Below are 54,646 nucleotides of genomic sequence, written 5' to 3'. Positions count from 1 at the left end.
CACTGGGCACTCGCTTGCTGGCCAATGTCGATGTGCCGGACATGGATATTTTCGCCAGCCGCTATGGCGCGCACACTCTGAGCTTCAAGGCCGGCGCGGGGTTGAAGCTAGGCGGTATCGCCAACGGCCTGCTGGCGCAGGCGCTGAAGATCGGGCTGGTTCGCGACCACGTTCGCTGGGCTGCGCGCTTGCATCGTCTGGGCGTGCGATTCGAAGGTTTCGGCGACGGTAAAAGCGCCATGTACATCGACATTCACGGGCTCGATGTTGATGGCTTGCCGCTGGCGATGACTGCGCAACTGACAGCCCTGAATGACAAAGGTCCGCAAATCCCCAGCTGCGCGGCCGTGGCGCTGGCGATGAAAATGGCCCAAGGCTATGTGCCGCAATCCGGTGCCCGGCCTTGCGTCGGCGAAATCAGCGTCGATGAATACATGGCGGCCATCAACGATCCGGACAATCTGCGCCTGGTCGTGAACTTCTCCAAAGGGCCGCACTGAGCATGCTCTATCTGGGCCTGAAGTACCTGCACGTCATCGCGGCGATTTTCCTGTTCGGGTTCGGCATGGGTTCCTACCTGTATTTGATCGCCGCCAGCCGTACGGCCAACCCGTTGGTGATCGCACACGTCGCCCGCATGGTGGTGCGCTTCGACACCTGGATCACCACGCCGGCCGGTTTGGTGCAAATCATCACAGGCTTTTTTCTGATGAAACTCTCGGGCCTGCCCATGACCACGGAGTGGGTGGCGACTTCGTTGATCATCTTCTTTTGCGTCGGGGCGCTTTGGTTGCCGGTTTTGCTCTTGCAGAAAAAGCTTTGCACGATGGCGTCGAGCGCGGGGGAGGCCGGGAAGGGGCTCGATGAAAACTACCGAGCCGTTTACAGAAGGTGGTTCTGGATGGGCGTTGCCGGTTTTGCCGGGATGTTCGTGATTGTGCTGATGATGGTGACGAAGCTGACACCGGTTCAACTGCTCAACGTTCTGGTTTAGCTGCTGGCGGCGCGGGAAGACGCGCAGCACCTTCAACGGTTGGCAACGGCTGGGCGCTACCGGGCGATTCGCATGCTGCGCCTCACCCAACGCCTCAAGAAATATCGATCTGGTACCTGAAGCCTTCCGCCGCCGCCCGGGAAATTCGGTATTCGAGTGGGCTGCGGTCATACCCCAATGCGGTGCGTTCGATGGTGACGACCGGGGAGCCTTCCTTGATCGAGAGGATTGTGGCCATGGCCGGGTCGGCTTCCCCCACCGTCAGCGTCTCGCTTGCCGAGGCGATGCATTGGCCGCACTGGGTTTCATACAAAGGGTAGAGCAGCTCGCCGAAACTTTCGGAATCCATGCTCAGCAATGCGCCAAAACGTGTGGCGGGTAGCCAGATGTCCTCGTGAAACAGTGTGCGGCCTTCGACCATCCGAAGGCGTTCCATGCTCACGACTTGCTCGCCGTCTTGCAGCTTTAGCGCATTGGCCACGGCTAGCGATGGTTTTTGCAGCGTTTTGGCAAGGATGCGACTGGTGGGTATTTCGCGTCCGCCGCTGGCATTCACCTGCCGAAAGAAGCGCGCCAGCGAGGCGTCGAAATTAGGTCGGCGCACGAAGGTGCCGCGGCCCTGGCTGCGCAGGAGCAGGCCTTCATTGACCAGCGTTTCCACAGCCTTGCGCACCGTGCCGATCGCGACACCGTAGTGTTTGGTCAGCTCCGCTTCGGTGGGAATGGGCGCCCCTGGCGTCCATTCGCCAGCGGCAATCTTGGCGAGCATTTCTTCTCGCAGGCGTTGATAAAGCGGCAAGCGCTCGTCGTATCCGAGTGTCGAGGCGTTCATTTTTGGGGCAGTCCATTCCGGCAGGCGTCGCTACTTTATCACCAACAAGTCGTTTGACAGATATCCAGCGCTGAATATATGGTGGTGTAGTCATATATATGAATAGATGTATTTATATGAATCTGCCGCCAACCGTCGCTTGGGCCTCATGGCCCGATCTCACGAACGCTGCAGATTGTTAGCCATAACAACAAACGCTCAGGGTTATCTGTTTATGACCAGTCTTCATGCGCCTGCCCTCCGTGGTGTGGACACCCACGCCCACATCTTCCGCCAAGACCTGGCGATGGTTGCCAGCCGTCGCTACAGCCCGCATTACGATGCTTTGGTTGAGCAGTATCTGGGCCATCTTGATCGCAATGGCTTGTCACACGGCGTGTTGATTCAGCCGAGCTTTCTGGGCACCGACAATCACTTCATGCTTGACGCGTTACGCCGCTATCCACAGCGCCTGCGTGCGGTGGCGGTCGTTGACGCTGATGTCAGCGAAAACCACTTGGATGAATTGGCCGAGGCCGGTGTGGTGGGCATCCGTCTGAACCTGATTGGCAAGACACTGGCCGACTACAGCAGTCCTGCTTGGGTTGCGCTGTTCGTGCGTTTGGCACGGCGCGGCTGGCAGGTGGAGGTTCAGCGGGGCATCGATGATCTGGCGCTGATCGTGCCCGTCATCAGGGCGTGCGGCGTGACGGTTGTGATTGACCACTTTGGCCTGCCGACAGGTGGCATCGATCTTGAGAATCCCGCTCATACGGCTTTTCTCGCACTGCTGGCAGACACGCACGTATGGCTCAAGTTGTCCGCTCCCTACCGTAGCCAATCCGATCTGGCCCAGGCAACGCAAGTGCTGGCACTGCTGCGCGAGGCGAGCGGTGGCATCCAGCGACTCCTCTGGGGCAGCGACTGGCCCAACACCCAGTTCGAAGATCAAACGAGCTATGACCAGCAGGTGGCCTTCATCGAAAGGTTGCTGCCGGATGCGGGCGAGCGCGCCCAAGTGTTGAAGGAAAATCCGGCAACGCTGTTCGGATTCAACGTTTCCCGCTAAACAATCAATAACAACAATAGGACTTCCATCATGATGAGCCTGCTCGTCGTCGCGGCAATCGTTGTCGCCGTCGCCCTTGGTTACAAAACCAAGATCAATATCGGTCTGTTCGCCATCGCGTTTGCCTACCTGATCGGCTGTTACGGCATGGGCCTCAGCCCGTCGGAAGTCATCGGCATGTGGCCGCTGAAGATTTTCTTCATTATTTTCTCGGTTTGCCTGTTCTACAGCTTCGCCACGGTCAACGGCACCCTTGAAAAACTCGCTGAGCATCTGATTTATCGCAGCCGGTCGATGCCGCAACTGTTGCCGTTTGCGGTCTTCTTCACCGCGACCGTCATTTCAGGGATGGGCGCGGGTTATTACACGGTGCTGGCATTCATGGCGCCGATCACGTTGCTGCTCTGCGAACGCACAGGCATGAGCCTGATCATTGGCGGCATGGCGGTAAACTACGGCGCCTTGAGCGGGGCCAATTTCGTCTCGAGCCAGAGCGGCATCATCTTCCGTGGACTGATGGTCAACGCGGGGATCGCGGAAAATGACGCGTTCATCAACTCAGCAGCGATCTTCGCCAGCACGTTGGTGATACCTCTTCTGGTGATTTCAGCTTTGGTGTTCCTCACGGGCCATGGCAAGGCGATGAAAGCCAGCGCTTATGTGGTGACCGAGCCGACGCCGTTGAATCGAGAGCAGAAAACCACGCTTTGGCTGACGCTGGCGATGATGGCGATCGTACTGGCCGCGCCCATCGCGCATATCGTTTTCCCGGCCAACGCGACCGTGAGCTTTATCAATTCGAAGATGGACATCGGGCTGATCGCCAGTCTGTTCTCAGTGATTGCGCTGCTGCTCAAACTGGGTGACGAGCGCAAGGTCATGGCGACGGTGCCTTGGGGAACGTTGATCATGATTTGCGGCGTGGGCATGCTGATTTCGGTTGCGATCAAAGCCGGGACCATCGACGTGCTGGCCTCGTGGATGGGCAGTAGCATCCCGCCGATCATGGTGCCGATCGTCTTCGGCGTCGTGGCGGCTTTCATGTCGCTGTTCTCCAGCACGCTGGGGGTCGTGACGCCAGCGCTGTTCCCGATGGTGCCGCCGATTGCTTCGACGCTGGGGCTCGATCCGATGATCCTGTTCGTTGCCATCGTCGTGGGCGCCCAAGCGACCTCTATCTCGCCGTTTTCCTCGGGTGGTAGCCTGATCCTCGGCTCGTGCCCCACGGAGCAGAGCCGCGCTTCGCTGTTTCAGCATCTCCTGTTTCGCGCGGCACCTCTGGGCTTTGTCGCGGCGCTGGTGTTCAACGCACTGATGACGTTCGTCTTTTAAAAGCGCCCTTGGCCCGACGCGAAGGCGTCGGACGTCATTTGAGTCGATTGCGAGCAACGATGACAACGTGAGACTGGTTCTCAGGCACGCTTGGGCAGTTTCCAGTTCGGACGAATGAAGTGGCAGGTGTAGCCATTCGGGATGCGTTCCAGATAATCCTGGTGCTCCGGTTCTGCTTCCCAGAACGGCCCCGCCGGTGCGATTTCGGTCACCACGCGGCCAGGCCATAGCTGTGAGGCATCGACATCGGCAACGGTGTCCTCGGCGATGTCGCGTTGCTGTTCGCTGAGGTAATAGATCGCCGAGCGATAGCTGGGGCCACGATCATTGCCTTGACGGTTGGGTGTGCTGGGGTCGTGTATCTGAAAGAAAAACTCAAGGATCTGCCGGTAGCTGATCACCGCAGGATCGAAAACGATTTCGATGGCTTCAGCATGATTGCCGTGATTGCGATAAGTGGCGTTCGGCACATCGCCGCCGGTGTAGCCAACCCGCGTTTGCAACACGCCCGGATAGCGCCGCAGCAAGTCTTGCATGCCCCAGAAGCAGCCGCCGGCGAGGATGGCGGTTTCGGTTTGACTGGTCATGGTTTGTCCTTCCCTTTGAGGATGTTAGGTATAGCGATGGTTATGAGGGCGCGTTGACCGATTCCAAGGTTGAACGGCGCGAATAACGCAGGCGGTATCCAGCACTCAAGAAGGGGGGGTAAGCACAGTGCACGCATTAACTCGCCCCGTGATCCACTCACGGCTGTACGCCAGCACGCTGTTGGCAATCGCGGTCGGAAAGTGAATAAAACCATGGGGGGAAGAGGGCAGTTGGTACACCTCGACAGGGGCTGACGCCCTCCAGCGCTCGGCGATTTCGAGGGTGTCGTCGCGCAGCGGGTCCAGTTCGCCGGCAAACATCAGCGCCACCGATCTGGCTGGCGCGCAGCAGTGTTTGAATCATCCGTGGCAGGACGCGATTGCGAATCTTAAAGCGCGGTAACCAGGCGAGCTTCTTGTTGAAATCACGCACTTGCGTCAACTCCCGCTCGCCCTGCGGCCAAGGCGTCTTGCTGCGTGGGTGAGTCATCCGCGATTCTTGATCAAGATGGAAAAATTCAACGCAGCGGCGACACACAACCAAGCCAGATAGGGAAACAGGATCAGGCCGGTGACCAGATCAAGCTGCAACGCCATCACCACCATGGCCGCGACGACCAGCCAGAGCAGCGTCAGGATCACCATGGCGGCGAAAACGTGGTGGGCGCCAAAGAAGACCGGCGTCCACAGGGTATTGAGCGCGATCTGCGCCGCCCATAACGCCATCACCGTTTGGCTGCCGGGGATCAGGCTCAGTCGGTATCCGGCCCAGGCCAGCAACAGATAGATCACCGTCCAGGCCACCGGAAACGCCCAGTTGGGCGGCGTGAAGCCAGGCTTGGTCAGCGATGCATACCAGGGGCCCGGTTTGAAAATGACGCCTGTGCTCGCGGCAGCCGCGCAGGCCAGAAGAAAAATGAAGAAGGTCATCGCCAGTCCTTAGCTGTACTCAGCTTTTGGGGGAGTGTAAGGAAAGGACGCCCTGCGCGGCGAAAAGTTTGGATTGAGCGCCGAGATTTATCTGTTTACCGCCAGTAAGTCGCAGTCGCCATGCCGTTGAACTAATAACTGACCGGTGCGTCAGGATGATCAGTGGCTTCTTCCTTCATACGCGGGTGACACCATGCACAACTACCTTTTGCAATACCGTTTCAACGACGAGCCTCGTACTCATCTGTTCGAACTCAAACAGCCACAACTGGCCGAACACGAGGCTGCGATGCACCTGCTGGAACTGCATCTGGGCGATGCGGAAAATGGCCTGGTCATGCCCACGGCGGACTCGACACCCCAAGAGATAATTGCGCAGGCTGAACGGGTGGCGATTACGCGGATTGAGATCATCACGCCAATCGACAATTAACCACGGCTCACCTGTTGGAGCGGGCTTGCTCGCGAAAGTGGTGTGTCAACTGAGGTGATAGTGGTTGATACGACCCCTTCGCGAACATGCTGCTCAGGCTTTAGAAAGCCTGGGCTCAACGACGGTGGGACAACCGCCAAGCGTGCTGTGCAGCCAGTCCTTGGCCAGCCGGTGTCCGGGCACTCGATCTCGGCGTGCGCACGTTTCACCGTGATATCGGGCTGATACATCATTCTCGCCGAAGCTTTACCGAACCTGTGCGGATGCTGGCTGAACTGGTCAGTGAGCAATTCAACAGTGGCTTGAGCTAACGGCGAGCGTCGATTTTTTTCACAGCCTGGGTCAAAAGGAGATATCCGACTGCGAGTACTTGTATATTCCCGAAAAGGAAAACCGCGACGACTGCGCAGAAACTGGAAAATACTGGCATGGACCGGAAAAAAGGCCAACCGAGCACCTCTGACTGGGTTATTCGCAGCACTCAACCCGGTAGCATCGAGCGTATCGAAGCCTGGTTCGGCAGCCACGGCTACGACCCACACCGTCACGACACCTACTCGATAGGTCGCACGCTGGCGGGCGTGCAGAGTTTTCACTACAAGGGTTCGCTACGCCACGGGGTGCAGGGCAACACGCTCGTGCTTCACCCCGATGAACTTCATGACGGCATGGCCGGCACGCAAGCAGGTTTTCATTACCGTATGGCTTACGTTGATCCAGCATTGATCCAGACAATCTTGGGGGGCGAACCTTTGCCCTTTATCGCCGGTGGGCTTTCGAACGATCCGCGCCTTTACCATGCCAGCGAAGCATTTGTGCAAGCGATGGATAACCCTATGGAGACGCTGGAGGAACAGGACGCCCTGTATGACCTGGCAATGGCGTTGCGTGCCGTCGCGGGTAAGTCGCGTGGCCGTAAGCGTCTGGATTATCTCTCTGCCGAACGCGCCAGAGCATTCATCCTGGAAAATATGCACTTGGGCATTACGTTGGAAATGCTCGAGCAGGCTAGCGGGAGAGAGCGCTGGAGCCTGTCACGCGACTTCAGAACGCTCTATGGCACCAGCCCCTACCGCTTTGTCACACTACGACGTCTTGACCGCTTTCGCCGTCTTGTCCTCGACGGTTTCACATTGGTGGACGCCGCCCTCGCCGCAGGCTTTCACGATCAGAGTCACATGACCCGACATTTCACACGCTGCTATGGCGTCCCACCCATGCGTTGGCTGGAACGCTTGCGGCCCGCACGCTGACTTGCAGGATCGTACAAGCGCGATGCATTCATTGTTCGATAGGCTGACGACCTCAACTACAGAGGATCTGTCATGCCTGAGTCCCATCACCCACAAACATCGCTCCCCATAAACCTGGCGCAAAAGGCTTCGCTGATCGATCAGCAATGGAGCCCTCGGGTCGTCGCTGAAATGAACGACTACCAGTTCAAGGTTGTGCGAATCGAAGGCGAATTCATCTGGCACTCACACCCTGAGACCGACGAAGCATTTCTTGTGCTCGAAGGCACCTTGCGCATCGACCTCCCAGAGGGATGCGTCCATGTGAATCCTGGGGAGTTATATGTGGTGCCGCGCGGGGTAGTGCACAGGACGGCGGCGCAAAGTGAAGCGAAACTGATGATGATCGAACCACGAGGTATTTTGAACACGGGCCATGAACAGGGTGAGCGAACTGCATTGAGTGACGTCTGGATATAGGTTCAGCGCCCAAACGGCCAGGCATGCATAATTGCAGTTCACTTGACCACCGGCTTGCCTTGCCACTGACCAGTCAATTGCATCCGAGCTGACTCTTTCTGCCCGTGGAGGTTAAAACAGCATTGAGGCTCGCGCGTATAGAGGTGGGGAAACAAGGGAAAGACCATATTGCCAAACGTATGCTTTTGGCCGTTTTCTGCCCGTCGCGAGAGGCAGAAAGCGATCCAAAGCAGCCGTTCGAGTTGGAGCTTGATGATGGGTTTCTCCACAACATTGTGGGAATGGTACGGCCAAGATGAATACAAGCGGGTTCTTGCGGTGTGCGAGGCGATCCCGGCTCTTGAGTTCCTGGCACTGACCTCGGATTTGCAGCAGAGAACCATCCCGGATTGCCCAGCATGTGAAACCTGGTCAGAGATGATCCTTCCGTTGAACGAGGATCTTTCAATCAACGCGTTACCAGCGGAGATCAAGACACGGCTGCAGGACATTTGGGCGCTATGCAATAGCTTGACTGAGGCTGCATTCCACTGCCATGACCCGTTGATATTTGATCATGACGAGTGGCGGCCGATTAGAACGGTCGCCGCTGAGTTGCTAGAACTAATGGGATCGCTGGAAATCAATCCATTCCTGGACGACTTGTTACTGGATTGCAGGAACGTCGCTCGCGGAGTAACGCGTTAAGCAATTCTGCAATCCAATGATGGTATTGAGCGCACTTGGTCGCGCGCCCTAGTGGCTGACCGCTTCTGGCCGAAAGCTGGCGGTAGCGACAGGATGCTATCCACCTGTGAAGCGGACACAAAACTCCTCTGAGACCTTGTCATGGCGTCCCGTTTCTTCCGTACAGGCGGTAGCCTGGTCGACGACTCAAGCGTTCGTAATAGTCGCTCACGGCAGGAAAGTCCGTATGAGCAAGCGGTGTTTCAAACCACCGATTAACTGACAGGCCGATCGGTATATCTGCGAGAGAAAACTCATCGCCGCTGACGTAGGCCCCGGTTGAATCGAGCTGTCGATTGAGGATCTCCATGTACCTCGACCAGTTGTTGCACGCGGCCGCCAACGCACGGCTGTCCTGATGCTCAGGCGAATGCCTGACCAGCGACATGAAGGCATAACTCCACGACTTGTTGAGATCTGACGCTTGCCAATCGATCCATTGATCCACCCGCGCTTTGGCTCTCGCTTCAGTCGGGTAAAGGTGAACGCCGTTGTAGCGCGACGCCAAGTAGCGAATGATCGAGTTTGACTCCCAAAGAATGAAATCGTCGTCCTCGATGACCGGCACCATGGCATTGGGATTCAGCGCTAGGAATTCAGGTGTGTGCGTCGATCTGAAGCCAGAACCCCAATCCACCCGCTCAAAGGGAATTTCAATCTCGGCGCAGGCCCAGAGCACCTTTCGTACATTGATCGACGATGCCTTACCCAATATGCGCAACATTCCATGTCCTTATCGTTCGGGGTACTTGGTCTTAACTACTGACTCTATTGCCTTGTGGAGCGGGTTGTCCAGAGTCTGCTTTTGGCCGACCTCTGCCGGTCAAGGCCACGAATCGTGCAGGTCAAATACGACGCAAGCAACAGATCAAGTCGAGTGCAAAAGTGTGGTCAAATCCATGCAATGACACGGAGCACTCTGTCGGCATTGAGCCGCTTTTGACCCAACGAGGCCAATGGACAAAGGCTTCACAGAGAGATAGCGTCGTCCCATTCGACTCAGGGGCTGCGCCATGGATGTTATTGCCAACTACTCAAATGAGCACCATCGCGTCGCCGTCATGGCGCTATGGGAAGCTGTTTTCGGCTACGAAACCGCGCATAACACCCCCAGCCTTGTCATAGACAAAAAACTGGCCGTTACGGATGGGCTTTTTTTTGTGGCGCTGGCAGGGGATGAGGTTGTCGGTACCGTTCTTGCGGGGTACGACGGCCATCGTGGGTGGTTGTATGCGGTTGCAGTGCATCCGGTCCATCGTAGAAAAGGCTTGGGCGCAAAACTTGTACATCATGCTGAGAACGCCTTGATCCTGCGTGGCTGTATGAAAATCAATCTACAGATCGTCAGCACAAATGAACGCGTCAAAAGCTTCTACGAGTCTCTGGGCTACTCGACCGAACCGCGCATCAGTATGGGGAAGAAGATCGAGTCGAATATCACGATACCCAGGGAGTAAATTACGCTCTGCCAAAGCCGAAGAGCGAGGAACAGTGCGTAAAGACGGGACGCTTTAGTGTCTTTGGCGGCTCTCGGAAAGCAATGATCGCTGTGATCTGCATAATATATTGCTAGATGTTGCTGAGGCGGCTGATTGTTGTTAGATTGCGCGCCTTAAAAATTAACAGGGACACGTTATGTTTCTTATCTGGCAAGGCTGGGGCATCCTTTCTATTCTTTTTCCTTTGGTGGGCTTGATATCTTTCGCCGGGCTTCCCAATGGTCTTGGTGTCGGTATCGGTTTACTGGTTGCGGCGGCTGCCAATGCTTATATTGGCCACAAGCTGAATAATGCACCCGGCAAAACCTATATTGATCCAGCCACCGGTGGCGAAGTGGTTTTTCGCAAAAAGCACACGTTGTTTTTTGTGCCCATGCAGTACCTCTCGGTACTCATGGTAATCGTCGGACTGTTTGCATTGCTTAATCTGCACTAAACAAGGAGGCGCGTGGTTTCTATTGACTCGCACGCGCTCTTTTTTATCAAGGCCCACTTAAGGGTTTTCCTGATTGCTTAATTGCTCTGGTTTTGCTTGAGAACTTGTTTTTACAACGGCTGGTCGGGCAGTTTTTATTTCGAGCAAAGTGCGTATTACATTCAATGCATGCCAAGCCTGAATATTCTAAGGCTTACGGGATCTGAAATACGCTGCCAATTACCTTTAACGCCTGTTTGCCGTCAGTATTGTAGAGCCGGTGCAAAAGCATCTGATCGGTAATTCGATGCAAGCGGAAGTGGTTATAGAAAGCCTGGCCAAAACGCTGGCCCTCGAACTCGCCGAGATCCCAAAGACGGAGGAAGTTGTCATAGGCGGCGCGCTCGATTTCCAGTTTTGATTGGCGCTCCATCTGCACCTCACTCATCAGTCCGCTGATTGGCTTCAGAGCAAACTCCACGAAACCCCGACATAAACCCCCATCCCTTCACCCGGCGTCGACCGCGCAGCATCCAGCCCTTTGTCGTCATACCCCGGCGTGACCGTCGCCGCATAGCGCTTGTTGGTCAGATTGCGCATATCCACCCAAGTCTGCCAGTCACCCTTCGGCGCGTTGTAACCCACAGTCGCGCCAAACAGCGCATACGGATCGGCGTAGTAGCTGTTGGCATAATCCACCGCTACTTTTGACACCAGTTGCGTATTCACAGCAGCGAAGAACCCCTGCGGCCAGTCGTAACGCAACGCCCCTTGGTAGTAGTGCATCGGCAGCCCCGGCAAACGGTTGTCGCCAAAACGATCATCATCGCGATAGTGGAAGTCGCTGAAGGTGTATGCCTGACGCAGGCTCAACTGTCGGCCATCGGCGGCTGACCAGAGTTTGCTGTTCAGGCTGGCTTCGACGCCTTGGTGGATGGTCGGGCTGGCATTGAGTTCGTAAGGCGTTACCGCGTTGGCGTCCGGCAGCACCGACAGCAATTCGTGACGCACTTGCGCGTAGTACCAGGCCAGGCTCCATTCGCCGAGGACGCTGTCGCCGCGTCCGCCGAGTTCCAGGGTGGTGGCGGTCTGGTTTTGCAGTTTGATCGGGTCTTTCTGGGTGCCGGTGGCGGCGCCGTTACCCGCCGGGAAGCGCACGTTGGAACTGTAGATCAGCGACCACGGGTGCGGCGCCTCGACCGCGCGACTGAGGTTGCCGAACACTTGCACCTCAGGCGTGATCTGGTAACGCAGCCCGAGGCGCGGGGCGTAGTCCCAGTCGTTCATGCTGGTTTTGCCACCCCCGTCGGGGTAGGTGACGGCACTTTCGCGACGGGTGTAGATGGCGGCGAGGCCGGTGGTCAGCCACAGGTCGTCGGCGATCTCCAGGTCGTTGCCAACATGCAGAACGGTGTCCGAACCCTGATAAGTGAAGTTGCGCATGCGCGTGCCGGGCGCGTAGTGGGCCGTATTACCGGTGGGGATTCGTACAAATTCACTGGCGCCGTCGTTGGGCAGGTGTTTGGTAACGCGCAGGCCAACGCTGCTGCGGCTTTCCATGCCAAACAGGGTGTCGCGGCGCTTGTAGTCGAAGGTGCCGCTGACGTCGGTGTAGGCGACCTTCAGGCGGTTGGGGCCTTCGCGCAGGTCCATCGGGTAATCGTGGTAGACGAGACCGGTCTGGATGCTCGAATCGTCGTCGATGTAGAACGTGGTTTTGTTGCCGATGAAGGTGCTGCCTGGCTGTTTGCGGCTGTCGTCGCGGGACACGTAAGCCGGGTTGGCCGCGCGAGGATCGTGTTCGATGACGTGCTTGGTCACGCGCCCGGCGAGGTCGTTGTCGGTCTCGCGGTAGCGGATGTAGAACCGCGTTTCCAGGTTCGGGTTGAAGCGATAACCGACGTTGGCGATCACGCCTTTGCTCTCGCTGGCGGTGTGATCCTGATAGCCGTCGGCGTTCGAGTCGGTCAGCGATAGGTAGTAATCGAAGTCGCCCAGCACTTGTCCGGAACTGACCTGACGCTGCTGATAGCCATGGCTACCGGTGGCGTAACGCACTTGCAGTGTCGGCGCGTCGTAGCCGGTGTGGCTGACGTAATCGATGGCACCGCCCAGCGCCAGCGAACCACGATCAAAACCGTTGGCCCCGCGCAGCACTTGCACATGGTCGACCCACAACGGTTCGAGCAATTCGTACGGTGTGCCGCCGGGGCCGCTGAGAGGCAGGCCGTCGAGCATCGTGTACAGCCCCGACGCATGGGCGCCCGGTGCGCGGTTGATGCCCGAGCCACGGATTGAAATCTTCACGCCTTCATTGCCCGCCGACTGCGCGTAAACCCCCGGCTGATAAGCCAGCACATCCTGATTGCTCGCCACACGCCCTTGCAACGGTTGACGCATGTCGACCACGTTGGTGCCGCCGGGCACTTGCTCCAAGCGGGCCTTGGCGTCTTCAACAGACGCGTGCGTAGCGCTGCGATCCTCTGCCGAAATCAGTACCTGTCCCAACTCAATGCCTTGAGTCTCGGCCATGGCCGGGCAGGCGAGGGCCAGGCTCAGCAGGGCAGTGGGCAGGGATTTAGGCGAGGGCATCGAGAGAACTCCAGCAAAGAGAAACGGGCAATGAACAGTGCGACGCAAGAAAGAACGAAGGAAACACATGGCGATTCGGTTTTTGCCCAGGACGCCGCCCGTCGACTGCGCTGAACCGGAGGGGTGTCCCTTGTTTCTATCTAGCAAGTCCCAAACGAGATCACCCAATGTTCGAGCAGCGAAAGAAAGAATTACTGTCAGCGTGGCGCGAACTGGCGACTCAGGCGAACTCGCAGATGGACCCGGAGCAGCAGTATGACGAGTTGCTCAAGGCCGCCGACAATATGGAGGCACAAGGACTGATCAGCAGCACCGAGTGGCGGCAGTTGGTACGGGATGCGGGCAGCGTATTCACCAAGGGCGTAGGCCGGGCACAAGGCCAATAGATTGGGTGGCGCCACCTGGCGGCCAACCCCGAAAGCACAAGACTTCCCGCTCAAAAACCGGATAATGGCCGCCATTCGTTTAGCCGTATTCTGGTAATCCCGCATGGAAATCAAGGTCAACTTTCTCGACAACCTTCGACTTGAAGCCAAGTTCGACGACTTCACGGTGATCGCCGATCAGCCCATTCGCTACAAGGGCGATGGCTCGGCACCGGGGCCGTTCGACTACTTCCTCGCGTCGTCGGCCCTGTGCGCGGCTTACTTTGTGAAGTTGTACTGCGACACTCGCAACATTCCTACCGATAACATTCGCCTGTCGCAGAACAACATCGTCGACCCGGAAAACCGCTACAACCAGATCTTCAAGATCCAGGTTGAATTGCCGGCGGACATCTCCGACAAGGATCGCCAGGGCATCCTGCGCTCGATCGACCGTTGCACGGTGAAGAAAGTCGTACAGACCGGTCCTGAGTTCATCATCGAAGAGGTCGAAAGCCTCGATGCCGATGCTCAGGCATTGCTGATGCCGATGTCGGATTCGCAGGCGGGCACTTACATTGCCGGCAAGGACCTGCCGCTGGAGCAGACCATCGCCAACATGTCGGGGATCCTTGCCGACCTGGGCATGAAGATTGAAATCGCTTCGTGGCGCAACATCGTTCCCAACGTCTGGTCGCTGCACATTCGCGATGCTCAGTCACCGATGTGTTTCACCAATGGCAAGGGCGCGACCAAAGAAGGCGCACTGGCCTCGGCACTGGGCGAGTTCATCGAGCGCCTGAACTGCAACTTCTTCTACAACGATCAGTTCTGGGGCGAAGAGATCGCCAATGCGCCGTTCGTGCATTACCCGGACGAACGCTGGTTCAAGCCCGGACCGAAAGACGAATTGCCGAGTGAAATCCTCGACCCCTACTGCCTCGATATCTACAACCGCGATGACGAGTTGCGTGGTTCGAACCTGATCGACACCAACTCCGGCAACACTCAGCGCGGCATCTGCTCGCTGCCGTTTGTGCGCCAGTCGGACAATGAAGTGGTGTACTTCCCGTCCAACCTGATTGAAAACCTGTTCCTCAGCAACGGCATGAGCGCCGGCAACACCTTGGCTGAAGCGCAAGTGCAGTGCCTGTCGGAAATCTTTGAGCGCGCCGTCAAGCGCGAAATCCTCGAAGGCGAAATGGCGCTGCCGGATGTACCGCAGGACGTGCTGGAGAAATACCCAAGCATTCTGGCCGGTATCAAGGCACTGGAAGAGCAGGGTTTCCCGGTGCTGGTCAAGGATGCGTCGCTGGGCGGTGAATTCCCGGTGATGTGCGTCACCTTGATGAACCCGCGCACCGGCGGCGTGTTCGCGTCGTTTGGCGCGCACCCGAGCCTTGAAATCGCGCTGGAGCGCAGCCTGACCGAATTGCTGCAAGGGCGCAGTTTCGAAGGCCTGAACGACCTGCCGCAGCCGACCTTCTCGGGGCAGGCCGTGACGGAGCCGAACAACTTCGTCGAGCATTTCATTGACTCAAGCGGTGTGGTGTCGTGGCGGTTTTTCAGCGCCAAACCGGACTTCGAATTCGTCGAGTGGGACTTCTCCGGCCAAGGTGAAGACTCCAATGGCGAAGAAGCCGCCACACTGTTCGGCATCCTCCAAGACATGGGCAAAGAAGCCTACATGGCGGTCTACGAGCACATTGGCGCCAAGGCCTGCCGCATCCTGGTGCCGGGCTACTCGGAAATCTATCCGGTCGAAGACCTGATCTGGGATAACACCAACAAAGCCCTGCAATTTCGCGCCGATATCCTCAACCTGCACAACCTGAGCAAAGTCGGCCTGCGAAACCTGGCGACGGGCCTGGAAAAAAGCGAGCTGGACGACTACACCGATATCACCACGCTGATCGGCATCGAGTTCGACGACAACACGCCGTGGGGCAAGCTGACGATTCTTGAGCTGCGCCTGCTGATCTACCTCGCCTTGCAGAAGTTTGATCAGGCCAAAGATCTGGTCGAAGCCTTCCTGCAATACAACGACAACACCGTTGAGCGCGGCCTGTTTTATCAAGCCGTGAACGTGGTGTTGGAAATGGAGCTCGACGAAGACCTGGAACTGGCCGATTACGAAGCCAACTTCCGCCGTATGTTCGGTCACGAGCGGATGGATGCGGCGATCGGTTCGGTAAACGGCAGCGTGCGCTTCTATGGTCTGACGCCAACCAGTATGAAACTGGAAGGTCTGGATCGGCATTTGCGTCTGATCGAGAGCTACAAGAAGCTGCATTCGGCGCGGGCAAATGTGAAGGGCTGATCCTGTAAACCGTGGCCGTGATGACCGGTGGCGAGGGAGCAAGCTTCCTTGCCACCGGTTGACGGTCTGATCAGGTCGAATCGGGTCACTTCAATTCAAGGTCGCCACCGCCGATTGCGCGCAGGAAAAGGGTCACTTGCTCTTTCATACGCATTGGCACTTCTTCCAGCCGCCAATACTTAGCGACCATGCGCAGCATCGGCCAATTGCCCCGTATCAACCCGCACAAACACCGAGTCACCCACCGCTGTCAGCACCTCCCCCGCAAACACCTCGCAGATCACCCGGGTCTTGCGCCCGACTTCGCCTTCGACTTTTGCCCGTAAGGTCAGCGCAATGCCCATCGGCGTCGGTTTGATGAACTTGATGCCGAGATTGCCGGTCACGCAGTCAATGCGGGGCAGGGTGCCAGGCTCGCGATTTTGCGCACGGTAGTGATAGGCCATTGCCGTCCAGTTGGAATGGCAGTCGACCAGCATCGCGATCAAACCGCCGTAGACCAGGTCCGGCCAACCACAGTATTTGGCGTCCGGCATATGCTCGGCGAGGACATGCACGCCGTCTTCATGCCAGTGGCTTTTGATGTGCAACCCGTGCGGATTGCGGCCGCCGCAGCCGTAGCAAACGCCTTCAGGCGCGGCGCTGTCTTGCAGGGAGGTGTCGAGGCTGGACATGGGGTTGGTCATCCTGGCGTGGTGAGTCCGGTCAGACGCAGGCATTTCTTGCAAGGCCGGTCGGAGGGGCGATTGTAAGCGTTAGGGCCGTTTTCGCCGAACGCGTATTGATGTGCAGCGCATCGGCACCGCAGGTCATTGCTCGGGAGCGAGCCACGTATCGACAACCCGTCGATCAAGTTCCTCCCAATACGCCATCCCCAATACCCGCGTGGTGTTCAGACCGCGCAGATAACCGCGCAACTGATGGGCGGTATCGCGGATGTACTGCGGATCGGAGATGGTTTTATCCAGCAATACGCTTTCGTACTGGACCAGGTATTCAGACACTCGCTCGCGAAAATCGGGTAGAACGGCGTCGCGGATCAGGTCGAACGTTCTCAAGAAGGATTCCTCATTCATGTTTTTCTATTTGTATTGAGTGTGTATCAGTCTGCAAGGCGCGTAACTATTGCTAGAAGTAATAGTCACCATCAAGAAACGCAAGTTCTGCTTTGTCGGCAAGAGGCGGAAAATCGCCTCCATCGAATACGCAACTCAAGGAATTTGCGCGATGAACACGTTGACCCGACTGGTACTGGCCGCCCTGCTGATGAGCGCTGCCGCTGCACCGACCTACGCAGACGATGCCCGCTCGTGTCACTTTCAATCGATTACCGGCAGCAGTGCCACGTTGCAGCGCTCGCAAACCGTCGGTGTGCTGTACAGCGAAAACACTCGGGACAACCTGCAATACCTTGAGCGTTACCACGCCATGGCGGTCAACGGCGCGAAAGATGCGCTCGACTCGCGGATTCGCGAAGCTTTCGTCGAAAGCTCTGATCCGGAACTGGCCATCGACTGGTTGATGAGTTCGTTGCAACAACAGTTTCTGTCGGTAACCGTTTACGACAGCCTCGATGCCTTGGTGCAGGCGCACCCGGATGTTGTGGTCAAACTCGACACGTTCAATCGCTTGTTGACCCAACGCAACAGTCTGGTCGAAGCGCGTTTCACTGCACGTTTCTACGATGCCGACCTGCAATACATCGGCAAAGCTGAAGGCGCGGTGGAAAAACAACTGCCCTCGGCCTGGGTACACAACCAGGCACCGCTGCAAATTGCCGCGCAGATCGAGAAACAACGTGACTTGCAACTCAGCGCGTTGAAGCAGTTCGACAACTCGCTCAAGGCCTTGGTGTCCGCGAGCTGAGCACCTAACACATCAATGGCATCGGCGACGCGGTGAAGCGAGACCGTTGCCGGTTGAACCGAACTTTTATTTTCAGGATGACACTGATGCGTCTTTTATTCGTGCCAGCCATGGCCCTCACGACCTTGTTGCTCGGCGGCTGCGCCAGCGCGCCAAACGACCCGACCCTGACCTTGCAGACCAGCAAGACGCCCGCACAGTACGCCGATTGCGTCGTACCGAAATTGCAGGGCAGTGCGCTGAACCCGACCGTCTCGCAGACACAGCGCAGCTTCCGGATCGTGGTGCCGAGCAAGGTGGCGGCCGATAACGTACTGGAAGCCTACAAGGCCGGCAGTGGCGGCAAGGTGTTTCTTTATGAGCGCCACTTGCTGGCTTCGAACTTCCTGCCATCGACTTTTGAACGGGCCGCTCAGGATTGCATCTGATTTCGCCCGGTAGCCGTATGTAAAAGAGCTCCTTTGGTTGGCCGCAACCAACCAATTTTTTGCCCCGCGCCTTCATTCGGTCGCGGGGCTTTTTTTTGCTCGCTGTCTGGCGATCAGGTGCCCGCTGAGAATGAATACAAGCCGCAAGGTTCGAAGCGCTCGCGGGTGTCCATCCGCACGGCTCGCAGGCTCAAGGTTTGCAGATGCGACGCATACAACGACTCCGAACGGAAGCTGATCAGGACGCTACGCCGGCGTGCCCCGCTCAGGTTCAGGCTGCCCGCGTGCACCAGATCCGCATCAAACACCAGAATGTCACCAGCGCCGCCTGAAAGCTGCACAGACCGCGACTCATCATTGAAGTCCAAGGGCGATGGCTCCGGCTCAGGTCGGTGGCTGCCGGGGACGATACGCGTCGCGCCATTTTCAGGGCCGTAGTCGTCGAAAAAAGCCAGAGCGTTGACCATGTCGCCCGGCCGTTGCGCCGACAAGTCGCGGTGCAACGGTTGATATCCGTTACCCGCGAGCGGTTCGCGACCCTCCACTTGCGCGAGGAAAAACCGTTGCGCGATCAGCTCGCCTGCCACGGCCAGCAACAGCGGCAAGCGACACACAGCCTGAATCGTTGGATCAAGGTCCAATAGTGAATGGCGCCACTGAGCGCCTCGCGGGGTTGGCCACTGATCTGAGGGCATCACGTTCGCATCGAACACGCTGCGAAGCTCATTCAGCCATTCGGTGGGGATGGCGTGTCGGAGCAGGGCATAGCCATCGCGATGCAGTTGTTCACGCTCAGTCATGGTTTCCTCGGCAGGATGTCGCAGCACAGAAGGTATAGCCATTGACTGATTCAAGCGCCAGATCGCTCGGCGGCGCTGTTGCCGCAGTTTATCGATCAGGGGGCGGAGATCCTGACGAATCTCCTTCAGACGGCGTAAGTACGTGGCGCCTGGTCAAGCCCATTTGAACTGAGCCGGGAATCTCGCCGCAAAGCATGTTCCCGTTTCGAGGTCCGAGGTGACGCTCAAGGTACCGTTGTGCGCCGCCGCAATCTGCGATGCGATATAGAGCCCTAGACCCAAACCCTCGTAGCGCTGCCCGGCTTCGGACCGGGAAAAGGGCTCGAACAACAGCGGCATCAACTGCGCCGGAATCGGCGTGCCCTGGTTGGTCAGCGTAATGACAATGTCGTTGCTCTCGGAATAGGCGTTGAGGATGATCGGTGCAGTGGTTGAGCCATGAGTGACTGCATTGCCCAGCAGATTGGAGAGCAATTGACTGATACGCAATGCGTCGCAATAGACCCCTGCCGGCACGTCCAGCGCGTGAATGAACGTTGCGTGCGGGTGGGATGCCTGAACCTCTTCAAGCGTCATCAGCAGTGTTTGCTGCAAGTCATCCACCAGTTTTCGTTGGACTGGAATCCCGCCACCCAGCCGTCCCCGGGCAAAATCGAGGATGTTTTCGATCAGCACACCCATGCGCACAGAGCTTTTGCGGATCGCCGAAAGCAACTTCAGTGAGCGCTTGTCTTCGGTTTTGGTTTCCAGCAGATCGGTGCTCATGCGAATGGCGCTCAGCGGCGTTCGCAGGTCATGCCCCAGTACCGCGATGAACTGCTCGCGCAGCCTGCCCAGTTCATTGGCAGTGTCCAGCGCGGTTCTGGTGGCGTGAAGGTGGCGTTGGCTGTCGAGGTTCATGGCAATCAACTGCGCGAACAGTGTGAGCGTCTGGGTAATGGCCGGTTCCTCGACATTGGCCGCGAGTGAGTCGATGGCACACAGCGTCCCGAAAAAATCGCCATTGGCCTTAACGATCGGAATGGAAATGTAGCTCTCCAGCCCATAGGTTTTCGGTGTGTGATGAAGTGAAAAGACCGGGTGTTCGCTGGCCTTGCCGAAGATGACCGGCTGCTTGTGTTGCCGGATCTCATGGCAGATGGTCGATTCGAGTATCAGTTCGCCGCCGGGTTGCAGGCCGAAATCAATCGAATCGTCGACAGCGCACGCCACCCAATGACTTTCAGTCACGCGAGCAACTGCCGCGAAGCGCATGCCGGTCAGGTGTTTGACCATGCGCAGGATCACGGGCACCGCGTCAATGCTGCGGATGGCTTCAATGTCGGGTAAAAACTCGGGATTGGTCATGGGGTGACGCTTCAAGGATGTGGGCCAAAGACTATCTTTTATTGGCGCTCATGGCGAATAGGCGCGTTGGCCGACTGAGTGTGAGTTTTTTTGCAATTCAGCTCAGTGCCTTCGCTTCAGATGGCGATGGATGGGCCTGTTTGCCACGGCCCAAGGCTGGCGTGAACTTCATCGGTCGGTGCATGGAATCACGCGTTTGACCAGTTTGCCTATGGACATGCCCTGGACCAGGATCGAAAACACCACGACCGAATAGGTCAGCGATACCACGACATCACGAGCCTCTCCCGGCGGCAGTGTCAACGCCAACGCCACCGAAATGCCGCCGCGCAGGCCGCCCCACGTCATCACGCTCCATGAGCCCTTTGGTAGCCGAAAACGTTCGCCCAGAACTGCAATCGGAACCCCAACCGTCATTAGCCGCGAGAATAAAGTCAGCATGATCACCATCAGTCCCGTGACAATCAGAGGATTGGAGAACTGAATCAGAACAACTTCCAGGCCAATGAGTACAAACAGCAACGCGTTCAGAATTTCATCAATCAGCTCCCAAAACATATCCACGTTTTTTTCGGTTTTTTCAGACATCGCGTAGGTGCGTCCCTGGTTCCCCACGATCAATCCCATCACCACCATCGCCAATGGCCCCGAAACATGCAAAGACGTGGCGAGGGCATAGCCGCCGAGCACAGCGGCCAGCGTGATGAGAACCTCTTCCTGATAGCTGTCGATACTCTTGAGCATTCGGTACGTGATGTACCCGACTGCAGCTCCTAAAAGCGCGCCGCCACCCGCTTCCCTCAGCAAAACCAGCGATGCACCGCTGAAAGAGGGCGTTTCACCGCTCGCAATCATTGCCAGTATCAGCGAAAACAGCACAACGCTGACGCCATCGTTAAAGAGCGACTCACCCGAAATCACCACCTCAACACTGCGGGGGGCACCTGCTGATTCCAGGATGCCCATGACCGCAATCGGGTCGGTTGGCGAAATCAGCGCGCCGAACACCAGGCAGTATGCAAGGGGTAACTCAAGGTTGGTCAGGGACAGCAGTTCCCAGAGCCCAAAACCGATGATCAGCGTCGATAGGGTTGTACCAGCGACGGCCAGGCATGCAATTTGCCATTTGTAGGAGCGCAGTTCCGACAAATTGACATGCAATGCACCTGCAAATAACAGCAAGGACAACATGCCTTGCATCAGTAACTCGGAAAAGTCGATGGACTCGATCAATGATTGTTCGATGGTGTGCAACGTGTGAAAGCCCAGCGCATCAGAGGCCATGTTCAATAGCGAGAGGCCCAAAGCAATGCCCATCACGCCGATAGCCGGGGGCAGCCCCACATAACGACGATTGAGGTAGGCGAGGGTCGCGGTGATGCAGAGAAATATTGCGATGATGTCCAGCATGGGTTTGATGTCTCCCAGGCGCACCGGTTGGGGGTTGGACACTCGCACCTTCTGCGTTCAGCGTGATGCCATATAGGCACCCGCAAATGCCACTCATGAAAGATGCGAATAAATGTTTGCTTGGGCGGCCGATCAAATGAGTTTTTGATCGGCCGCCATTAACGAGAGCAGTGTTACGCCGGTGGCTTAATTCAAATCGCCAGCCTGATGCCGCTCGGGCACCTGGCTCGCTTCATCGCCCCACGTCCGATTGACTCGCTGCCCACGAATGACCGCTGGCCGCTTGGCGATATCCTCTGCCCAGCGCTGCAAATGAGTGTATTCGTGAGCGGCCAGAAATTCCGCCGCTGAGTAGACATTGTTGCGCACCAGTTGCCCGTACCACGGCCAGACCGCGATGTCGGCGATGGTGTAGCTGTCGCCGGCCAGGTAAGGGCTTTGCGCAAGACGCCGATCCAGTACATCCAGTTGCCGCTTGGCTTCCATGGTAAAGCGGTTGATCGGGTACTCCATTTTCTCCGGCGCATAGGCGTAGAAATGCCCGAATCCGCCACCCAGATAAGGCGATGCGCCCATCTGCCAGAACAGCCAGTTGAGCGTCTCGGTGCGTCCTGCCGGGTCTTTGGGCAGCAAGGCGCCGAATTTTTCTGCGAGGTAGAGCAGGATCGCGCCCGACTCGAACACCCGAATCGGCGGCTCGACACTGCGATCCAGTAGGGCAGGAATTTTCGAGTTCGGATTGATCTCGACAAAACCGCTGGAGAACTGATCGCCTTCGCCAATGCGGATCAGCCACGCATCGTATTCGGCAGCGGTATGCCCCAGCGCCAGTAACTCCTCTAGCAGAATCGTTACCTTCACGCCGTTGGGCGTGGCGAGCGAGTAGAGCTGCAACGGATGCTTGCCCACCGGCAACGTCTTTTCATGCGTCGGGCCGGCAGTCGGGCGGTTGATGCTGGCGAACTGACCGCCGGATGGCGCTTCGTTTTTCCAGACCAGGGGCGGAACGTAGGGCGTTTTGCTCATGACATTGGTCTCGTCGATTGTTGGCTGAGAACAGAGGGACAACGTAGCGTGTTTGTCGCTTACGTCACAAAAAAATTCCGCATTTCTTGAGCTGATGCCTGCGTGAAAGACCGCTTCTGCCGGGCATCCGAACTCAATACCGCTATGACACTGATGCTTTGCGGCTGTATCGGGGGTATCAGTTTCGACGCTCGAGTCGGGCTCGCGGGCCCAACAATAAGCGGACAGTGTCGAGACCTCGCGCGAATGTGGCGGTGTAACGCTTTGGGCCATAGTGGTGCCGAGCTGCTTTTCTCGAAATGTTCAACGGGTGTCCGTTCCCGAATGGCGGGCCAGTATGTTTCTGATGAGAGTTTCTTCACTAAATGAAATATTGGCGATTTCACACGCGTCAGGGACTTGTTGCCATTCGCTTGAGGCGTAACCAATCTGGCGCACAAGCCATTGCTGCGGGCCAGTCCAGGACAGCTCGAGGTAAGGGCCGGCCAGTTCTTTATTGGCGATCAGCAAGCCGACTTCATCCGCCGGCCCCGGGCACATGCCGCCGACCGCAAAAGGTACCCGCTCGAGGATGAGGGCGTTGAGCATGGCCAGCAACTCTGCATGCGAAGCGAAGGAAACGTGGCGCTGGCCGGCAACAGCGCCGGCAAAAACCAGGTCGCCGGTTTGTGAGTCTGCAGCGTTGATCGATGCCAGGTGCGCAGGCGCTTGGCCGGAGCCTTTGGCATAGCGTGGTTTAATCACTGTAATTCAACTCAATAGGTTGAAGACCCGCGATGCAGAAGGGCGAGCATGAGCGCACAGATCCCTGCGCTCATGCTCGGAGAGGGGCCAGGATGGTGAGGTAGATCCACCTGATACGGCGAAAAAATCAATTCCCGTCCGCTACCTTGCGTTCAATCTCATCGGTTTTGCGCTTTAACGTCTCCGCGTCCTGCTCTTTGACCCGGGTCGAAGTCGGTGTGATCACCTCATCCACGGCTCTGGTGTCACCGTCCTTGTCTTCAAGATCACGTTCGACCACATTCACCGGTTTCCCGGAAGCGTCGGTGGGCTGGGCATTCATGGTTTTGTCGTCATTGCTGTTCATATCGCAGACCTCCATGGGTGTAATCGTTAGAGGGGCGGTTTGAGGCTAGCGTTCGATATTTCTTTAAATCGCTGAATCGACGTTGCAGAAACTTTGCACCTTTCCAACGGCTAAATCTGTTTTAACCAGACCCTGTCGGGATGAATATCATCATGCGCCCAAACACCTTGTTTGCAACGTTGCTCGGCTTGTCTGCACTCGAGGTTTTGCAGCAGAAGCCAGCCATTAAGCAAGCGGTATCTTTTTCATGCCTCGCATCGGGTCATCCAGTAGACGAAATTGCTCAAGTATGAAATCGAGCAGTAGCCGTGTTGACGGCAGCATGCCTTGTCTTGAAGCAAATACGGCATGAATCATTTCTGTTCTGGGTGCCCAATCCTGCAAAACCACGACCAGATCCCCGCGCTCGATGTAATCGTGTACCAGTGACATTGGCATCTGCGCGACACCAACACTGTCGATAGCCGCGCAACGCAACATCAGCAGGCCTTTGGTAATGAGCAGCGGTCGGTGCGCGTGGGTGAACTCCGAGCCGTCAGCATGGAACAGCGTCCAGCTGTAATCGCGTTGTGGACTGCCGTGATGAACACTGGGCAAACGCGCCAGATCTTCTGGCCGGTCGGGTGTACCCAAACGGCTCAAAAGCTTCGGGCTGGCTACCAGACATTGGGGGCGTTGGGACATGACGCGGCTGACCAGATTGGAATCTTGAAAGGGCAGGGGACGGACCCTCAACGCCAGATCGACGCCTTCGGCAACCACATCGACCTGACGATCACTGGCTTCCAGATGCACCTCCACACGCGGGTGCTTGACCATGAAGCGCGAGATGATTGCGCCGACACATTCCTCTAGTAGCACCGTGGGGCAGGTGACCCGCAGGACCCCGCCAGGCTCTGCGTGGGTCATCGCTATCGCAGCTTCCGCCGATTCAGCTTCCTTGAGCATTGCTCGGCAATGAGCATAGTAGATTTGCCCCAGCTCGGTGACCGAAAAATGGCGGGTGTTACGAATGATCAAGCGCACGCCGAGCCGTTCTTCAAGTAGAGCGATCCGTCGGCTTAGGTTGGATTTCGGAATACCCAGCGCACGTGCGGTGGGCGCGAAGCCTCGGTGATCCACCACCATAACGAAGTACTGAAGGTCATTGAGATCCAGCACGGTCGACATCCATTGAGACAGAAGGCACCAACTATACAAGTCTGATCGTCCCTTGTATGGGAAACACCAGTCAGTTTTTTGTATCTGGTGCCGCGAGCTGCGCGGACATTAGATTGCAGCCGCTCGATGACCGCATGTGTAAGGTCGGCAAGTGGTATCGACGACGTCAACAGCTCGCCCGCGCTGCGGTTTTCTCTGGATCTGAACTTGAACAAACTCTGTGAGATGCATTCTTTTGTCACGGTGGTCGACACCGGCAGTATTTCCGAAGCCGCGCGACGCTTGGGCATTGCCAAGTCGATGGTCAGCCAACGCCTTCAGCAACTGGAAAGGCGTTTGGGCAGTATTCTGCTTGAGCGCGGACGACGCGCGCGACTGACCGAAACTGGCGATGTGTTTTATCGCTATTGCGTGCGCAGTCTGGCCGATGTCGACGACGCGGAGGGCGCGGTATTGTCCTCGCAGTCGAGCCTGCGTGGCAGTTTGCGACTGGCCGCTCCGATGGCATTCAGCATTCGTTATCTGACGCCGATTCTGTCTGCTTTCGCGGTGCGCTACCCCGATTTGCAGCTGGACGTCGAGTTCGATGATCGTCACGTCAATTTGCACGAAGAACGCTACGATGCCGCTATCCGCATTGGCGAGTTGCCGGACTCTTCGCTGGTGGCGAAAACCATCACGCCAAACCGCCATATCATCTGCGCAAGCTCAGACTACCTAGCCACGCATGGCATTCCACAAACCCCACAGGAGCTGTCCCGTCATTTCGCCATGCTCTATGTGAACCGTGAGCCCCACGGCATGTGGATGTTGCCGGTGAATAACACGCTGGAGTCATTTCGCGTGCGCTGTCGCATGCGCACCAACAATGCACATCAGTTAATGGAAGCCGCCAAGGCAGGCATGGGGCTAGCGATCCTGCCGACGTTTCTGGCTGCTCAAGCGATTGTGGCCGGCGAGTTGCAAGAGGTGCTGGCGACCTATGCACCACGCGCAGGAAATATCTCCATGGTGTACCGACGTTCATTGCGCGCATCGCCCAAGCTGCTGGCGCTGGCTGGCTTTCTCTGCGAGCAGATCGGCAACCCGCCAGCGTGGGAGCAAATGCTGGCAGCCCATGCAAGTCAGTCTGATTGAATCGTTCGCAATTGACGAAACGTGGATTCACTTTTTGCCTGCTTATGAGCTTTTGAAGGCTTACATATGCTTTCCCCAACAGACGCAATCTCTAGCGCCTGACAGGGAAGAAACGCATGAAGAACGTAATTATCGTCGGTGGGGGCTCGGCCGGTGCAGTGCTGGCTCGCCGATTGAGCGAGAGCAATCAGCGTCAGGTGTTGTTGCTTGAGGCCGGGAAAAGCTTTGTGCCGAACGACTATCCCGACGTTGTTACCAGCAGCGACATTGTTGGGGCCAGTAGCAGTTCGGAGCTCGAATGGGGCTACAAAACCCAGCCCGGTTACATCGATCATCCCATCGGCGCTTTGCGTGGCAAGGTCTTGGGGGGCTGCTCTGCCATCAATGGCGCGGTAGCGATTCGTGCTCGCCCCAGTGATTTCGCGCGCTGGGATCTACCTGGGTGGAGTTATGACGACATGTTGCCCGCATTCAAAAAACTCGAGAGCCACAGTCGTGGAGGCAGCGCTTTGCATGGTCATGAGGGGCCGCTGCCGGTTAAACAACTGAGCAATCTGGACGTCACGCCAATGCAGCGAGCGTTCATTCAGGCGACGTTCGCCTATGGCTACAAGATCATCGATGACTTTGACGGCGCGGATGCGAACGGCGTCGGCCCGTACCCGATGAATATCGTCGACGGCGTGCGTATCAATACCGGCATGGCCTACCTCACTGAACAGGTGCGAGCCCGCAGTAACCTGCAGATCCAGGCGGACAGTCTGGTCGATAAAGTACTGTTTGAGGGTCGACGTGCCATAGGTGTACAAATGAGCGATGGCGCGCAACTGTTGGCCAGTGAAGTGATCCTTTGCGCGGGTAGTTATGGCAGTGCGGCGATTCTGCTGCGCTCCGGTGTTGGTCCTGCCGCCGATCTGGCCGCGTTGCAGATTCCGCTGGTAGCGGATCTTCCGGTGGGTCAGCGTTTGATAGATCACCCTTTCTATTACAACGCCTATGCAGCCCGTGCGGATTTGATCGGTCGACAATCACCGGTCATCGGCGCCAAGCTCTGGACCAGCAGCCGCCGAGCCGAAAAGGATGAACTCGATCTGCACATCACCGCCACGCACCTATTTCCTCACGATCAGAGTCCGACCCATGTGGGCTTTGTGCTCGCCGTCGCACTGACCCGCCCGCAATCGCGAGGCAGCGTAACGCTGGCGAGCCGTGATCCGCTCGTGGCGCCTAGCATCGACCTGAATTTTCTCGCCGACCCTGAGGATCGCCAACGCCTGCTTGAGGGTATTCGCTTGGCCCGCAAGATTGGCGCCACTGCACCGTTGAACGCGTTTATTCACTCGGAGCTTAATCCGGGGCCGAGCACTGAGTCGGACGAAGCGCTGTTGGCGAGTGTCCGGGCGAGCCTGGACACCTATCACCACCCGACCTCAACCGCGCCGATGGGCAGGCCCGGTGATTCACATGCGGTGGTCGATTTGCAGGCGCAGGTCATTGGCTTGCAAGGGCTTCGCGTGGTCGACGCATCGATCTTTCCCGATGTTCCATCAGTTGCGACCAACATCACCGTGATCGCCGTTGCGGAAAAAATCGCCGCGCTTTACGCCTAATTTTCAGGACTCGACTTCCATGAACAACACACCTGTTTTGAACTGGATTGATGGCCTGTGGCTCGATTCAGGCGTTTACAAAGATTCCATTAACCCCGCGACGTATGAGCGGATCGGGCGATATGCTGAGGGCGGTGCCTATGAGGCACAGCAGGGCATTGAGGCAGCGTTGCGTTCGTTTGCACAAACATCTTGGAAAGATGATCGCACTCTGCGCGCCACGGTACTGTTGGAGCTGGCGGATGGTTTTGAACGCAATGCCGAAGAGCTGATAGACACGTTGGCGCTGGAAAACGGCAAGATTCGTCCAGAAGCCGAATTCGAAGTGCGCATGGTGCCGCCTAAATTGCGCTATTACGCTGCAATGGTGCGTGCTGAGTACGGACGTTCAGCGGAGCCGAAGCCCGGCAGGATTTCCCTGGTGCTGCGTCAGGCCGTGGGTGTCGCGGGCATCATCGTGCCGTGGAATTCGCCGGTGGTATTGATGATTCGATCGTTGGCCCCGGCGCTGGCCGCAGGTTGCACCACGGTAATCAAGATGCCGGGGCAGACCGCTCAAACCAACGCGATGCTCGCGCGGATCATGAGTGAGGCGCGGTCATTGCCTCGCGGTGTCATCAATTTGTTCAGCGAACTGGGAGCGGCGGGTTCGATCCATCTGGTTGAATCACCCAAGGTGCCGGTGATCAGTTTTACCGGCAGTACCAGCACGGGCCGCGCGATCTCGGCAGCGGGTGCGCAACACCTCAAACGCTTCGGTCTGGAGTTGGGTGGCAAGACGCCGATGTTGGTGTTTAACGATGCCGATCTCGATGTGGCCGTACCGGTGTTGCTCAAAGCCCTGACGGTGTTCGCCGGGCAGTTCTGTATGACGGGTTCGCGGTTATTGGTCCAGCGTGATATCGCCGCCGAGCTGATTGAACGTCTGGCTGCACGCCTTAAGGCGGTGCGTGTGGGGCCTGCGGCGGATCCGACCAGCGAAATGGGGCCGTTGATCGACAAGCCTAACGTGCAACGCGTCAACCAAGTGGTCGAGGAGGCGATTGACGCCGGTGCGCAAGTGATCGTGCGCGGCGGCCCGATCACCGATGGGCCGCTCGCCAAGGGTGCATTTTATCGACCGACGCTGTTGCGTGTCAGCGATCCCGAAATGGCCATCGTCCAGCGTGAAACGTTTGGACCGGTGCTGACCTTGCAGGTTTTTGACAGTGAGGTCGAGGCGGTCGAAATGGCCAACAACAGCGAGTTCGGCCTGGCCGCCAGCGTTTGGACCCGCGATGTCGATCGCTCGCTGCGAGTAGCACGCGAATTGGAGGTCGGCACTGTCTGGGTCAACGATTGGGCCATGGTGTTCGATGAGTTCGAGGAGGGCGGTTTCAAACAGTCGGGGCAGGGTCGTCTCAATGGTGTGGCGGCCATGGATGATTTCATTGAGTACAAACACATCGCACTCAATCCCGGTCTGCGTCAGGGATGAGCGCCATACGATTGCAACACTTACTGGTTGGGGCAGTGTTGGCCGGGACGCTGACAACGTCCTCGGCCCTGTTCGCCAATGAAACAAGGGATAACGCTATGCCCCAAGAGCGGTTGTACGACGCTTTGCTCGATGCGCTCAATGCTACGTTCGGCCGTCACCCCGGATTCAGGGCCACCCATGCCAAAGGCCTATTGCTCAATGGCACATTCAAGGCTTCGCGCGTCGCCGGCTCAATCAGTCGAGCTGCCCACCTGCAAGGGCAAACGGTGCCAGTGGTGCTTAGGTTCTCCAACTTCAGTGGTGTACCGGCTACCGCTGACGGGGATCCGATGGCCAGCCCGAGAGGGTTGGCAGTGCGTTTTACCCTACCGAGCGGCGAGGCCACCGATATCGTGACGCACTCGTTCGACGGCTTCCCGGTCGCCACGCCAGAAGACTTCCTGAGATTTCTGCAAGGCATTGCCGCCAATGTCGCAACACCGCCGGATCCCCAGCCACTTCAAACCTTTTTGGCGAACCATCCACGGGCGCAGCATTTTCTGGAAACGCCCAAACTGCCACCGCGCAGCTATGTGGGGCTCGAATACTTCGGTGTCAACGCACTGGTGTTCAGCAATCGTCAGGGCGATGAGCTAATTGGCCGTTACCGCATCGAACCCCTACTCAAGCAGCCATTGCTGAATGACACCCAGGCGGCCACGATGTCCGCTGATTACTTGCAGGAGGAAATCAGCGCGCGACTGAGCGAGGGCTCGTTGAAGATGCGATTGGTGCTGCAACTGGCAGCGTCGAGAGACGCAGTCGAAGATGGCTCAATCCCGTGGTCGCGTCAGAATAAGGAAGTTGAACTGGGGATTTTCAGTCTTGCTGCACTGGAACCAGCCGAGACACAGCAACTCGCTCAGCAACGTCTGGCGTTCAGTCCGGCGCGTTTGCCAGACGGTATCAACCTCAGTAGTGATCCGATGACGCTGGCGCGCGATCGGGTTTATCAGCGGGCGGTACTCAGGCGCCAGCGACCATGAGCAGCCATTCGGGCGCTCGCTGGAAACAATGGGTGTTGTCATGGCTGGTGGTATTGCCGCTAACGGTGAGCATGCCCTGGGGCTTGGCGACGTTGCTGGAACTGGCGGATTTACATTGGCCAGGGTGGCTGTTCAAAGTCGCGGTGGCCGGGTTGATCTCTTTCAACATGGTTTACTGGATGTTGCCGTTAAGTGCTCGGCTGTTGTCACGCTGGTTGCTGCGCTGAGGCCTGTGCCCCACCCTCCGTTCAGGAGGGCGGAGCGCCAGGCTCAGTCTTTAAGTCTGTCGCGATCCTTGGGTTGCGGCAGAAAGAATGTGCCAAGTATTGCGGTCCTGACCGCAATCACGCTCGGATACCACAACCCGCAATAGATATCGCCCGTGGCCGCGACCATGGCGAACGCCACCGTTGGCAGGCAGCCGCTGAACCAAGCGTTGCCGATGTGATAGGGCAGCGACATCGAGGTGTAGCGGATGCGGGTCGGGAACAGTTCGACCAGCCACGCCGCAATCGTGCTGTACCGCCGAGCAACGCCTTGATCACCACTTTGGGTTGCTCCAGCGCGTGAACGATTCGGGCAGCGGCGGTTTCGGCGCCTTGCCTTCGGCCTTCATCTTCTTGAACGCCGGCGCCGTAGAGGTAAAAGTCGTAGCACTCGAACACCGTGCCGAGGGAGGACGCGAAGACGGCCTTGCGCTCCTCCTTGGTGATGTCGCCGCTGTGGGGTGGACTGCTTGTCGCACTCTGGTCTGTGGATTCGATTAAAGATCGCTTGTTGGCGGCCGATAGCTGCCGATCGCCATCGATTCAAGAATCCATTTTTCAGGGACGACGCCCATGAATGCTTCATTGCAGAGCGCTGCCGCGCAAATCCGTCAGGCCGTTCGGGTCGCCACCGAAGGCCTTGTAGGGCGTGAACAGTTGGCGGAGCTGATTGTTCTGGCCGCTGTGGCGCAGGAGCATATTCTGGTCATCGGCCCACCGGGCACCGCGAAAAGCGCGGTGGTGCGGCGGGTGGCGCAATCGATGGGTGGGCGTTATTTCGAATACCTGCTGGGGCGCTTCACCGAGCCGTCGGAGCTGTTTGGCGCGGTCGACCTGAAAAAGCTCCGTGAAGGCACGGTAGAAACGGATGTCAGCGGTATGCTCCCGGAAGCCGATATCGTCTTTCTCGACGAGGTTTTCCTCGGCTCGACGGCGATCCTCAATACCTTGCTTGGCGTGCTCAACGAACGCCGTTTTCGTCGAGGTCACACGCAGATTCAGTGCCCGTTGCGAGTGTGTGTCGGCGCCTCCAATGGTCTGCCGGATGATGAAGCGCTGGCAGCCTTTGGTGACCGATTCCTGCTGCACCTGTTTGTCGAGTCGGTGCCGGACAATCAGCTTGAAGCGATGCTCGCCGGCGGTTGGCAATCCGAGCAGCGGCCGGTTCAGCAACTGCTGGGCCTGAGCCAACTGGACACGCTCGGCCAGGCTTTGAAAAACGTCGTCATGACGGCTGTTCGTCCGGCACTGGCCCAGGCCATTCGCCGACTGCGCGAGGCCGGTATTCAGTTGTCGGATCGACGCATCGTCAAATCCCAGCGCCTGATCGCCGCCGCGGCATTGCTCGGTGGGCGACTTGAGGCCAGCGAAGCGGATCTGTGGCCGTTGCTGTATGTGCTGCCGACCAAGGAAACCCAGCAGCATGGTCGCGAAGTACTGCGCGAGATCTTCGCCCAGTCCAATAACAGTCATTTGTTTAGCGCTGTGGAAGAAGCCACCTTGCAGCCGATGTCGCGGCTCAGTCGCTTGCTGGAAACCGGCGAGGATTATCTGGCGCGCAACGAGCCACCGGCGAGTGCCTTGCTCGAAGGCCTGCTGCGCGAAATCGACGCCAATTTCAACGAACAGACCATTCCGTCGTCGTTGCAGGATGTGCGCGGTCAGGTGGCGCGTCTGCTGACGTCTGCGGCATGACGATCAAACCGATGAGTTGGGCCTGGCAGTCACGGCGCACGCCGGTCAGACCCCAGGCCGCCGTGGCGTGGGGCGACGTCGCGCGGCGCTTGCACGCACGGTTGCTGTCGATCCCCGAGGAACAGGCCGGGCGCCTGCAAGCCACGGCCAATCGTGACGTGTTGGTGGTGACCGGTGTCGCAACGGATCTGCCGTGGGTCGACGGCGTGGCATATGCGGCGATGGACGACCGTGCACCGGGGCTGTGGCTGCCAACCAGTTGGGAGCCCGACCGGCCGACAGACCTGCTGGGGCTTGCGCTGTCCAATAGATTCGCGCGGGCGCCGCTGCTGCTCTGGCGCGAGCCAGCCGCCGTGGTGCCGCTGGATCGTTTGTTGCCAGTGACTGCGCAGCATTTGCAGCGCATTGATGCTTATTGGGCGGGCCGCTGATGCAATTACCGGAATCGCTGCACCCCTGGCGCGACTGGCTGCAATGGTTTGCCCCAGAACAACTACCCCTGTTTGCTGACCTGTTCGGGCGTCTGGATCCGGTGCTGGGTCCGCTGCGCGGCCAACAGCAGGGCGGGGTGCCCGAGCCCGACGGCTTGGCCGATCTGCAACGTCGTGGCCCTTATGAGCGGTTGTTGTCGAGTGAATGGTTGCTGGCCGATGAAGTGCCCGACGAGTTTCTGCGCCGGGCCGTGGTGGGTGAGCATCTGTTTCTCGCGCCGCAATATCGCTCGCATCAGGCCAGCCGCTTGATGGTTGTGCTGTTCGATGCCGGGCCGCTGCAACTGGGCGCCGCGCGTCTGGTTCACATGGCCTTGCTGATCCTGCTTGCACGTCGTGCCAAAGACGCTGGCGCCGAGCTGCGCTGGGGCATTTTGCAGCAGGCACCGGAACTGCATGCGCTCGACAGTGCAGCACAGCTCAAATGCTTGCTCAGCGCCCGTACCTTCAAAACCGTTGACACCGGGCACTGGCAGGCCTGGCGTGACGGATTGAATGCGCAACCGGAGCCCGTCGGCGAGTGCTGGCTGGTGGGCCAGCGCTTGTCCGCGACCGAGGGCTTGTCCTGCACCCATCGCGTCCAGGTATCGCGCAGCCTCGACGGACGCAGTCTGTCGGTGGCGCTGCAAGCGGCGGGCTCCCGGCGCGTGACTTTGCCGGTTCCCGATGAGCGCCTGGCCTTGCAGTTGCTCAAAGGCCAGTTCGAAGGCGAAGTGGTCGCGACTGCGCCTGCCGCCAAGGGGTGCGTTCCGCGTGTGTCGCTGACCTTGCCGCCAGTGATTTCCAGCGCGGGTACCCATGTCGCCATGAAGATGCTCGATGAACCGGGCATGGTGGTGATCAAGTTGCCGGCACAGAACCAGAAGAAGCCGATCGAGATACGCCGCAATCTGTGGGCTGTCGGAAAAACACCGTTGGCTCCGACGTTCTTTGGCAGAGCTTTGGGTGCCGTTCTGAGTGACGCATGGAAATTGTCGTTCTGGAACATGCCGGGCCTTAAATCGGTCGACAAGCCATGCCCCGAAGAACTGAAACTGCTGCCCGGCACTGCCACATTCCTGCCGGTGGCCGGATTGCGCAATCACTCGAGCGGCCGATTGTTCTTGCTCGATACCCAGGGGCATCTGGCGTTCTGGGTGCTGGAGACCGGGCGCTCACCGGCCAAGCCCTTGCCCCGGCATACTCATCACCTGACGAATAATGTCTTGGGTCTGGCCAAGACGTTCGGCAGCACGGCGACTTTTGTGCGCCGCGAAGGTAATCGCTTGCACGCACACACGGTTGACCCTGACGGCGAGGTCTCGGCTGCAGTTGACGTGGGTTTGGCCGAGCACATCAGTCAGGTGCTGTTTGTCGGCGGGCGGCGCAGGTATCTCGATAGCTGTGCGTTGCTGACATTGAAAAACGACGAGTGCGAGAGCTGGCGCGTGGTATCGGCCGACGGCTCTGCTTTCGAAACGCAAAGAATTGACCTGGCACCCGGCTGGAAAGGTATCGGCCTGCTGAAAGAGGACAATGAGCCCTATTCCCTGCTGTTGCTCGGTCGGCAGGCCGTAGCCATTCATTACGAAGGCGAGCAACGCGTGTTATTCACCACTACCGATACCATCGCCAAATCAAGTTTTTGCCCCATGAGTGGCGTGCTCGCCGTGCTGACCAGCACCCGCGAGTTGCTGGTGTATTCGGTGCCGCAGCGCCTGATGCGCCTGCAAACGTTCTGCAACGATCAGCCGTACAAGAAGGAAGGCACCGATGACTGGACATGACGCGGCATTGATCCGCCGTCCGCTCTTGACCGGGCACCAACACATCGAGGGCCTGTGGTTTTCCGCCGATCGTTTCGACGAAAGCGAACGCGCCCGACTGCTCCTCGAACACTGGCAAACCGAGGCCCGGGCCTACCGTTTCGCCGACGGTGATCTGTTGCGCTTTCGCCAGCCCATCGCCGTGCAATGCGAGGCGTTGACCGGTTGGCCGCTGACTCGTCAAGGCACCGCACTGTGTTCGGCGCTGCTCGATCCGCAGGAAATGCGCAACCTGCCGGCTGCCGACCTTTGGCTGGTGCGCGGCAGTCACGTCAGTGCCCTGCATTTGCGCGATGCCGTGGTCCTGGCACCGGGTGACTGGCTTGACATCAGTGGCCTCACCTTGCTCGACACCTATGACTGTCGCAACGTGCTGCCGGAGCCAGTGCTTGAGCCCGTGACCGTGGTCACCGACCTTCGGGAAATTCTTGGCGACGCGTTGCGTCCGGTCAGCCCCGAGCAGGCACAGGTCATGAAAGCGTTGCTGGAACGTCAGCAAATCGCGGCGAAGGAGCCGGCCTATCAAGCCGTCACGGCGAAAGAAACGGGGTGGACGCAATCGGCTGACACGCCTTTGCCGTGGCTGAAGCTCGTTGTGACCCTGGCGATTCTGATAGCGGTTTTATGGATGGGGTCGCAGGGACAAAATCCCGGACTGCAAGGCTTGCCGGCGAAAACAGCGTCGCCGGTCTCGGTGCAAATCAGCGCCATCGTGGTCGGGACGTTGATCGGCGGGATTGCCCTGACTCTGATATTGGCCGGGCTGCGCCACCTGTTGCGCCGACCGGCGCCAGTGCTGCCTTCGGCTCCCCGTGTCGCCGAGCCCGGCATCGACGCCCGCGCCACACCGGTCAAAGCCAAGCCGTCGCGCTGGCGGCGCTGGGTGACGCGCCTGACTGAAAATTCGCGTCTGTCGGCTCTGTATGGCAAACGTCAGGCCGCCTACATGCGGCGCATGCTCGATATGTTCGAGGACGGCGATTTCGAAGAGGCGCTGCGTCACGCTATTCCATTGGGCAGCGAGCAGAGCAGCGGCGAGCAATCGTTCGGTACGCCGCAGCGCCGTGAGGATCTGATGATCGACCACGGCCGTGGACCCACGCGCTCGATCAGGTTCGAACACGACATGGAAGCGCATCTGCGGCAGATCTACCGGCAGACCTTTGAGCGTCTGGATCGCGAGGGCCGCATTGAGGAAGCGGTGTTCGTGCTCGCCGAGCTGCTCAAGGTGCGTCAGGAGTCGCTCGACTATCTGGAGAAGCACGGACGGCTGCAACAAGCCGCCGACCTCGCGCTGGCCTGGGATATGCCGTCTGCGATGATCGTGCGCCTGCTATGTCTGGCCGATAACTGGCAGCGCGCCTTGCTGGTCGCCCGGCGTGACGACGCGTTTGCAGCCGCCGTGACATTGCTGCAAGGCAAGTGGCCGGACAGCGCCGACCGTTTGCGTCTGGAATGGGCCGAATCGCTGACCCGCAAGGGCCTCTGGCTGCAAGCCGTCGAGGTGATCTGGCCGCTGACCGCAGAGCGCCAACGTGCTGCCCAGTGGCTGCTGGATGCTGAAGCGGCGGGGGGGAAGCTAGCGTTGGGCGCATTGGTGAAACGGGCGGTGCTGTTGCCCGATACCTTGCAGGCTTACGCCGAGTGGGTCGAGCAACTGCGCGATGATCCGGCGCGTCACGCCGAGCGCGCGGCATTGGCCGAGATTTTGTTGCAGCACAAGACGCACGTGAGTGCGCTGGCCTGGCTGGCCGGTGCCATCGTGCACGCGGTGCTGGCCGACCAGATCGACGGCCATTGTCGCTTGACGCATCTGCAATTGCAGGCACTGGTCAGCATGAGCAAGGACAAACTGTTGCAGGCCGACCTGCCGGGGGCGTTACCGACCCTCGCCGCGAGGGTCTCGTTGTCGCAAGTGGGTGAGCCACTTGAATGGACAGCCCCGTTCATGGGCAACCGCAAGATTCTCGATGCGGTGCCGCTGGAGCAGGGGCGTTATTTGCTCGCGTTGGGCGAGGCGGGGGCGATGGTAATCGATGCGCAAGGTCAGAGCCTGTGCCATTTCCCGGTGCCGGCACACGACATAGTGCTGGCCCATGACCGGCAGGTCGTACTGGTGCTGGCCCGACGCGATGATGTCTGGCGTATCAGCAAGCTCGATCTGGTCACGCGCAGTGCGACAGATCTGGGCGTGCAGCGGTTTGACGTGTTCGCCCGGTCATTCGACGGTTTGACCTGGACCGTCGGACGGGATCGGCAGGTACGGGTAGTCGATGTCGATCATGGATTCGAAACCCTGTGGCATGTCAGCGATTTGCCGGGTCAGGTCTGCGGCATGAAAGATGATGCGCAAAACGAACTGCTGTGGCTGACTCACCCGGACCAGGGCTTGTATCTGTGGCACTACCGCTTGCCCGAGCGTCGGCTGATCAGTCGGGATTTGATGCCGGCCTTGCCAGTGGGCAGTTTCCGGTTGCTCGACACCGATGGTCGGGTACTCGGCGCAACACTCAAACTGGCTGACAATGAAGATCCTGTTCTGGTGGTTGAGTGGATCGGCGGGCGCAAAGGCTACCGGTTACCGGGGCTGGATGCGCAAGAAAGCGATGGGCTGGATGTGTATCTGCATCTGCATGGCCAATGGATGCTGACTCGTTACCTGATCAACGATCACCAGATGCGGTGGCATTTCATTCATCGCGGCAGCGACCAACTCTGCGCCACGTTGCAATGGCCTTTGCACGGTGCGCAATTACGCTGTTTCGGGCCCGATTTCTTGCTGTTCGATCACCATGGGCGTTTCAGTCATATCAACGTCGACGCGGCCACCCAACACAACCTTTCGCTGAATTGAACCGGCCGGGCCGCCTACGCTTTAACCCAGCGCTGGCGGCTCCACGCACTCAACCAGTCCACCGCAAACACCAGCACCAGCATCGCCAGAATCACCGTGCTGGCCTGCGCTTCCTGAAACAGGCTCAGGCTTACATACAGCATCTGCCCGAGCCCGCCAGCGCCGACAAAACCCAGCACGCTGGCCATGCGGATGTTGTTCTCCCAGCGATACAGGCAGTAGGCGAGCAGTTGCGGCGCAAGGTTGGGCAAGGTGCCGTAGCAGAAGGCGAGGATCGGGTTGCCGCCCTGCAAACGGATCGCTTCGGCGGGTTGCGGCGGGGTGTTTTCCAGGGCTTCGGCGAACAATCGGCCGAGCACGCCAGTGGTGTGTAGGGCAAGGGCGAGGGTGCCAGCGTTTGGGCCCAGGCCGGCGGCGAGCACCATCAGCGCGGCCCAGACCAGCTCGGGGATCGCCCGCAGGCCGTTGAGCAACAGGCGCGAAACACTTTGCAGCGGCCAGCCGAAACGCCCGGCAGCGGGCAGGGCGAGGAGGATGCCGAACAACGCCGCGAGCAGGGTTCCAATAGCTGACATGGCCAACGTTTCCATCGAGCCTTTGAAAATGGCTTTCAGGTAATCCGCACTCAGATCCGGGCTGAAAAAGCGCTGCACATACGCCGCCATCTGTTTCAGGCTGGTGGCGCTGCCCAGTTCGCTGATGTCGAGGCTCAGGTAAGTGAAAGCAGCGATGACGGCCACACCGATACCCGCGATCAGCAACAGATTGATCAGGCGATTCATGCCAGTCTCCAGCGCAGCAAGCGGCTAAGTTGATCGGCCGCGAGCACCAGCAGCAGGAAGGTCAGCAGAATACTGGCGACCTCACCGCCAGCGAACATGCGGATCGACAGGTCGATTTGCTGGCCGAGCCCTCCGGCACCGACAAAGCCCATCACCACCGAAGCGCGGATCGCGCACTCCCATCGATACACCGTGTACGACAATAATTCCGCCGCCACATTGGGCAGAATACCGTAGGCAAAAGCAGCCAGTCGGCCACTGCCAGCCTGCAACAACGCGTGTGCCGGCCGCTGACTGGTGGACTCGAAAATCTCCGCGTAAACCTTGCCGAGCATGCCGCTGTAGGTGATGGCGATTGCCAGCACACCCGCCGCCGGTCCTAACCCGACGGCGCGCACGAACAGCAGCGCCCAGACGATTTCTGGCACGCTGCGCAAAAAGATCAGCAAGCCGCGAATCGGCCAGCGCAGCAAACGCCCCAGCCGACTTGGAACACCGCCCCTCGAGGCCGCGGACAGCGATAGGGCGCGACTGGCGATCAGGCTGGCCGGTATCGCCAATACCAGCGCCAGCGCCATGCCGGCTGTGGCGATGGCCAGAGTTTGCAAGGTGGCTTTGAGCAGTAACTGCACAAACGCTTCGTCGTGCGCCGGTGGCCAGAATTGCGCGACAAACCGGCCCATTTCATTCTGGCTGTCGGGTAGCAGCACGCCCAGATTCAGTTCACTGAGCTGGATCCCCGGCCACAACAAGGCAATCGCCAACACGGTCAACAGCAGCCGTGGCCATGCCGCGGGATCCCGTGAATCAGCGCTCAGCATCGTGGAATCTGCACAGTCAAAGGCGCCACCGCAGCCGTTGGCGATTGCATTTTTTCGTTGGCGTACAGTGCTTCGAGCATCTCGGGGCTGACTTGATCGCAAGGACTGTCGAACAGAATCTGCCCTTCTCGCAAACCGATGACGCGTGGAAAGTGCGAGAGCGCCAGATCCACCGCGTGCAGGCTCGCCACCAGCGTAACGTTGTGCTCGCGGGCATGCCGAGACAGGATCGACAGCGTGTGCCCGGCCATGACTGGGTCCATCGCCGAAACCGGCTCGTCGGCCAACAAAATCTCCGGCGCCTGATACAGCACCCGAGCGATGCCGACGCGCTGCAATTGGCCCCCCGACAATTGCTGGCAATGGGCGAACAGCTTATCGCCCAGATCCAGACGCGCCAACGCCGCGCGGGCGCCGGGCACGTCCAGCGGATGGAGTAGATTCAACAAACTTTTGCCCAGACTCCACTGCCCGAGTTTGCCGGCCAGCACCGCCGTGACCACCCGTTGACGCGGCGGCAGGGGCGGTGCCTGGTGCACCAGACCGATACGCGCGCGCAGGCGCTGCCGTTGGTGCGCAGACAACTGCCAGGCGCGCTCGCCTAGCACTTGGATCTCACCGCTGCTGGGCCGCAGAGCGGTGGCCAGCAGGTTGAGCAAACTCGATTTACCAGCGCCGGACGGGCCGATGATGGCGACCTGTTCGCCGACGCCAATCTGCAAGTCGATGCTGCGAAGCGCGTCGACTCCATTGGCGTGACGCAGGCTACCTTGGGTGAGGCGTAAGGTCATTTCAGCAGATCGGCAGCGCGGGCGGCTTCCTCGATGCCCTTGTAGTTCTCAGGCTTGGTATCGATGAAGCGGCTGGCCGCCTGCAGATCAAGAATCTTCTTCTGCTCAGGGTTGGCCGGGTCCAGATCAAGGAAAGCTTTTTTGATCTTCGCCGCCAGTGCCGGGTCGAGCGTGCCGCGCACGGTCCAGTTGTAATCGAAGTAGGGCGGGGTGGTGGCGAAGACTTTCACTTTTGTGGTGTCGACCTTGCCGGCATCCACCAGTTTCTGCCAGACACTGGCGTTCAACACACCCGCGTCGACCTTGCCGGCCTGCACCCAGGCGACGGTGGCGTCGTGGGCGCCGGAGTAGGCGACGCGGCTGAAATACGCTTCCGGCTTGATGCCGTCATTTTTCAGCATGAAGTAACGCGGCATCAGGCTGCCGGACGTGGACGACACCGAGCCGAAAGCGAAGGTCTTGCCTTTCAGGTCGGCCAGGCTCTTGACGTTCGGGTCGGCCGTGATGAATTTGCTGGTGAATTGGGCGTCCTGTTCGCGCTGTACCAGTGGAATCACTGGGGTGGTAGCGTCGGTCTTCAAGCGCGCCTGAACAAAGGTGAAACCGCCCAGCCAGGCCATGTCGAGACGATCGGTCGCCAGTGCTTCCACCACGGCCGGGTAATCGGCTACCGGCACGAACTGCACCTTCATGCCCAGTTGTTTTTCCAGATAAGCGCCCAGTGGCTCGAATTTGCGCAGCAACTCGGTCGGGGCTTCATCAGGAATGGCGCTGACCTTCAGCACCTCGGCGGCGTGCGCCACCAGGGCGGAAAAGGACAGGGCCAGACCGGCCGTCAGTGCCAGGGTTCGCTTGAGCATGGGAATCTCCGTTTCGTAAGCGTCAATGTCGGTGCGCCTGTAACTGGGCGCAAAGTCAGGTTAGACGAAACGGCGAGGTTATACGCATTCGACGATCCAAAGGCCAGTGTTGACAGGCGCCGCTTATAAATGAGCGCGGCGCGAGCAGCTTGTTCCCGGGCTTTAAGGTCAGTTGGACTCAGGCAATCTGGCAATCACTTTGATCTCGAAATCGAAACCATACAGCCAGGTCACGCCCACTGCGGTCACGGTCGGATGTGGCGCGTCGCCCCAGAATTCTGAAAGAACCACATTCCTGATCGCCTCGTGCTTCGATTGCGGGTCGACGATGAAGACGGTGACATCCACCACGTCGCCGAAGGTACAACCGGACTCATTGAGGATGGCGTTCAAATGGCTGAAGGCCAGGCGCACCCGGGTTTGCAGATCCGGCTCGGGTGAGCCGTCCTCGGTGCTGCCGACTTGTCCCGAGACAAAGAGAAAGCTGTTGGAGCGAATGGCCGCTGAGTAGCGATTGCGCTCGTAAAGCGTTCTGCGTTCAGGAGGAAAAACTACGTCGCGCTGCGTCACGGGGTGTCTGCCTGGCGCGGCAGCGATACCCACGGTACGGCTGCGCGTCGATGTGCCTAGCCCATCTACGCGTCCGATTCTGATGCCCGTATTGCCCGAATTTCACGCGCGCTGCCCGGATATGCAGTTCGACATGGGCGTTAGTGTTGGCATCGTCGATATCATTGATGAAAACGTCGATTGCGTGGTGCAAGGCAGTGAACTGCTGGATCAGTCGCTGATGGCCCGCAAGGTCGCGGATTTGCCACTGGGCGTGTTTGCCGCGCCTGCTTATCAGGCCCGCGCCGGCACATCGCGTCGGGACGGCGCGGAATGGGAGTCCTCTGGCTGCCCACGTACATGTCCGACGCCCATGTAGCACGAGGGTGAGTGAGTGCCGCTGTTCGAAGATTGGCAACTTGAGCCGATGCCTCTGTATGTAGCGTATCCGCCCAGCCGGCATGTAACCCTGAAGTTGCGAGTGTTTATCGATTGAGTGGTGGCGTTGATGACGTAGTGAGTGACTGGTTTGCTTTTTGCTTGTACGACTGCGATGCCGTCAAATAACTTACACAAATGGCGACTTGAAAGCCTGCAGTCGTGATGTGCATGGTTTTCGCCTCCAGGAGCTGCACCCATAATGAACATGTACATCGATATCGTCGGCGCCTGTAATTTAAGCTGCCCTTCCTGTCCGATGGGTAACTCGGAAAACCTCAATTTCAAGAAATCCATGCAACTCGACATGTTCAGGCAGATCGTCGAGAAAGCCAAACGTGAAGGTGTTCGCTCAATCTTTCTCTACAACTGGACCGAGCCGCTGGTTCATCCAAAGATTGGCGAGTTTATCGAAATCGTTAACGCGGCGGGCTTGAACAGCGGTGTCAGCACTAACTTGAATCTGGCCAAGAACATGGAAAAAGCCTTGATGGCCGAGCCAGGGTTCTTCCGTATATCGCTCTCGGGTTTCTACCTGGAAACTTATGAGAAGGGTCATGTGGGTGGTGATATTGAAGTTGTAAAACAAAACATGATTGCCTTGCATGACATTAAACAGCGATATGGTTTAGCCACCCAGGTCGACGTTTACTATCATCGCTACCTGGACAACATGGAAGAAGAAGCGCTGATGCGCGAGTTCAGTGAGCGCTTGGGTTTCAAATTCACTACTGGCTATTCCGTGATGATGCCGCTGGAGAAGACCCTGGCGATTGTCGAGGGCGATTCCTCTGTCACCGAGACCGATCTCGAGACCCTGAAAAGGCTCGCGTTGCCGCCTTATGCTGATCTTGTGAATGTCATCCAAAACTATCCCCCGCAGATCTGTGTCCTGAAGGACGATTGGCTGGTAATTGACTGCAATGGCAATACGGTACTGTGTTGTTCGATTTTCAATCAGACCGAATATCAAGTGGGTAAGTACCTTGACATGCCCCTTGATGAACTGACTCGACGCAAATCCACGCAGAAAAACTGCGCCGACATGTGTGATCGATGCGCCAGCAAGGGCATGCATATCTACTCGATGAATAACAATCGGGGTGTGTTGGAGAGCCATGCGGTTAATCGCATCATCGATTTTCAACGACGCAGTATTCTCGAACTGCCGATTGATAGCGAACAACTTGGCCGGGCCGGCGAAGTCAGTGCCGAAAACTTCGATGAAGCCCAATACTTTCAATTGAATGAAGACGTCAGGCAAGCCGTTCAAAGCGGCGCTTTCTCCAGCGGCTACCAGCACTATTTGCTGTTTGGCCGTTTGGAGGGAAGACTCGGTGCCGGTGTCTTTACAGTGGTTTAAACAACGATCAGGCGGACAGCAGATGATCCGATAGCCAAACGATAAAGCGTTGGGCCATCGGACCGTTCTCACTGTCGCGATGGGTCGGTAACGCCCAGTTCGGGCCGCGAATCGAGTCTTCGACCAGCCATCAACCGTAGGCGTGATTGACTCTTTGTTCCATCAGGCTAACTATCGGCGGATAACAACATGACCGAAGGACCCTGCCTTGATCGAACGACGCCAATTCAGCGGAGGTATGAAGGGGAAAAACCTCCGCTATTTGAATGAACAATCAGCTGACACCCGCGTGACCCGCACTGGTTTTCTGCTGCTCGAACACTTTTCACTGCCGGCCTTCACCCAGGCGCTGGATACCATCATCACCGCCAATCTGTTGCGCGCAGAGTTGTTTGCTTCCCGCACGTTCGGGTTAGGCGAAGGTGAGGTGAACAGTGATCTGGGTTTGGTCATTCGCCCGGATGTGCGGATTGATCTGGCGGCCCTTCAAGAGCTTGATCTACTGGTGGTGTGCGGTGGTTATCGAACCGAGCTTAAGGCGACGGATGAATTGATCAGCCTGTTGCGCGCGGCGGCGGAGCGGGGCGTCAGTCTCGCAGGGTTGTGGAATGGCGCTTGGTTTCTCGGGCGCGCCGGATTACTCGATGGCTATCGCTGCGCGATTCACCCGGAGCATCGTCCGGCGCTCACCGAGATTGCCAAGGCCACGCAAGTCAGCAGCGAACCCTATGTAATTGATCGTGACCGGCTCACCGCGTCGAGTCCGTCCGGAGCTTTCCACATGGCGCTGGATTGGATCAAGGGCTTGCACGGCAAAGCGTTGGTCGAAGGCATCGAGGATATTCTGGCGTTCGAAGAGTCGCGGTACCGGCGGATCAAACCGGATGAAAACATCTGCGTGAGTGCGCCGTTGCGTGAAGTGGTGAAGTTGATGGACGCCAACCTTGAGGAGCCGCTGGAGTTGGAACAACTGGCGGTGTATGCCGGGCGATCTCGGCGCCAGTTGGAGCGCTTGTTCAAGGAGCAACTCGGTACCACGCCGCAACGTTACTACCTGGAACTGCGCATCACCGAAGCGCGGCGTTTGCTACAACACACCGAGCTTTCCCAGGTGGAAGTGCTGGTGGCCTGCGGCTTCGTTTCCCCAAGCCATTTCAGTAAATGCTACAGCTCATACTTCGGCTATCGCCCCTCAAGAGAAAAACGCCTCGTTAAATAACCCGAGGGAACTGATACTTGCCGGTCAAGCGCTTGGTGTAGTTCTCAGGCGCCGGGTGCGGTGCGGCGTTAGCATCGCCCTTCAACGTTACCGTCGGCACACTGATCGACGGTGCGGTGGCCAGTTTCTGCTCCAGCGCTGCGTATTTTACTTCGCCCTGCCAGCGCCGCTGGTTGCCTATTGCGCAGGGTGTCTTTGGAGAGGAACTGCGTATCGCCATAAGCTCGCGCCTAGGGCATCAACACTCGATAACCCTTGGTCGCCAGCAACGGCGTGCCATCTTCATGGTGGCGTCTCCTGTACAAGCTCCTGGCCAAGGGTTCCTTATAAATCCTTCAAACCTTGAGTGCATTTGAGCGCAGGGACGTATCAGGCCTGTGTCGAAGCAGGTCATTGTTGAAAGGCGCTGTATCGCGGCGAGGGGTCATACAGAGTGTGATACACAGCGAAAAACCCACTGATCACTGGCCCGAAGCCGGGCAAAATAATAAGTCGCTGTTTTAAAACAAAAAATAATTCATTTCGTACTTCACAAACGAAAAGAATGTTGGTAAATTGCGCCCCGTTCTCGCAGTGATCCTCACGGAGCCGCTGACAAGAGCTGTAGGGGCGTCGCCAAGCGGTAAGGCAGCAGGTTTTGATCCTGCCATGCGTTGGTTCGAATCCAGCCGCCCCTGCCATATATCGAAAAACGCCAACTTCGCAAGAAGTTGGCGTTTTTTTATGCCTGCGATTTGTGCCACGACGGAGCAGGGCTGGCGCGCACGATGCCGGAGCACCGTGCGCGCCCCTCACTCAGTGCGGTGCGCGCGGGATGGTTTTCATCAGGTCTTCGGGGCTGATGTGGCCGACCACACTGCCCGGTTGCGGCAGGTTGAGGATGTGGCCCTTCATCTTGCCGATGATGTGCATCTCGCACGGTTTGCAATCGAACTTCAGCGTCAGCACTTCATCGCCGTGGATCAACTGCATCGGCGCGACTTTGGTGCGTACGCCGGTCACGCCTTTGGCCTGTTTCGGGCACAGGTTGAAGGAGAAGCGCAGGCAGTGCTTGGTGATCATCACCGGCACCTCGCCAGGCTCTTCATGCGCTTCATACGCGGCGTCGATCAGCTTCACGCCGTGACGATGGTAGAAGTCGCGAGCCTTCTGGTTGTACACGTTGGCCAGGAACGTCAGGTGCGAGTCCGGGTACACCGGCGGCGGGGTGGTTTCAGCTTTGCGGCTGCCGCGTGGGTGAGCGGCGACACGGGCGGCAGTCAGGGCTTCGATCACTTCACGGCGCAGGGATTTGAGCTGTGAGTTGGGGATGAAGAACGCTTGTGGCGCATCGAGTTTGATGTCGGTGGCGTGGTACTGCGTGGTGCCGAGTTGGCCGAGCAGATCGCGCAGTTGCTCCAGCGCCTGCTCGGGCTTGTTGGCAACGCCGAACGGGCCGTCAAGCGTGACGCTGGCGCTGATGCCTTCTTCGCTGGTGGCGGTGAGGTCAAGCTGTTCTTCACGCAAGCGGGCGAGCCAGCTCAACGCCACGCGACGTTCGGAAGAAGTCTTTTGCAGCGCCTGTTGCCAGTTGTGATCGAGGTTGCGATTCAACGGATGGCTCGGGCGCAGCTTGTACAGGCCTTCCGGCATCTCGTTAGGCTCTACGCGATAGCGGTAGCGCTTCTCGCCGTCTTCTTCGAACTCGCCTTTTGGCTCAGCGATGTTGGCGCGGAAACCGACCACTTCCCGTTTGACCAGCACGTTCAAGCCATCACCGTTGGACAGCGGCTCGTGGGTCACGACCTGCATATCACGCTTGCCGACTTTCTCGACCGTGCCCACCGGCAGACCGGTGAACGTCGGCGAGTCAAACGCGCCAATGTCGATCTTGCGATCGGTCACGAAGTAATCGGTGCTGCCGCGATGGAAAGTCTTTTCCGGATCGGGCAGGAAAAAGTGCGCGGTGCGGCCGCTGGAGGCACGGGCCAGGTCCGGGCGATCTTCGAGCACGTCGTCGAGGCGCTGGCGGTAATAGGCGGTGATGTTCTTCACGTAGCCCATGTCTTTGTAGCGACCTTCGATCTTGAACGAACGCACGCCGGCTTCAACCAGGGCCCGGATGTTGGCGCTCTGGTTGTTGTCCTTCATCGACAGCAGGTGTTTTTCGTAGGCAATCACGCCACCCTTTTCATCTTTTAGGGTGTAAGGCAATCGGCAGGCCTGGGAGCAGTCGCCACGGTTGGCGCTGCGGCCGGTCTGCGCGTGGGAAATGTTGCACTGGCCGGAGAATGCCACGCACAGCGCGCCATGAATGAAGAACTCGATCGCAGCGTCGGTTTCGTCGGCGATTGCGCGGATTTCTTGCAGGTTCAGTTCGCGGGCCAGTACCAGTTGCGAGAAACCGGCCTGATCGAGGAACTTCGCCCGCTCCAGGGTGCGGATATCGGTCTGGGTCGAGGCGTGCAGTTCGATCGGCGGAATGTCCAGCTCCATCACGCCCAGATCCTGGACGATCAGCGCATCGACGCCGGCGTCGTATAGCTGATGGATCAGCTTGCGTGCTGGTTCCAGTTCGTTGTCGTGCAGGATCGTATTGATGGTGGTGAAGATGCGCGCATGATACTTGCGGGCGAATTCCACCAGTTCGGCGATTTCGCTGACTTCGTTGCAGGCGTTGTGGCGGGCACCGAAGCTCGGGCCGCCGATGTACACGGCGTCGGCGCCGTGCAGGATCGCCTCACGGGCGATGGCCACATCGCGGGCAGGGCTGAGCAATTCCAGGTGGTGCTTGGGCAAGGACATAGTTTTTTTAGTCAGGCTGTCACGGTTAGTCGCGCATTGTACCTGCGAAATGGCCGACCGGCACCCGTATGCCGATTCAGGTGTATTGAGTCCGCTGGCACAGTTCTGAAAATTCCATAACTGTGGTTTCTATCAGTTGTTTAATCGCCAATATTCAAACACATTCATCGCCCGATAGTCCGGTGTGCGCAGCTGTCTAAATTCCGGTTTGTTAGTTTGGGAATCAAGGGTGCCTGGTCATGAAAAAAACTGAATATTATGCAACGAATGATCTTGATGAAGAAACGCTAAAGGCTGGTACGGCTTGTGCCGTGAGAAATAATGTTTTCGACGTTAAATTCTCAACACCATTTCCGATGGTCGAGGAGGTTTTTCGGCGGCTCAGTTTATATATGAATCATTAAGCGAGGGCACTATCAGCATCATCGGTCGTAGCGCGCCATTGGATGAGTTTGTACAGCTTTCGATTGTGCTTGCGCGATCTATGGAAGATGGCACGTACGAATTCGTTCACTTTGGCGAAGGGGTTTCGGGAGTCTTTGTATCCCATGCCGGCATAATTACCCTTCTCAAAGGCGCAGTTTCTTTCAAGAGAGATAAAGTATCTAAAACAATTGAGGTGGTTTTTGAAACGGACTTCGAATATGACGAAGAGCATTATCATATTTCAAGTGAAAGCGTCTTTCTCAAAGCAACAGGTCCACTTTGAACTCAACGTGCTGCTTTACCCTTGAGGGCGGCGATACATTCAGCGTCGATGTCGCCTGCCCGCAAGCCTTAATGCGCAAACTGCTCATTAAGGAATTTGTGGTGTGATGTCAGGCCTTGGCGGCCATTGCGGTCACTTCCACACGCATGCCTTCTACGGCCAGCGAGGCAACGCCTACGGCTGCACGAACCGGCCACGGCTTGGCGAAGAAGCGCTTGTAAACCTCGTTGAACGCGGCGCGATCAGCCATATCGGTGAGGTAGATGGTCAGGTGCATGACCCGATCCATCGAACTACCGGCACGTTCCAGGGCAACTTTCAGCGCTTGCAGTGTGCATTCGCTTTGTTCGGTAATGCCACCCAGTTCCAGGTTGCCATCGGCGCGGGTCGGAATCTGGGTGGAGACCATGATCCCGCCGAACGTCGCGACGTCGGAGGAAATGGAGTCGGCGTCCGGATCGGGGGTGAAGGTGATGTTTTGGTTGGCCATGGGAGTCCTTGTCTGAGCGAGTGAATATCGCGGCAGTTTACAGATTCCCTACGGACATGGCCCCTTCAGAGAAAACGTACTGGCAATCCGGATCACACAGGCAGCGTCGCCGCCTCTGCCGCGAGGGCTGACAGGACACTGGGTCGTGTAGCGACGCGGCGACTATAACTGGCGAGGGCCGGCCAGTTTTCTATGTCGATATTGAAGGTTGGTAGCCATGTGAGCACGGTGAACAGATAAGCATCGGCAACTGTGAACGTACCCATCAGATAGTCCTGATCCGAGAGGCTGCCGCTCAGGTAATCCAGACGTTTGAAGAGCTTTTGCCTGAAAACGGTTTTGATCGCTTCCGGGAACTCAGCACTGAACAGCGGGGCGCTGCCACCATGGATTTCGGCGCTGATGAAGTTCAGATGTTCCTGCAACCTCGAGCGCTCCCAGGTGCCGTTGGCCGCTGCCATTGCGTGGCCCGGCGCCTGATCCGCCAGATATTGAAGAATCGCCGGCCCCTCCGTCAGGACCTCGCCGTTATCCAGTTCCAGCGCTGCAACGTACCCCTTGGGGTTGATCTTGCGAAAGTCGCGCCCGTCGGCGGTGCATTTGCTCTGGTTATTGACGCGAATCAGTTCGAACGGCAAGCCCAATTCCAGCAGGACAATGTGCGGGGAGAGGGAGCAGGTCATGGGCGCGAAATACAGTTTCATGGCACTTCCTGGCTGAAAGAAGGTGTCAGGATCACTCGTCGTCTCAGGCTTCGCAAAGGTCATTTCGAGTGTTAGCGTATGACAAAATCTCATGGCCATTGAACTTCACATGTTTGCCAGACTTCCTTCTCTCAACGGCTTGAAAGCCTTCGAATCCGCCGCTAGGCACATGAGTTTCACTAGGGCAGCCGAAGAGCTTAACGTCACGCAAACCGCCATCAGTCATCAGATTCGCCGGCTCGAAGAGGCGTTGGACGTGCCTCTGTTTCTGCGCCTCAAGGACGGTTTGGCACTTACTGAGCATGGTCAGGCCTATTTGCCCGGTATCCGTTCGGCATTCCAAGGGCTGCGCTATTCGACCGAACAATTACTGGCGTCGCGCAACAACAGTGTGTTGACCCTCAGTACCTTGGTATCGGTGGCGTCGAAATGGTTATTGCCACGTCTGCCGTCGTTTCAGCAGGCGTATCCCCATATTGATGTTCGGGTCAGCGCCTCCACCGATCTGGTGGATTTTCGCAAGGGCGGCATTGACGCAGCGATTCGTTATGGTCGGGGCGACTGGAAGGGTTTGCGCGCCGACTTCTTGATGTCTGATGAAATATTCCCGGTATGCAGTCCCGCATTGCCTGGCGGGGCGAAGGCCTTGAGCACACCAGCCGATCTTGCGAACCACACGATGCTGCAAGTCAGTGGCATGACCGCCGGAGACTGGAACACCTGGCTCAGTGCCGCCGGTCAGCCAGCGCAACTGGCCGAAGGGCCAAGGTTGACGTTTGATCTGGCGATGATGGCGGTGCAGGCCGCTGTGGACGGGCAAGGCGTATGCATGGGGCGTTCGACCTATGTCGCCGATGATCTGCGAGCAGGGCGACTGGTGGCGCCATTTGCTCTGCGCTTGAAAGATGATTTGGGGTTCTATCTGGTGGCGCCTCATGAAACGGCTGATTCGCAAAAAATAGTGGCCCTCAGGACATGGTTACTGGCGTCGCTGGACAATAACGTGAGCGGTTCAATGGAGCGTGACCACCCTGCGACTTTCTCCAATCCTGATTCTGTCGAGGGCCCTGTTTAACGCATCAAGCGCGTCGAGAAGGGCTTTGGCCTCCGCTTCTCGACTATCCCCCCAGAGGCGTTCGGCCATTTTGTTCAACGCCTGGATGGCGCGTTCGATGTCTGCGGCTGTTGCGGTCTCTTGAACGACCGGCTGTTTCTTCGGCATTGCGACATCCTCGGCAAGTGCGTGCTATGGAAACGAGATAAAAGGGGTTCGATTGCTAAAGGGTATAACGTGTCGAGCACGAAGGCGTACGCTGATCACGTCATTGCTGCGCCAGGTGTTATGGGTGATGGCACCACAATCAATCCAGTAAGGCGCGAGTGCCTTGGCTGGCTCCTGCTCAAAGGGGTCGACATGCTGTCAAACCTTGAACTGCGCCACATCATCGAATCGGCTTTTTTGCCGCTCTCGTGCACATGTCAGATTGAGCCACAGGGTTATCTTCAGGCGCAGATCCATGACCCTCTATCGGGGCGGATAGAGTTGATGGTCACAGGCATTTCCATCACGTGTCTGAAAGGAAACCAGGCAATAACTGCACTCGTCGATGAAATTCGCGCAGAGCTCAGCCTTGCTCATGAAATGAGAGCGTGGCCGCGTGAAAGGGCGGCGTCTTCATCTCAGGCGTAAAACGGATAGTCGATGTAGCCGCGCTGATCACCACCAAAAAAGCTGCTCGGGTCCGGGGTGTTGAGCGGTAAGCCCTCGTGAATCCGTCGCGGCAGGTCAGGGTTGGCCAGAAAAGGTCTACCGAACGCGATGATGTCGGCGCGACCTGAGATCAGTGCTCGCTCGGCGGACTCGGCGTCATACCCGCCGGCCAGAATCAGAACGCCTTTCCAGGCTTGGCGAAGCTGGGCGATGATCGCGTCCCAGCGCGGGTCGAAGTTTTCGTCCTTGACCGTCCCGACCATCGCAGGCACCACCAGATGCAGGTAGGCCAGATTCCATTGGTTGAGCATCTCGACGAGATGACCGAACGTAGTCTCGGGTGTGTCATCGCCCATGCCCATGAATCGTCCCATCGGCGTCAGCCGCACACCGACCCGTTCAGCACCTACTTCTTCAGCGACCGCCGCTACCACCTCCAGCAGAAAGCGTGCGCGATTCTCAACGCTGCCGCCGTAATCGTCTTCGCGCTGGTTACTGTTGTTGTTAAGGAATTGATCGAGCAGATAACCATTTCCGGCATGGATTTCCACGCCGTCCATGCCGGCATCCAGCGCGTTGCGCGCCGCCCCAGATACCGTTACCCTTTTCATCTACGATAAAAGTCTTGCCGGGCACGGGTAAGGCGCTGGGCGCGACCGGCAGATCGGCGTCGGGTTGGAAGCTTGGGTGCGAAACCCGCCCGACGTGCCCAGGCAGTGCCAGCAGTTGCATCAACGCGTTGTATTTGCCCAATCATCGTGGATCGAGCCGCATCAATGTGTTTATCGACTTTCTCGTGGAAATCCTCAATCCTGACGCCCCGTCCATAACCAACGCTTGACCGGCTCTATGCGCGAGTGATTATTTTGTCTGGAGCTATTTTATTTGAGCGGGACGAGGTGGTGTTGGAGTGCAGGGCTGCGGAATTGACTGAATAGGTGCTCAAACGGTTCAGAAAGACCGGCTTGACAGTTGCGAATCCCAGAAACGGCAAAACCCTGAATAATCAGGGCTTTGTCGTATAAAGATGGCGGAGGCGGTGGGGTTCGAACGCATGGAACTGCTACCGTCGACTGTTTTCAAGTTCGAATATTAATCCTTATCTTTCAGCAGCTTAGAAGATATTTGTTTCTATTTTGCAGGACTGGTTATGCGACTCACGCTCTCTATAATGAGTCACCGGCCATGCCTAGAGCGCTTGTTATGTCAACTTCCCCTGATCAAAAATTTGCTGTCGTTTTACGCCGTGCTTCAAACTGCGATCTAGAAGATCTGATAGCCATTCGGATTGAGGCCATGCGCGAAAGCCTGGAGCGGCTTGGGCGGTTTGATCCTGATCGCGCGCGCGAACGGTTTCATAGTGGTTTCGACGCTAGCAGCACGCGCCGCATAGAAGTATCAGGTGATATGGTCGGTTTTGTTGTTCTCAAAGACCATCAAAGCGAGCTTCTGCTTGACCACTTGTATGTGATACCTAGCGCCCAAGGAGCAGGGATAGGCACCGAAGTTCTCACTCAGATTTTCAGAGAGGCGGATGAGATCGGACGCCCTATTAAGGTTGGCGCTCTCAAAGAAAGCGCTTCAAATCGCTTTTATATTCGCCATGGTTTCGTATTTGTCGAAAGCGGTGAATTTGATAATTATTATGTCCGCGCCAACAGTAATACCGTTAGTTTGGGTAACTAGGCGAATCTTGATACGGTGACCAGTCAGAGGTTGTACAGCCAGATGGGCATCAACCTGTGCGGCAACAGGTCGGAAATATCACTCGCCCGCTGCGTCGGCAGACGCGTGAGAACGTCTTTCAGATATCGACCTGAGTCATGCATCGTGACTTCGGTGTACGCTTACGCATCGGGCATGTGAAATTGAAGAGCTGCTGCCGCATAAATGGCAACTCGGTTACGTTCCAGTTATCGCCTTCATATCGCTCGTAATCCCATTGGTGACCCGTCTGGCGGAACAAGGATTAGACCGGGTCGGCCTAGTGAAGCTAACTTGAGCGGCGTCCAGTCAGCGCCGGGGCGACGCGATCACGCATGTTCCGCTGCCAACATTGACCTGAACTGAGAAATGATCTTTGAAGATAGCCCGGCCCCTTCGAACACCGCGCAGGTGAAGCTAATGGGGGCAGGGCCTGGAGCAGTTATGATGCGGTCTGCAACCACAGCGACCGGACTGTTTCGATAAAGCGTACGCCCTTCATAACCTACGGCATTCTGTTGTAAGAAGTCAGCGCTGTTCGAGGTATGAGGAACCGTGTCGATAAGCCCGGCCCTGGCAAGTGCCAGCGTTCCCCCACAGATACCTGCAATTGTCGCCCCACTTGAGCGACTGGCATGAAGAAAGTCTCGAATATCCGGTGCTTCTGCATGCTCCCAGATCGTTCCTCCAATGATGACAACAACGTCCGGTTTCCAGTCCAGACATTGCTGCAAACTGCTATCAACCGTTACAGCCAATCCGCCCTGCGAGCAGAACTGCCCCGTAGCAGGAGCGAAAAACCTGACGTCGATCCCGTAAAACGGTGACGCAGTTCCAGCAATGAAAGCATATTCCCAGTCCGCAAAACCGGGTGTCAGTATCAAACCCACACGTGCCATCAGTCAGAATCCTCCATGAATGCCAATAACGAATGGCGACAATAAACAGACATCAAGGCTGCTTCGGGTCGGTTGCTGCGCCTTATGATAGGCAGCAATCGGCCAAAAACGGCCTGTCGATAACGCTTGATCAGAACGCCGTCTTCACAACCCTACGCTTCTAGACGGCGAGCAAGTGTACCGCCTTCAGTTTGTCATTGATGCTGCGTTTCACGTACAAACTCGATGAGCGCCTGTAGCGCCGGCGGTACGTGATGCCGGTTGGAATAATGGATAAAAAACCTGCTTGGCAGGGCTTTCCAGTCTTCAAGAATTTCCACCAACTGCCCCTGCGCTATGTACTCCCTTGCCATCTCCTCATACACGTACGCGATCCCGGTACCGTCCTTCGCGGCCTGGATCATCATGGTGTCATCTCCCAGTATCAACGGCCCTGTCACGGTCAGGCGCATGGGCAGGCCTTCGGCAAGACATTCCCATTTGTACAGTTTGCCGCTGGGAAAGCGTCTGCCAATGCAAGCGTGTTCAAGCAGCCTCTGTGGCGTTTCCGGTGTCCCGCACCCCACGAGATAACCGGAGGCAGCAACTGTGACAAATCACCTAGGGAGAGCCCTCCGGGACAGCGACCATTTCACCAGTGAGGATTTCGCCGAAGTGCACGCCGGCATCGAACCCTTTGTCGATGATGTCGCTCAACCCATCGTCAGTCACCAGCTCCACATTGATGCGTGGGTATTGCCTCCCTTCAACCGCCGTATTCAGCCTTGATGCGCGATATCGATGATCAAAACCTGCCTTATTGTGCAACGGCGCAGGTTGGAGTGATTGCCTACTCGACTTTACAATCTGGCCTACCGACCGCAAGCCTGACCCGTGAGCGGATTGCACAGTTGTCCGACGACGACTGGCGAAAATCGCGTAGCGCCGACTTCCAGGAACCTCGCCTCAGCAATAACCTCGCTTTGGTAGAAGTCATGGCAAAGATTGGGGCCAGACATGAGGTCAGTGCGGCGGCCGTAGCCATCGCTTGGGTACTACGTGATCCGGCAGTCACCGGCGGTATCGTAGGCGTACGTCGGCCCGACCTAGTCCATGAATGGATTGAACGATGCCACCAGCATTCGTCTTAGCCACGCTGAAATAGAAGAAATGAGCCCCTATTTACCTGAAGGTAGAGGGACAAATGTACCCAGCAGCGCGGCCTGAGCAACCAATGTCAATCAATTGATACGTTGCTGACATAACCTCTATTGCGGGAGGTAAGGGATGACCGCGAGCGATAGGGATCGCGGCCGACAAAGCAGACACCGCCGGCCCCTTCTGCTTGGCAGCGTGTGATCTCAGGAGTCAGCTGATGGCTCCTGGAGATCCTGCCGGTTACCTGGCAGCAACAAACAGTCGAGCCACGAAGATAGCCAGTGGACGAGCCCCATGAAAGACAGGACACCGTTTCCCCCTTACGATAAGGGATAGGCAAACGGTTATGTTTATGACTAATAGCAACGACAAGAGTGGGGAGCTTTTGGGTCAGGAGCGGCGGCGCCGC

At 57.8% G+C, this 54,646-nt stretch carries 54 protein-coding genes, 1 tRNA gene and 11 pseudogenes (1 of these 66 cut by a window edge); 34 read left to right on the top strand and 32 right to left on the bottom strand.

The window, feature by feature from the left end:
- Nucleotides 1–500: the 3' portion of a saccharopine dehydrogenase family protein gene (locus AACY18_RS21655; protein ID WP_339466055.1), read on the top strand. 628 nt of this gene lie to the left of the window's left edge; only the last 500 of its 1,128 coding nucleotides appear in the window; its start codon lies beyond the left edge, outside the window; its stop codon occupies nt 498–500.
- 2 nt (nt 501–502) lie between these two features.
- Complete coding sequence (locus tag AACY18_RS21650; RefSeq protein WP_339466054.1) at nt 503–994, top strand: DUF2269 family protein; 492 nt, start codon at nt 503–505, stop codon at nt 992–994.
- A gap of 94 nt (nt 995–1,088) precedes the next feature.
- On the opposite strand, the gene AACY18_RS21645 is transcribed toward AACY18_RS21650, so the two are convergent.
- Nucleotides 1,089–1,826, bottom strand: a complete 738-nt coding sequence (locus tag AACY18_RS21645) for a GntR family transcriptional regulator (RefSeq protein WP_339434021.1) — start codon at nt 1,824–1,826, stop codon at nt 1,089–1,091.
- A gap of 214 nt (nt 1,827–2,040) precedes the next feature.
- Here AACY18_RS21645 and AACY18_RS21640 point away from each other — a divergent pair, with 214 nt between their 5' ends.
- Both AACY18_RS21640 and AACY18_RS21635 read left to right on the top strand, forming a co-directional pair.
- Entirely contained in the window at nt 2,041–2,874 is an 834-nt protein-coding gene (locus AACY18_RS21640; RefSeq protein WP_339434022.1) for an amidohydrolase family protein, read from the top strand.
- Nucleotides 2,875–2,904: 30 nt separating this feature from the next.
- The gene (locus tag AACY18_RS21635) at nt 2,905–4,206 is read left to right on the top strand and encodes an SLC13 family permease (protein WP_339466053.1); all 1,302 of its coding nucleotides are present in this window, start codon (nt 2,905–2,907) and stop codon (nt 4,204–4,206) included.
- Nucleotides 4,207–4,286: 80 nt separating this feature from the next.
- On the opposite strand, the gene msrA is transcribed toward AACY18_RS21635, so the two are convergent.
- The 3 genes and pseudogenes from msrA to tspO all read right to left on the bottom strand — a co-directional run bounded on the left by msrA (nt 4,287) and on the right by tspO (nt 5,723).
- Entirely contained in the window at nt 4,287–4,793 is a 507-nt protein-coding gene (gene msrA, locus AACY18_RS21630; protein WP_339434024.1) for a peptide-methionine (S)-S-oxide reductase MsrA, read from the bottom strand.
- 105 nt (nt 4,794–4,898) lie between these two features.
- Nucleotides 4,899–5,120, bottom strand: a pseudogene (locus AACY18_RS21625) (alpha/beta hydrolase); the annotation flags it as partial.
- A 159-nt stretch (nt 5,121–5,279) separates the two neighbouring features.
- Nucleotides 5,280–5,723: a tryptophan-rich sensory protein TspO gene (gene tspO / locus AACY18_RS21620; protein ID WP_339434025.1), complete on the bottom strand. Its 444-nt coding sequence runs from the start codon at nt 5,721–5,723 to the stop codon at nt 5,280–5,282.
- 193 nt (nt 5,724–5,916) lie between these two features.
- Here tspO and AACY18_RS21615 point away from each other — a divergent pair, with 193 nt between their 5' ends.
- The 5 genes and pseudogenes from AACY18_RS21615 to AACY18_RS21595 all read left to right on the top strand — a co-directional run bounded on the left by AACY18_RS21615 (nt 5,917) and on the right by AACY18_RS21595 (nt 8,555).
- On the top strand, nt 5,917–6,156 hold the full coding sequence (locus AACY18_RS21615; protein ID WP_339466052.1) for a hypothetical protein: 240 nt from the start codon (nt 5,917–5,919) through the stop codon (nt 6,154–6,156).
- A 161-nt stretch (nt 6,157–6,317) separates the two neighbouring features.
- A pseudogene (locus AACY18_RS21610) lies at nt 6,318–6,467 on the top strand (LysR family transcriptional regulator); the annotation flags it as partial.
- Between the two features lie 117 nt (nt 6,468–6,584).
- Complete coding sequence (locus AACY18_RS21605) at nt 6,585–7,409, top strand: AraC family transcriptional regulator (protein WP_339434027.1); 825 nt, start codon at nt 6,585–6,587, stop codon at nt 7,407–7,409.
- Between the two features lie 72 nt (nt 7,410–7,481).
- Nucleotides 7,482–7,868 carry a cupin domain-containing protein gene (locus tag AACY18_RS21600; protein ID WP_339434028.1) on the top strand — a complete coding sequence of 129 codons (387 nt, stop codon included), beginning with the start codon at nt 7,482–7,484 and terminating at the stop codon, nt 7,866–7,868.
- A gap of 255 nt (nt 7,869–8,123) precedes the next feature.
- A complete protein-coding gene (locus AACY18_RS21595) occupies nt 8,124–8,555 on the top strand; it encodes a hypothetical protein (RefSeq protein ID WP_339466051.1) in 432 nt (143 codons plus the stop codon).
- Between the two features lie 139 nt (nt 8,556–8,694).
- Here AACY18_RS21595 and AACY18_RS21590 read toward each other — a convergent pair whose 3' ends face one another.
- A complete protein-coding gene (locus AACY18_RS21590; RefSeq protein ID WP_339466049.1) occupies nt 8,695–9,318 on the bottom strand; it encodes a glutathione S-transferase family protein in 624 nt (207 codons plus the stop codon).
- 289 nt (nt 9,319–9,607) lie between these two features.
- Between AACY18_RS21590 and AACY18_RS21585 the strand changes: the two genes are divergently transcribed.
- Together AACY18_RS21585 and AACY18_RS21580 are read left to right on the top strand one after the other, a co-directional pair.
- Nucleotides 9,608–10,051: a GNAT family acetyltransferase gene (locus tag AACY18_RS21585; protein WP_339466048.1), complete on the top strand. Its 444-nt coding sequence runs from the start codon at nt 9,608–9,610 to the stop codon at nt 10,049–10,051.
- A 178-nt stretch (nt 10,052–10,229) separates the two neighbouring features.
- Nucleotides 10,230–10,529: a hypothetical protein gene (locus AACY18_RS21580; protein WP_221732576.1), complete on the top strand. Its 300-nt coding sequence runs from the start codon at nt 10,230–10,232 to the stop codon at nt 10,527–10,529.
- Nucleotides 10,530–10,722: 193 nt separating this feature from the next.
- On the opposite strand, the gene AACY18_RS21575 is transcribed toward AACY18_RS21580, so the two are convergent.
- On the bottom strand, nt 10,723–10,956 hold the full coding sequence (locus tag AACY18_RS21575) for a hypothetical protein (protein WP_445261964.1): 234 nt from the start codon (nt 10,954–10,956) through the stop codon (nt 10,723–10,725).
- A gap of 17 nt (nt 10,957–10,973) precedes the next feature.
- Nucleotides 10,974–13,100, bottom strand: a complete 2,127-nt coding sequence (locus AACY18_RS21570) for a TonB-dependent receptor family protein (protein WP_339466045.1) — start codon at nt 13,098–13,100, stop codon at nt 10,974–10,976.
- Between the two features lie 167 nt (nt 13,101–13,267).
- Here AACY18_RS21570 and AACY18_RS21565 point away from each other — a divergent pair, with 167 nt between their 5' ends.
- Both AACY18_RS21565 and AACY18_RS21560 read left to right on the top strand, forming a co-directional pair.
- Nucleotides 13,268–13,486, top strand: coding sequence for a hypothetical protein (locus tag AACY18_RS21565; protein ID WP_339433004.1), 219 nt, complete (start codon nt 13,268–13,270; stop codon nt 13,484–13,486).
- Between the two features lie 103 nt (nt 13,487–13,589).
- The gene (locus tag AACY18_RS21560; RefSeq protein ID WP_339466043.1) at nt 13,590–15,785 is read left to right on the top strand and encodes an OsmC domain/YcaO domain-containing protein; all 2,196 of its coding nucleotides are present in this window, start codon (nt 13,590–13,592) and stop codon (nt 15,783–15,785) included.
- 179 nt (nt 15,786–15,964) lie between these two features.
- On the opposite strand, the gene AACY18_RS21555 is transcribed toward AACY18_RS21560, so the two are convergent.
- On the bottom strand, nt 15,965–16,459 hold the full coding sequence (locus AACY18_RS21555; protein ID WP_339433006.1) for a PaaI family thioesterase: 495 nt from the start codon (nt 16,457–16,459) through the stop codon (nt 15,965–15,967).
- A gap of 135 nt (nt 16,460–16,594) precedes the next feature.
- On the bottom strand, nt 16,595–16,843 hold the full coding sequence (locus AACY18_RS21550) for a hypothetical protein (protein ID WP_339433007.1): 249 nt from the start codon (nt 16,841–16,843) through the stop codon (nt 16,595–16,597).
- Nucleotides 16,844–17,012: 169 nt separating this feature from the next.
- Here AACY18_RS21550 and AACY18_RS21545 point away from each other — a divergent pair, with 169 nt between their 5' ends.
- Both AACY18_RS21545 and AACY18_RS21540 read left to right on the top strand, forming a co-directional pair.
- Nucleotides 17,013–17,651: an ATPase gene (locus tag AACY18_RS21545; RefSeq protein ID WP_339466041.1), complete on the top strand. Its 639-nt coding sequence runs from the start codon at nt 17,013–17,015 to the stop codon at nt 17,649–17,651.
- 86 nt (nt 17,652–17,737) lie between these two features.
- The gene (locus tag AACY18_RS21540; RefSeq protein ID WP_339466040.1) at nt 17,738–18,079 is read left to right on the top strand and encodes a hypothetical protein; all 342 of its coding nucleotides are present in this window, start codon (nt 17,738–17,740) and stop codon (nt 18,077–18,079) included.
- A 113-nt stretch (nt 18,080–18,192) separates the two neighbouring features.
- Here the strand turns inward: AACY18_RS21540 and AACY18_RS21535 are convergent, their stop codons facing one another.
- The 7 genes from AACY18_RS21535 to AACY18_RS21505 form a co-directional block, all read right to left on the bottom strand.
- Nucleotides 18,193–18,879 carry a phytanoyl-CoA dioxygenase family protein gene (locus AACY18_RS21535; protein WP_339433091.1) on the bottom strand — a complete coding sequence of 229 codons (687 nt, stop codon included), beginning with the start codon at nt 18,877–18,879 and terminating at the stop codon, nt 18,193–18,195.
- Between the two features lie 153 nt (nt 18,880–19,032).
- Nucleotides 19,033–20,226 (bottom strand): GAF domain-containing sensor histidine kinase, encoded by a 1,194-nt coding sequence (locus AACY18_RS21530; RefSeq protein WP_339466038.1) that lies wholly within the window; start codon nt 20,224–20,226, stop codon nt 19,033–19,035.
- 168 nt (nt 20,227–20,394) lie between these two features.
- Nucleotides 20,395–21,636 (bottom strand): cation:proton antiporter, encoded by a 1,242-nt coding sequence (locus AACY18_RS21525; protein ID WP_339466087.1) that lies wholly within the window; start codon nt 21,634–21,636, stop codon nt 20,395–20,397.
- A 186-nt stretch (nt 21,637–21,822) separates the two neighbouring features.
- On the bottom strand, nt 21,823–22,662 hold the full coding sequence (gene yghU, locus AACY18_RS21520; RefSeq protein WP_339466036.1) for a glutathione-dependent disulfide-bond oxidoreductase: 840 nt from the start codon (nt 22,660–22,662) through the stop codon (nt 21,823–21,825).
- 303 nt (nt 22,663–22,965) lie between these two features.
- Nucleotides 22,966–23,406 (bottom strand): hypothetical protein, encoded by a 441-nt coding sequence (locus tag AACY18_RS21515; RefSeq protein WP_339466035.1) that lies wholly within the window; start codon nt 23,404–23,406, stop codon nt 22,966–22,968.
- 127 nt (nt 23,407–23,533) lie between these two features.
- Nucleotides 23,534–23,752 carry a hypothetical protein gene (locus AACY18_RS21510; RefSeq protein ID WP_339433014.1) on the bottom strand — a complete coding sequence of 73 codons (219 nt, stop codon included), beginning with the start codon at nt 23,750–23,752 and terminating at the stop codon, nt 23,534–23,536.
- Nucleotides 23,753–23,977: 225 nt separating this feature from the next.
- Nucleotides 23,978–24,922, bottom strand: a complete 945-nt coding sequence (locus AACY18_RS21505; protein ID WP_401137122.1) for a LysR substrate-binding domain-containing protein — start codon at nt 24,920–24,922, stop codon at nt 23,978–23,980.
- 198 nt (nt 24,923–25,120) lie between these two features.
- Between AACY18_RS21505 and AACY18_RS21500 the strand changes: the two genes are divergently transcribed.
- From AACY18_RS21500 to AACY18_RS21480, 5 genes are all read left to right on the top strand, one after another.
- Nucleotides 25,121–26,050 (top strand): LysR family transcriptional regulator, encoded by a 930-nt coding sequence (locus tag AACY18_RS21500; RefSeq protein WP_339466034.1) that lies wholly within the window; start codon nt 25,121–25,123, stop codon nt 26,048–26,050.
- 116 nt (nt 26,051–26,166) lie between these two features.
- Complete coding sequence (locus AACY18_RS21495) at nt 26,167–27,660, top strand: GMC family oxidoreductase (RefSeq protein ID WP_339433017.1); 1,494 nt, start codon at nt 26,167–26,169, stop codon at nt 27,658–27,660.
- Nucleotides 27,661–27,679: 19 nt separating this feature from the next.
- Nucleotides 27,680–29,137, top strand: a complete 1,458-nt coding sequence (locus tag AACY18_RS21490; RefSeq protein ID WP_339466033.1) for an aldehyde dehydrogenase family protein — start codon at nt 27,680–27,682, stop codon at nt 29,135–29,137.
- A 98-nt stretch (nt 29,138–29,235) separates the two neighbouring features.
- A complete protein-coding gene (locus AACY18_RS21485; RefSeq protein WP_339433019.1) occupies nt 29,236–30,165 on the top strand; it encodes a catalase family peroxidase in 930 nt (309 codons plus the stop codon).
- A complete protein-coding gene (locus AACY18_RS21480; protein WP_339433020.1) occupies nt 30,162–30,392 on the top strand; it encodes a hypothetical protein in 231 nt (76 codons plus the stop codon). Before AACY18_RS21485 ends, AACY18_RS21480 begins: the two co-directional genes overlap by 4 nt.
- Before the next feature lie 43 nt (nt 30,393–30,435).
- Here AACY18_RS21480 and AACY18_RS21475 read toward each other — a convergent pair.
- Nucleotides 30,436–30,687, bottom strand: a pseudogene (locus tag AACY18_RS21475) (MFS transporter); the annotation flags it as partial.
- 317 nt (nt 30,688–31,004) lie between these two features.
- Here AACY18_RS21475 and AACY18_RS21470 point away from each other — a divergent pair.
- From AACY18_RS21470 to AACY18_RS21455, 4 genes are read left to right on the top strand one after another with little or no spacing between them, the layout of a single operon-like run.
- Complete coding sequence (locus tag AACY18_RS21470; RefSeq protein WP_339466032.1) at nt 31,005–32,126, top strand: AAA family ATPase; 1,122 nt, start codon at nt 31,005–31,007, stop codon at nt 32,124–32,126.
- Nucleotides 32,123–32,557 (top strand): bpX5 domain-containing protein, encoded by a 435-nt coding sequence (locus tag AACY18_RS21465; RefSeq protein WP_339466030.1) that lies wholly within the window; start codon nt 32,123–32,125, stop codon nt 32,555–32,557. Before AACY18_RS21470 ends, AACY18_RS21465 begins: the two co-directional genes overlap by 4 nt.
- Nucleotides 32,557–34,383 (top strand): hypothetical protein, encoded by a 1,827-nt coding sequence (locus AACY18_RS21460; protein WP_339433023.1) that lies wholly within the window; start codon nt 32,557–32,559, stop codon nt 34,381–34,383. Before AACY18_RS21465 ends, AACY18_RS21460 begins: the two co-directional genes overlap by 1 nt.
- Nucleotides 34,370–37,276, top strand: coding sequence for a bpX6 domain-containing protein (locus AACY18_RS21455; protein WP_339433024.1), 2,907 nt, complete (start codon nt 34,370–34,372; stop codon nt 37,274–37,276). The genes AACY18_RS21460 and AACY18_RS21455 overlap by 14 nt, the downstream gene beginning before the upstream one ends.
- Nucleotides 37,277–37,290: 14 nt before the next feature.
- Here AACY18_RS21455 and phnE read toward each other — a convergent pair whose 3' ends face one another.
- The 5 genes from phnE to AACY18_RS21430 all read right to left on the bottom strand — a co-directional run bounded on the left by phnE (nt 37,291) and on the right by AACY18_RS21430 (nt 41,100).
- Nucleotides 37,291–38,058: a phosphonate ABC transporter, permease protein PhnE gene (phnE, locus tag AACY18_RS21450; protein ID WP_339466028.1), complete on the bottom strand. Its 768-nt coding sequence runs from the start codon at nt 38,056–38,058 to the stop codon at nt 37,291–37,293.
- Nucleotides 38,055–38,879 carry a PhnE/PtxC family ABC transporter permease gene (locus tag AACY18_RS21445; protein WP_221732563.1) on the bottom strand — a complete coding sequence of 275 codons (825 nt, stop codon included), beginning with the start codon at nt 38,877–38,879 and terminating at the stop codon, nt 38,055–38,057. The genes phnE and AACY18_RS21445 overlap by 4 nt, the downstream gene beginning before the upstream one ends.
- Nucleotides 38,873–39,670, bottom strand: a complete 798-nt coding sequence (locus AACY18_RS21440; RefSeq protein ID WP_339433026.1) for a phosphonate ABC transporter ATP-binding protein — start codon at nt 39,668–39,670, stop codon at nt 38,873–38,875. The genes AACY18_RS21445 and AACY18_RS21440 overlap by 7 nt, the downstream gene beginning before the upstream one ends.
- Complete coding sequence (locus AACY18_RS21435) at nt 39,667–40,530, bottom strand: putative selenate ABC transporter substrate-binding protein (RefSeq protein WP_339466026.1); 864 nt, start codon at nt 40,528–40,530, stop codon at nt 39,667–39,669. Before AACY18_RS21435 ends, AACY18_RS21440 begins: the two co-directional genes overlap by 4 nt.
- A gap of 168 nt (nt 40,531–40,698) precedes the next feature.
- Entirely contained in the window at nt 40,699–41,100 is a 402-nt protein-coding gene (locus tag AACY18_RS21430; protein WP_339466025.1) for a RidA family protein, read from the bottom strand.
- Nucleotides 41,101–41,107: 7 nt separating this feature from the next.
- Between AACY18_RS21430 and AACY18_RS21425 the strand changes: the two are divergent.
- Together AACY18_RS21425 and AACY18_RS21420 are read left to right on the top strand one after the other, a co-directional pair.
- Nucleotides 41,108–41,575, top strand: a pseudogene (locus AACY18_RS21425) (LysR substrate-binding domain-containing protein); the annotation flags it as partial.
- A 144-nt stretch (nt 41,576–41,719) separates the two neighbouring features.
- Nucleotides 41,720–42,880, top strand: coding sequence for a radical SAM protein (locus AACY18_RS21420; protein WP_339466023.1), 1,161 nt, complete (start codon nt 41,720–41,722; stop codon nt 42,878–42,880).
- A 19-nt stretch (nt 42,881–42,899) separates the two neighbouring features.
- Here the strand turns inward: AACY18_RS21420 and AACY18_RS21415 are convergent.
- Nucleotides 42,900–43,007, bottom strand: a pseudogene (locus tag AACY18_RS21415) (LysR family transcriptional regulator); the annotation flags it as partial.
- An 81-nt stretch (nt 43,008–43,088) separates the two neighbouring features.
- On the opposite strand from AACY18_RS21415, the gene AACY18_RS21410 reads away from it, so the two are divergent.
- Nucleotides 43,089–44,099 (top strand): GlxA family transcriptional regulator, encoded by a 1,011-nt coding sequence (locus tag AACY18_RS21410; RefSeq protein WP_339433029.1) that lies wholly within the window; start codon nt 43,089–43,091, stop codon nt 44,097–44,099.
- A gap of 7 nt (nt 44,100–44,106) precedes the next feature.
- On the opposite strand, the pseudogene AACY18_RS21405 reads toward AACY18_RS21410, so the two are convergent.
- Nucleotides 44,107–44,259 (bottom strand): annotated as a pseudogene (locus tag AACY18_RS21405) (alpha/beta hydrolase); the annotation flags it as partial.
- Between the two features lie 445 nt (nt 44,260–44,704).
- Here AACY18_RS21405 and AACY18_RS21400 point away from each other — a divergent pair.
- Nucleotides 44,705–44,779, top strand: a tRNA-Gln gene (locus tag AACY18_RS21400).
- 115 nt (nt 44,780–44,894) lie between these two features.
- Here the strand turns inward: AACY18_RS21400 and AACY18_RS21395 are convergent.
- A complete protein-coding gene (locus AACY18_RS21395; RefSeq protein WP_339466021.1) occupies nt 44,895–46,883 on the bottom strand; it encodes a peptidase U32 family protein in 1,989 nt (662 codons plus the stop codon).
- Nucleotides 46,884–47,325: 442 nt separating this feature from the next.
- Here AACY18_RS21395 and AACY18_RS21390 point away from each other — a divergent pair, with 442 nt between their 5' ends.
- A complete protein-coding gene (locus AACY18_RS21390) occupies nt 47,326–47,592 on the top strand; it encodes a hypothetical protein (protein WP_339433031.1) in 267 nt (88 codons plus the stop codon).
- Between the two features lie 109 nt (nt 47,593–47,701).
- On the opposite strand, the gene AACY18_RS21385 is transcribed toward AACY18_RS21390, so the two are convergent.
- The gene (locus AACY18_RS21385) at nt 47,702–48,082 is read right to left on the bottom strand and encodes a RidA family protein (protein ID WP_339466020.1); all 381 of its coding nucleotides are present in this window, start codon (nt 48,080–48,082) and stop codon (nt 47,702–47,704) included.
- Between the two features lie 92 nt (nt 48,083–48,174).
- Complete coding sequence (gene gstA, locus AACY18_RS21380) at nt 48,175–48,786, bottom strand: glutathione transferase GstA (protein ID WP_339433033.1); 612 nt, start codon at nt 48,784–48,786, stop codon at nt 48,175–48,177.
- A 109-nt stretch (nt 48,787–48,895) separates the two neighbouring features.
- Between gstA and AACY18_RS21375 the strand changes: the two genes are divergently transcribed.
- The gene (locus AACY18_RS21375; protein WP_339466086.1) at nt 48,896–49,861 is read left to right on the top strand and encodes a transcriptional regulator GcvA; all 966 of its coding nucleotides are present in this window, start codon (nt 48,896–48,898) and stop codon (nt 49,859–49,861) included.
- Here AACY18_RS21375 and AACY18_RS21370 read toward each other — a convergent pair.
- The gene (locus AACY18_RS21370) at nt 49,799–50,008 is read right to left on the bottom strand and encodes a hypothetical protein (protein ID WP_339433034.1); all 210 of its coding nucleotides are present in this window, start codon (nt 50,006–50,008) and stop codon (nt 49,799–49,801) included. The two genes, AACY18_RS21375 and AACY18_RS21370, sit on opposite strands and share 63 nt — an antisense overlap.
- Here AACY18_RS21370 and AACY18_RS21365 point away from each other — a divergent pair.
- Nucleotides 49,982–50,476, top strand: a complete 495-nt coding sequence (locus AACY18_RS21365) for a DUF1652 domain-containing protein (RefSeq protein ID WP_339433035.1) — start codon at nt 49,982–49,984, stop codon at nt 50,474–50,476. The genes AACY18_RS21370 and AACY18_RS21365 overlap by 27 nt on opposite strands.
- On the opposite strand, the pseudogene AACY18_RS21360 reads toward AACY18_RS21365, so the two are convergent.
- A pseudogene (locus tag AACY18_RS21360) lies at nt 50,467–51,205 on the bottom strand (oxidoreductase); the annotation flags it as partial. The gene AACY18_RS21365 and the pseudogene AACY18_RS21360 sit on opposite strands and share 10 nt — an antisense overlap.
- A 1-nt stretch (nt 51,206) precedes the next feature.
- On the opposite strand from AACY18_RS21360, the pseudogene AACY18_RS21355 reads away from it, so the two are divergent.
- Both AACY18_RS21355 and AACY18_RS21350 read left to right on the top strand, forming a co-directional pair.
- A pseudogene (locus AACY18_RS21355) lies at nt 51,207–51,338 on the top strand (LysR family transcriptional regulator); the annotation flags it as partial.
- Between the two features lie 362 nt (nt 51,339–51,700).
- Complete coding sequence (locus AACY18_RS21350; protein WP_339433036.1) at nt 51,701–52,183, top strand: GNAT family N-acetyltransferase; 483 nt, start codon at nt 51,701–51,703, stop codon at nt 52,181–52,183.
- Between the two features lie 23 nt (nt 52,184–52,206).
- On the opposite strand, the pseudogene AACY18_RS21345 reads toward AACY18_RS21350, so the two are convergent.
- The 3 genes and pseudogenes from AACY18_RS21345 to AACY18_RS21335 form a co-directional block, all read right to left on the bottom strand.
- Nucleotides 52,207–52,323, bottom strand: a pseudogene (locus tag AACY18_RS21345) (transposase domain-containing protein); the annotation flags it as partial.
- A 207-nt stretch (nt 52,324–52,530) separates the two neighbouring features.
- Nucleotides 52,531–53,100, bottom strand: a complete 570-nt coding sequence (locus AACY18_RS21340; RefSeq protein ID WP_339466018.1) for a DJ-1/PfpI family protein — start codon at nt 53,098–53,100, stop codon at nt 52,531–52,533.
- A 194-nt stretch (nt 53,101–53,294) separates the two neighbouring features.
- Nucleotides 53,295–53,838 (bottom strand): annotated as a pseudogene (locus tag AACY18_RS21335) (LysR substrate-binding domain-containing protein); the annotation flags it as partial.
- Between AACY18_RS21335 and AACY18_RS21330 the strand changes: the two are divergent.
- A pseudogene (locus AACY18_RS21330) lies at nt 53,835–54,306 on the top strand (aldo/keto reductase); the annotation flags it as partial. The pseudogenes AACY18_RS21335 and AACY18_RS21330 sit on opposite strands and share 4 nt — an antisense overlap.
- Nucleotides 54,307–54,646: the final 340 nt, after the last annotated feature.

The sequence above is a fragment of the Pseudomonas sp. EA_65y_Pfl2_P74 genome (genome assembly GCF_963970575.1).
GTDB lineage: Bacteria > Pseudomonadota > Gammaproteobacteria > Pseudomonadales > Pseudomonadaceae > Aquipseudomonas > Aquipseudomonas baetica_A.
The sequence above is the reverse complement of the archived record's forward strand: the minus strand, read 5'-3'. Positions and strand labels throughout refer to the sequence as shown.

Excerpts from the sequence above, each read along its gene's own strand:
- AACY18_RS21650 (WP_339466054.1), top strand. The coding sequence starts at position 503 with ATGCTCTATCTGGGCCTGAAGTACCTGCACGTCATCGCGGCGATTTTC.
- AACY18_RS21645 (WP_339434021.1), bottom strand. The coding sequence starts at position 1,826 with ATGAACGCCTCGACACTCGGATACGACGAGCGCTTGCCGCTTTATCAA.
- AACY18_RS21640 (WP_339434022.1), top strand. The coding sequence starts at position 2,041 with ATGACCAGTCTTCATGCGCCTGCCCTCCGTGGTGTGGACACCCACGCC.
- AACY18_RS21635 (WP_339466053.1), top strand. The coding sequence starts at position 2,905 with ATGATGAGCCTGCTCGTCGTCGCGGCAATCGTTGTCGCCGTCGCCCTT.
- msrA (WP_339434024.1), bottom strand. The coding sequence starts at position 4,793 with ATGACCAGTCAAACCGAAACCGCCATCCTCGCCGGCGGCTGCTTCTGG.
- tspO (WP_339434025.1), bottom strand. The coding sequence starts at position 5,723 with ATGACCTTCTTCATTTTTCTTCTGGCCTGCGCGGCTGCCGCGAGCACA.
- AACY18_RS21615 (WP_339466052.1), top strand. The coding sequence starts at position 5,917 with ATGCACAACTACCTTTTGCAATACCGTTTCAACGACGAGCCTCGTACT.
- AACY18_RS21605 (WP_339434027.1), top strand. The coding sequence starts at position 6,585 with ATGGACCGGAAAAAAGGCCAACCGAGCACCTCTGACTGGGTTATTCGC.
- AACY18_RS21600 (WP_339434028.1), top strand. The coding sequence starts at position 7,482 with ATGCCTGAGTCCCATCACCCACAAACATCGCTCCCCATAAACCTGGCG.
- AACY18_RS21595 (WP_339466051.1), top strand. The coding sequence starts at position 8,124 with ATGGGTTTCTCCACAACATTGTGGGAATGGTACGGCCAAGATGAATAC.
- AACY18_RS21590 (WP_339466049.1), bottom strand. The coding sequence starts at position 9,318 with ATGTTGCGCATATTGGGTAAGGCATCGTCGATCAATGTACGAAAGGTG.
- AACY18_RS21585 (WP_339466048.1), top strand. The coding sequence starts at position 9,608 with ATGGATGTTATTGCCAACTACTCAAATGAGCACCATCGCGTCGCCGTC.
- AACY18_RS21580 (WP_221732576.1), top strand. The coding sequence starts at position 10,230 with ATGTTTCTTATCTGGCAAGGCTGGGGCATCCTTTCTATTCTTTTTCCT.
- AACY18_RS21575 (WP_445261964.1), bottom strand. The coding sequence starts at position 10,956 with ATGAGTGAGGTGCAGATGGAGCGCCAATCAAAACTGGAAATCGAGCGC.
- AACY18_RS21570 (WP_339466045.1), bottom strand. The coding sequence starts at position 13,100 with ATGCCCTCGCCTAAATCCCTGCCCACTGCCCTGCTGAGCCTGGCCCTC.
- AACY18_RS21565 (WP_339433004.1), top strand. The coding sequence starts at position 13,268 with ATGTTCGAGCAGCGAAAGAAAGAATTACTGTCAGCGTGGCGCGAACTG.
- AACY18_RS21560 (WP_339466043.1), top strand. The coding sequence starts at position 13,590 with ATGGAAATCAAGGTCAACTTTCTCGACAACCTTCGACTTGAAGCCAAG.
- AACY18_RS21555 (WP_339433006.1), bottom strand. The coding sequence starts at position 16,459 with ATGTCCAGCCTCGACACCTCCCTGCAAGACAGCGCCGCGCCTGAAGGC.
- AACY18_RS21545 (WP_339466041.1), top strand. The coding sequence starts at position 17,013 with ATGAACACGTTGACCCGACTGGTACTGGCCGCCCTGCTGATGAGCGCT.
- AACY18_RS21540 (WP_339466040.1), top strand. The coding sequence starts at position 17,738 with ATGCGTCTTTTATTCGTGCCAGCCATGGCCCTCACGACCTTGTTGCTC.
- AACY18_RS21535 (WP_339433091.1), bottom strand. The coding sequence starts at position 18,879 with ATGACTGAGCGTGAACAACTGCATCGCGATGGCTATGCCCTGCTCCGA.
- AACY18_RS21530 (WP_339466038.1), bottom strand. The coding sequence starts at position 20,226 with ATGACCAATCCCGAGTTTTTACCCGACATTGAAGCCATCCGCAGCATT.
- AACY18_RS21525 (WP_339466087.1), bottom strand. The coding sequence starts at position 21,636 with ATGCTGGACATCATCGCAATATTTCTCTGCATCACCGCGACCCTCGCC.
- yghU (WP_339466036.1), bottom strand. The coding sequence starts at position 22,662 with ATGAGCAAAACGCCCTACGTTCCGCCCCTGGTCTGGAAAAACGAAGCG.
- AACY18_RS21510 (WP_339433014.1), bottom strand. The coding sequence starts at position 23,752 with ATGAACAGCAATGACGACAAAACCATGAATGCCCAGCCCACCGACGCT.
- AACY18_RS21505 (WP_401137122.1), bottom strand. The coding sequence starts at position 24,922 with ATGTCGACCGTGCTGGATCTCAATGACCTTCAGTACTTCGTTATGGTG.
- AACY18_RS21495 (WP_339433017.1), top strand. The coding sequence starts at position 26,167 with ATGAAGAACGTAATTATCGTCGGTGGGGGCTCGGCCGGTGCAGTGCTG.
- AACY18_RS21490 (WP_339466033.1), top strand. The coding sequence starts at position 27,680 with ATGAACAACACACCTGTTTTGAACTGGATTGATGGCCTGTGGCTCGAT.
- AACY18_RS21485 (WP_339433019.1), top strand. The coding sequence starts at position 29,236 with ATGCCCCAAGAGCGGTTGTACGACGCTTTGCTCGATGCGCTCAATGCT.
- AACY18_RS21480 (WP_339433020.1), top strand. The coding sequence starts at position 30,162 with ATGAGCAGCCATTCGGGCGCTCGCTGGAAACAATGGGTGTTGTCATGG.
- AACY18_RS21470 (WP_339466032.1), top strand. The coding sequence starts at position 31,005 with ATGAATGCTTCATTGCAGAGCGCTGCCGCGCAAATCCGTCAGGCCGTT.
- AACY18_RS21465 (WP_339466030.1), top strand. The coding sequence starts at position 32,123 with ATGACGATCAAACCGATGAGTTGGGCCTGGCAGTCACGGCGCACGCCG.
- AACY18_RS21460 (WP_339433023.1), top strand. The coding sequence starts at position 32,557 with ATGCAATTACCGGAATCGCTGCACCCCTGGCGCGACTGGCTGCAATGG.
- AACY18_RS21455 (WP_339433024.1), top strand. The coding sequence starts at position 34,370 with ATGACTGGACATGACGCGGCATTGATCCGCCGTCCGCTCTTGACCGGG.
- phnE (WP_339466028.1), bottom strand. The coding sequence starts at position 38,058 with ATGAATCGCCTGATCAATCTGTTGCTGATCGCGGGTATCGGTGTGGCC.
- AACY18_RS21445 (WP_221732563.1), bottom strand. The coding sequence starts at position 38,879 with ATGCTGAGCGCTGATTCACGGGATCCCGCGGCATGGCCACGGCTGCTG.
- AACY18_RS21440 (WP_339433026.1), bottom strand. The coding sequence starts at position 39,670 with ATGACCTTACGCCTCACCCAAGGTAGCCTGCGTCACGCCAATGGAGTC.
- AACY18_RS21435 (WP_339466026.1), bottom strand. The coding sequence starts at position 40,530 with ATGCTCAAGCGAACCCTGGCACTGACGGCCGGTCTGGCCCTGTCCTTT.
- AACY18_RS21420 (WP_339466023.1), top strand. The coding sequence starts at position 41,720 with ATGAACATGTACATCGATATCGTCGGCGCCTGTAATTTAAGCTGCCCT.
- AACY18_RS21395 (WP_339466021.1), bottom strand. The coding sequence starts at position 46,883 with ATGTCCTTGCCCAAGCACCACCTGGAATTGCTCAGCCCTGCCCGCGAT.
- AACY18_RS21385 (WP_339466020.1), bottom strand. The coding sequence starts at position 48,082 with ATGGCCAACCAAAACATCACCTTCACCCCCGATCCGGACGCCGACTCC.
- gstA (WP_339433033.1), bottom strand. The coding sequence starts at position 48,786 with ATGAAACTGTATTTCGCGCCCATGACCTGCTCCCTCTCCCCGCACATT.
- AACY18_RS21375 (WP_339466086.1), top strand. The coding sequence starts at position 48,896 with ATGTTTGCCAGACTTCCTTCTCTCAACGGCTTGAAAGCCTTCGAATCC.
- AACY18_RS21370 (WP_339433034.1), bottom strand. The coding sequence starts at position 50,008 with ATGCCGAAGAAACAGCCGGTCGTTCAAGAGACCGCAACAGCCGCAGAC.
- AACY18_RS21350 (WP_339433036.1), top strand. The coding sequence starts at position 51,701 with ATGTCAACTTCCCCTGATCAAAAATTTGCTGTCGTTTTACGCCGTGCT.
- AACY18_RS21340 (WP_339466018.1), bottom strand. The coding sequence starts at position 53,100 with ATGGCACGTGTGGGTTTGATACTGACACCCGGTTTTGCGGACTGGGAA.